Source organism: Paenibacillus sinensis (genome assembly GCF_019904155.1).
Classification (GTDB): Bacteria; Bacillota; Bacilli; order Paenibacillales; family Paenibacillaceae; genus Paenibacillus_AQ; species Paenibacillus_AQ sinensis.
In genome coordinates, this window is sequence record NZ_JAHCMB010000021.1 from 1 (window position 1) to 57,671 (window position 57,671).

General features: G+C 55.1%; 51 protein-coding genes and 2 pseudogenes (1 of these 53 running past the window's edge). 24 read left to right on the plus strand and 29 right to left on the minus strand.

What is annotated here, in order from left to right:
• Nucleotides 1–242: 242 nt before the first annotated feature.
• Nucleotides 243–332 carry a putative holin-like toxin gene (locus KIH86_RS30050; RefSeq protein WP_222850467.1) on the minus strand — a complete coding sequence of 30 codons (90 nt, stop codon included), beginning with the start codon at nt 330–332 and terminating at the stop codon, nt 243–245.
• A gap of 163 nt (nt 333–495) precedes the next feature.
• A complete protein-coding gene (locus KIH86_RS01405) occupies nt 496–822 on the minus strand; it encodes an antibiotic biosynthesis monooxygenase family protein (protein WP_223088381.1) in 327 nt (108 codons plus the stop codon).
• A 230-nt stretch (nt 823–1,052) separates the two neighbouring features.
• Between KIH86_RS01405 and KIH86_RS01410 the strand changes: the two genes are divergently transcribed.
• Nucleotides 1,053–1,292, plus strand: coding sequence for a DUF2642 domain-containing protein (locus KIH86_RS01410; protein WP_223088383.1), 240 nt, complete (start codon nt 1,053–1,055; stop codon nt 1,290–1,292).
• 163 nt (nt 1,293–1,455) lie between these two features.
• Here KIH86_RS01410 and KIH86_RS29385 read toward each other — a convergent pair.
• Nucleotides 1,456–1,637: pseudogene (locus KIH86_RS29385) on the minus strand (NAD(P)H-dependent oxidoreductase); the annotation flags it as partial.
• A gap of 192 nt (nt 1,638–1,829) precedes the next feature.
• On the opposite strand from KIH86_RS29385, the gene KIH86_RS01415 reads away from it, so the two are divergent.
• The 6 genes from KIH86_RS01415 (at nt 1,830) to KIH86_RS01435 (ending at nt 9,083) form a co-directional block, all read left to right on the plus strand.
• Complete coding sequence (locus KIH86_RS01415) at nt 1,830–2,828, plus strand: substrate-binding domain-containing protein (protein ID WP_223088386.1); 999 nt, start codon at nt 1,830–1,832, stop codon at nt 2,826–2,828.
• Entirely contained in the window at nt 2,825–4,270 is a 1,446-nt protein-coding gene (locus KIH86_RS01420) for a sensor histidine kinase (RefSeq protein WP_223088388.1), read from the plus strand. The genes KIH86_RS01415 and KIH86_RS01420 overlap by 4 nt, the downstream gene beginning before the upstream one ends.
• The gene (locus KIH86_RS01425) at nt 4,245–5,567 is read left to right on the plus strand and encodes a response regulator transcription factor (protein WP_223088390.1); all 1,323 of its coding nucleotides are present in this window, start codon (nt 4,245–4,247) and stop codon (nt 5,565–5,567) included. Before KIH86_RS01420 ends, KIH86_RS01425 begins: the two co-directional genes overlap by 26 nt.
• Before the next feature lie 76 nt (nt 5,568–5,643).
• Nucleotides 5,644–6,102 carry a helix-turn-helix domain-containing protein gene (locus KIH86_RS29390; protein ID WP_235775212.1) on the plus strand — a complete coding sequence of 153 codons (459 nt, stop codon included), beginning with the start codon at nt 5,644–5,646 and terminating at the stop codon, nt 6,100–6,102.
• The gene (locus KIH86_RS01430; protein WP_235775218.1) at nt 6,042–6,773 is read left to right on the plus strand and encodes an IS630 family transposase; all 732 of its coding nucleotides are present in this window, start codon (nt 6,042–6,044) and stop codon (nt 6,771–6,773) included. The genes KIH86_RS29390 and KIH86_RS01430 overlap by 61 nt, the downstream gene beginning before the upstream one ends.
• Before the next feature lie 909 nt (nt 6,774–7,682).
• A complete protein-coding gene (locus KIH86_RS01435) occupies nt 7,683–9,083 on the plus strand; it encodes a sugar porter family MFS transporter (protein ID WP_223084034.1) in 1,401 nt (466 codons plus the stop codon).
• Nucleotides 9,084–9,202: 119 nt separating this feature from the next.
• Here KIH86_RS01435 and KIH86_RS01440 read toward each other — a convergent pair whose 3' ends face one another.
• From KIH86_RS01440 to KIH86_RS01455, 4 genes are all read right to left on the minus strand, one after another.
• Nucleotides 9,203–9,547 (minus strand): DUF898 domain-containing protein, encoded by a 345-nt coding sequence (locus KIH86_RS01440; protein ID WP_235775213.1) that lies wholly within the window; start codon nt 9,545–9,547, stop codon nt 9,203–9,205.
• A gap of 30 nt (nt 9,548–9,577) precedes the next feature.
• Nucleotides 9,578–10,177 carry a hypothetical protein gene (locus tag KIH86_RS01445; protein ID WP_223084035.1) on the minus strand — a complete coding sequence of 200 codons (600 nt, stop codon included), beginning with the start codon at nt 10,175–10,177 and terminating at the stop codon, nt 9,578–9,580.
• A 79-nt stretch (nt 10,178–10,256) separates the two neighbouring features.
• The gene (locus tag KIH86_RS01450) at nt 10,257–10,769 is read right to left on the minus strand and encodes a GNAT family N-acetyltransferase (RefSeq protein WP_223084036.1); all 513 of its coding nucleotides are present in this window, start codon (nt 10,767–10,769) and stop codon (nt 10,257–10,259) included.
• 142 nt (nt 10,770–10,911) lie between these two features.
• Nucleotides 10,912–11,112 carry a hypothetical protein gene (locus KIH86_RS01455; protein ID WP_223084037.1) on the minus strand — a complete coding sequence of 67 codons (201 nt, stop codon included), beginning with the start codon at nt 11,110–11,112 and terminating at the stop codon, nt 10,912–10,914.
• Between the two features lie 268 nt (nt 11,113–11,380).
• On the opposite strand from KIH86_RS01455, the gene KIH86_RS01460 reads away from it, so the two are divergent.
• The 6 genes from KIH86_RS01460 to KIH86_RS01485 all read left to right on the plus strand — a co-directional run bounded on the left by KIH86_RS01460 (nt 11,381) and on the right by KIH86_RS01485 (nt 18,430).
• Nucleotides 11,381–11,872, plus strand: coding sequence for an LURP-one-related/scramblase family protein (locus KIH86_RS01460; RefSeq protein WP_223084038.1), 492 nt, complete (start codon nt 11,381–11,383; stop codon nt 11,870–11,872).
• A gap of 123 nt (nt 11,873–11,995) precedes the next feature.
• The gene (locus tag KIH86_RS01465; RefSeq protein ID WP_223084039.1) at nt 11,996–13,078 is read left to right on the plus strand and encodes a LacI family DNA-binding transcriptional regulator; all 1,083 of its coding nucleotides are present in this window, start codon (nt 11,996–11,998) and stop codon (nt 13,076–13,078) included.
• A gap of 170 nt (nt 13,079–13,248) precedes the next feature.
• On the plus strand, nt 13,249–15,684 hold the full coding sequence (locus KIH86_RS01470; RefSeq protein ID WP_223084040.1) for a GH36-type glycosyl hydrolase domain-containing protein: 2,436 nt from the start codon (nt 13,249–13,251) through the stop codon (nt 15,682–15,684).
• 165 nt (nt 15,685–15,849) lie between these two features.
• The gene (locus KIH86_RS01475) at nt 15,850–17,109 is read left to right on the plus strand and encodes a DNA polymerase IV (protein ID WP_223084041.1); all 1,260 of its coding nucleotides are present in this window, start codon (nt 15,850–15,852) and stop codon (nt 17,107–17,109) included.
• Between the two features lie 93 nt (nt 17,110–17,202).
• Nucleotides 17,203–17,976 (plus strand): threonine/serine exporter family protein, encoded by a 774-nt coding sequence (locus KIH86_RS01480; protein WP_223084042.1) that lies wholly within the window; start codon nt 17,203–17,205, stop codon nt 17,974–17,976.
• A 31-nt stretch (nt 17,977–18,007) separates the two neighbouring features.
• On the plus strand, nt 18,008–18,430 hold the full coding sequence (locus KIH86_RS01485) for a threonine/serine exporter family protein (protein ID WP_223084183.1): 423 nt from the start codon (nt 18,008–18,010) through the stop codon (nt 18,428–18,430).
• A 72-nt stretch (nt 18,431–18,502) separates the two neighbouring features.
• Here KIH86_RS01485 and KIH86_RS01490 read toward each other — a convergent pair whose 3' ends face one another.
• On the minus strand, nt 18,503–19,339 hold the full coding sequence (locus tag KIH86_RS01490; protein ID WP_223084043.1) for a class I SAM-dependent methyltransferase: 837 nt from the start codon (nt 19,337–19,339) through the stop codon (nt 18,503–18,505).
• A 187-nt stretch (nt 19,340–19,526) separates the two neighbouring features.
• On the opposite strand from KIH86_RS01490, the gene KIH86_RS01495 reads away from it, so the two are divergent.
• Together KIH86_RS01495 and KIH86_RS01500 are read left to right on the plus strand one after the other, a co-directional pair.
• Nucleotides 19,527–20,690: a YhgE/Pip domain-containing protein gene (locus tag KIH86_RS01495; RefSeq protein WP_223084044.1), complete on the plus strand. Its 1,164-nt coding sequence runs from the start codon at nt 19,527–19,529 to the stop codon at nt 20,688–20,690.
• 102 nt (nt 20,691–20,792) lie between these two features.
• Nucleotides 20,793–21,323, plus strand: a complete 531-nt coding sequence (locus KIH86_RS01500; RefSeq protein ID WP_223084045.1) for a PadR family transcriptional regulator — start codon at nt 20,793–20,795, stop codon at nt 21,321–21,323.
• Between the two features lie 151 nt (nt 21,324–21,474).
• On the opposite strand, the gene KIH86_RS01505 is transcribed toward KIH86_RS01500, so the two are convergent.
• From KIH86_RS01505 to KIH86_RS29395, 4 genes and pseudogenes are all read right to left on the minus strand, one after another.
• Entirely contained in the window at nt 21,475–21,957 is a 483-nt protein-coding gene (locus tag KIH86_RS01505; RefSeq protein WP_223084046.1) for a DinB family protein, read from the minus strand.
• Nucleotides 21,958–21,982: 25 nt separating this feature from the next.
• Nucleotides 21,983–22,834, minus strand: coding sequence for a DegV family protein (locus KIH86_RS01510; protein WP_223084047.1), 852 nt, complete (start codon nt 22,832–22,834; stop codon nt 21,983–21,985).
• A gap of 159 nt (nt 22,835–22,993) precedes the next feature.
• Nucleotides 22,994–23,506: a GNAT family N-acetyltransferase gene (locus KIH86_RS01515; protein WP_223084048.1), complete on the minus strand. Its 513-nt coding sequence runs from the start codon at nt 23,504–23,506 to the stop codon at nt 22,994–22,996.
• Nucleotides 23,507–24,355: 849 nt separating this feature from the next.
• A pseudogene (locus KIH86_RS29395) lies at nt 24,356–25,723 on the minus strand (Na+/H+ antiporter); the annotation flags it as partial.
• Between the two features lie 192 nt (nt 25,724–25,915).
• Between KIH86_RS29395 and KIH86_RS01525 the strand changes: the two are divergent.
• Nucleotides 25,916–26,668, plus strand: coding sequence for an MBL fold metallo-hydrolase (locus KIH86_RS01525; RefSeq protein WP_223084050.1), 753 nt, complete (start codon nt 25,916–25,918; stop codon nt 26,666–26,668).
• A gap of 195 nt (nt 26,669–26,863) precedes the next feature.
• On the opposite strand, the gene KIH86_RS01530 is transcribed toward KIH86_RS01525, so the two are convergent.
• The 5 genes from KIH86_RS01530 to KIH86_RS01550 form a co-directional block, all read right to left on the minus strand.
• Entirely contained in the window at nt 26,864–28,168 is a 1,305-nt protein-coding gene (locus KIH86_RS01530; RefSeq protein WP_223084051.1) for an ABC transporter substrate-binding protein, read from the minus strand.
• 66 nt (nt 28,169–28,234) lie between these two features.
• Nucleotides 28,235–30,325, minus strand: coding sequence for a methyl-accepting chemotaxis protein (locus KIH86_RS01535; RefSeq protein ID WP_223084052.1), 2,091 nt, complete (start codon nt 30,323–30,325; stop codon nt 28,235–28,237).
• Between the two features lie 498 nt (nt 30,326–30,823).
• Entirely contained in the window at nt 30,824–31,459 is a 636-nt protein-coding gene (locus KIH86_RS01540; protein WP_223084053.1) for an NAD(P)-dependent oxidoreductase, read from the minus strand.
• Nucleotides 31,460–31,485: 26 nt separating this feature from the next.
• Nucleotides 31,486–32,364: a VOC family protein gene (locus KIH86_RS01545; protein ID WP_223084054.1), complete on the minus strand. Its 879-nt coding sequence runs from the start codon at nt 32,362–32,364 to the stop codon at nt 31,486–31,488.
• 397 nt (nt 32,365–32,761) lie between these two features.
• Nucleotides 32,762–35,227 carry a beta-mannosidase gene (locus tag KIH86_RS01550; protein WP_223084184.1) on the minus strand — a complete coding sequence of 822 codons (2,466 nt, stop codon included), beginning with the start codon at nt 35,225–35,227 and terminating at the stop codon, nt 32,762–32,764.
• Nucleotides 35,228–35,350: 123 nt separating this feature from the next.
• Here KIH86_RS01550 and KIH86_RS01555 point away from each other — a divergent pair, with 123 nt between their 5' ends.
• Complete coding sequence (locus KIH86_RS01555; RefSeq protein WP_235775214.1) at nt 35,351–36,211, plus strand: helix-turn-helix domain-containing protein; 861 nt, start codon at nt 35,351–35,353, stop codon at nt 36,209–36,211.
• Between the two features lie 150 nt (nt 36,212–36,361).
• Here the strand turns inward: KIH86_RS01555 and KIH86_RS01560 are convergent, their stop codons facing one another.
• The 3 genes from KIH86_RS01560 to KIH86_RS01570 are packed head-to-tail and all read right to left on the minus strand — an operon-like array spanning nt 36,362 to nt 38,255.
• Nucleotides 36,362–36,781 (minus strand): Rrf2 family transcriptional regulator, encoded by a 420-nt coding sequence (locus tag KIH86_RS01560; protein ID WP_223084056.1) that lies wholly within the window; start codon nt 36,779–36,781, stop codon nt 36,362–36,364.
• Between the two features lie 50 nt (nt 36,782–36,831).
• Complete coding sequence (locus tag KIH86_RS01565) at nt 36,832–37,659, minus strand: hypothetical protein (protein ID WP_223084057.1); 828 nt, start codon at nt 37,657–37,659, stop codon at nt 36,832–36,834.
• Nucleotides 37,656–38,255, minus strand: a complete 600-nt coding sequence (locus KIH86_RS01570; protein ID WP_223084058.1) for a DJ-1/PfpI family protein — start codon at nt 38,253–38,255, stop codon at nt 37,656–37,658. Before KIH86_RS01570 ends, KIH86_RS01565 begins: the two co-directional genes overlap by 4 nt.
• A gap of 117 nt (nt 38,256–38,372) precedes the next feature.
• On the opposite strand from KIH86_RS01570, the gene KIH86_RS01575 reads away from it, so the two are divergent.
• Nucleotides 38,373–38,825 carry an aminoacyl-tRNA deacylase gene (locus KIH86_RS01575; RefSeq protein ID WP_223084059.1) on the plus strand — a complete coding sequence of 151 codons (453 nt, stop codon included), beginning with the start codon at nt 38,373–38,375 and terminating at the stop codon, nt 38,823–38,825.
• On the opposite strand, the gene map is transcribed toward KIH86_RS01575, so the two are convergent.
• From map to KIH86_RS01595, 4 genes are all read right to left on the minus strand, one after another.
• Complete coding sequence (map, locus tag KIH86_RS01580) at nt 38,822–39,568, minus strand: type I methionyl aminopeptidase (protein WP_223084060.1); 747 nt, start codon at nt 39,566–39,568, stop codon at nt 38,822–38,824. The genes KIH86_RS01575 and map overlap by 4 nt on opposite strands.
• 41 nt (nt 39,569–39,609) lie before the next feature.
• A complete protein-coding gene (locus tag KIH86_RS01585; protein ID WP_223084061.1) occupies nt 39,610–40,350 on the minus strand; it encodes a metallophosphoesterase family protein in 741 nt (246 codons plus the stop codon).
• Between the two features lie 185 nt (nt 40,351–40,535).
• Nucleotides 40,536–41,162: an SGNH/GDSL hydrolase family protein gene (locus tag KIH86_RS01590; RefSeq protein WP_223084062.1), complete on the minus strand. Its 627-nt coding sequence runs from the start codon at nt 41,160–41,162 to the stop codon at nt 40,536–40,538.
• A 17-nt stretch (nt 41,163–41,179) separates the two neighbouring features.
• Nucleotides 41,180–42,760: a peptide ABC transporter substrate-binding protein gene (locus KIH86_RS01595; RefSeq protein ID WP_223084063.1), complete on the minus strand. Its 1,581-nt coding sequence runs from the start codon at nt 42,758–42,760 to the stop codon at nt 41,180–41,182.
• 198 nt (nt 42,761–42,958) lie between these two features.
• Between KIH86_RS01595 and KIH86_RS01600 the strand changes: the two genes are divergently transcribed.
• A complete protein-coding gene (locus KIH86_RS01600; protein WP_223084064.1) occupies nt 42,959–43,594 on the plus strand; it encodes a nitroreductase family protein in 636 nt (211 codons plus the stop codon).
• Between the two features lie 325 nt (nt 43,595–43,919).
• Here KIH86_RS01600 and KIH86_RS01605 read toward each other — a convergent pair whose 3' ends face one another.
• Both KIH86_RS01605 and KIH86_RS01610 read right to left on the minus strand, forming a co-directional pair.
• Nucleotides 43,920–45,659 carry an ABC transporter ATP-binding protein gene (locus KIH86_RS01605; protein WP_223084065.1) on the minus strand — a complete coding sequence of 580 codons (1,740 nt, stop codon included), beginning with the start codon at nt 45,657–45,659 and terminating at the stop codon, nt 43,920–43,922.
• The gene (locus KIH86_RS01610; RefSeq protein ID WP_223084066.1) at nt 45,656–47,428 is read right to left on the minus strand and encodes an ABC transporter ATP-binding protein; all 1,773 of its coding nucleotides are present in this window, start codon (nt 47,426–47,428) and stop codon (nt 45,656–45,658) included. Before KIH86_RS01610 ends, KIH86_RS01605 begins: the two co-directional genes overlap by 4 nt.
• A gap of 137 nt (nt 47,429–47,565) precedes the next feature.
• On the opposite strand from KIH86_RS01610, the gene KIH86_RS01615 reads away from it, so the two are divergent.
• The 3 genes from KIH86_RS01615 (at nt 47,566) to KIH86_RS01625 (ending at nt 51,128) form a co-directional block, all read left to right on the plus strand.
• Nucleotides 47,566–48,447: a LysR family transcriptional regulator gene (locus KIH86_RS01615; protein ID WP_223084067.1), complete on the plus strand. Its 882-nt coding sequence runs from the start codon at nt 47,566–47,568 to the stop codon at nt 48,445–48,447.
• 25 nt (nt 48,448–48,472) lie between these two features.
• Nucleotides 48,473–48,919, plus strand: a complete 447-nt coding sequence (locus tag KIH86_RS01620; protein WP_223084068.1) for a DoxX family protein — start codon at nt 48,473–48,475, stop codon at nt 48,917–48,919.
• 259 nt (nt 48,920–49,178) lie between these two features.
• Nucleotides 49,179–51,128: an NAD(+) synthase gene (locus tag KIH86_RS01625; RefSeq protein WP_235775215.1), complete on the plus strand. Its 1,950-nt coding sequence runs from the start codon at nt 49,179–49,181 to the stop codon at nt 51,126–51,128.
• Nucleotides 51,129–51,230: 102 nt separating this feature from the next.
• Here KIH86_RS01625 and KIH86_RS01630 read toward each other — a convergent pair whose 3' ends face one another.
• Nucleotides 51,231–52,148 (minus strand): aldo/keto reductase, encoded by a 918-nt coding sequence (locus tag KIH86_RS01630; protein ID WP_223084069.1) that lies wholly within the window; start codon nt 52,146–52,148, stop codon nt 51,231–51,233.
• Between the two features lie 437 nt (nt 52,149–52,585).
• Between KIH86_RS01630 and KIH86_RS01635 the strand changes: the two genes are divergently transcribed.
• Both KIH86_RS01635 and KIH86_RS01640 read left to right on the plus strand, forming a co-directional pair.
• Nucleotides 52,586–53,497, plus strand: a complete 912-nt coding sequence (locus KIH86_RS01635; RefSeq protein ID WP_223084070.1) for a LacI family DNA-binding transcriptional regulator — start codon at nt 52,586–52,588, stop codon at nt 53,495–53,497.
• A 49-nt stretch (nt 53,498–53,546) separates the two neighbouring features.
• Nucleotides 53,547–54,812, plus strand: coding sequence for an MFS transporter (locus KIH86_RS01640; protein ID WP_223084071.1), 1,266 nt, complete (start codon nt 53,547–53,549; stop codon nt 54,810–54,812).
• Nucleotides 54,813–55,029: 217 nt separating this feature from the next.
• Here KIH86_RS01640 and cysK read toward each other — a convergent pair whose 3' ends face one another.
• Nucleotides 55,030–55,953: a cysteine synthase A gene (cysK, locus tag KIH86_RS01645; protein WP_223084186.1), complete on the minus strand. Its 924-nt coding sequence runs from the start codon at nt 55,951–55,953 to the stop codon at nt 55,030–55,032.
• A 261-nt stretch (nt 55,954–56,214) separates the two neighbouring features.
• On the minus strand, nt 56,215–57,671 hold the 3' portion of the coding sequence (locus KIH86_RS01650; protein WP_223110274.1) for a methyl-accepting chemotaxis protein. Its footprint extends 328 nt past the window's final position; the window shows 1,457 of its 1,785 coding nt (coding positions 329–1,785); its start codon lies beyond the right edge, outside the window — the gene reads right to left on this strand; the stop codon is at nt 56,215–56,217.

The following is a 57,671-nucleotide window of genomic DNA, read 5'->3' on the forward strand; positions in this document are numbered from 1 at the left end:
TTATAGCTTTTGTGCACGACAGGTAAGGATATGGAACTAATCCAGGTTCGGCAGCCTCGAAGTCGAATTAATTATTTTTACTTTATAAATTCAACTATGGTATAGTAAGGACAGAAAATACGTACAATGCAAAGAGAGCCGTGCGGGAACACGACTCTCCGAGCAATATCCGCTTTTAAGGGCGGCGGCTTTAATCAGGTACTACCCACAAGAATAGGTCGCGATCTTGGACAGAGGGCGGCCTATTTCTTTTTGTGGAAGGAAAGAATCAGCACCACCAGAGTCGCAAATGAGATCATTAGCGTCAATGCTTGGTATACCTCCACAGGCATCACCTCCCTTCCGGGAGATTTAGCCAGCCACCCTTGCAAGCCTTCTATTGCTTCCGCAATTATATCACGACGACGAACAGGCTGGATAGCTGACACAAACTAGCCTTTTTCGAGTCCTATTCCACTTTCGCATTGAAGCGAAATGGGTGCGAACCCCCATCACCTAACCCTGCCCAAACCCATAATCCCGCTCAACCTTGCATACCCTCGTCTTATATCGGAGATACCAGTCGGACATGCCTTTTTGCTGAGCAATCATATGCCGTTCGTTCTGCTTCCAATTATGTATCGCTTCGAGCGATTCCCAGTAGGATACTGTAATCCCCACGCCTTCCCTGGCGCTTTCCACACCTAGAAACCCGGGATGGGCCGCTGCAAGCTTAACCATTTCATCTGCCATTTCGGCATATCCATCATCCCCGGCGCTACGCTCCGACGTAAAAATGACGGCGTAATAAGGCGGCTCCGGAGTATTTGCTATTTCGCTCATATGTCCCCTCCCATAATCATGTTGCTAATATTCAGTATAATCTATAATTGAATTTGATCAATCAATGGTCAATAAAGAGCGTTATGGAAGTCTCACCTTTTGCCTCCTACATCGACCAGCTGCAAAAGCATAACTTTTTGTTCCTTTACGCGCCAACCAGGCTGCCGCCCAGCCCATTCATTAGGCATCTGCATAGAATGCCCTATACTCGTTAGGGAGGTAGCTGTACGATGAATAGTTCAATGCAACCCATGTCTCATATGACCCACCCTATTGTCGTCTATCCTGTTGACCCTTGTGTTGTGGAAGCCTTAAAATGTTTGGTCGGCAAACCGGTTGTTCTGGAAACCACCCGCGGCAGGATTAGCGGTTGTATTGTCGAGGTCAAACCAGACCATGTTGTACTGGATACAAATGGCAGACGATTCTTCGTCCGCATCAGCGAGATCGTCTGGTTCATGCCTTGTTAGTTCCGGTCGATTCGCCTATTTTATGCAAAAGCTGACGCCCGATCGGACGCCGGCTTTGTAGCCGAAACTCTCCGCCTGCGTATCGCAAGCGTCTTTTCCGGCTCGCTATACCGGACGGATATACAAAGGCTGCCTTCCCGGCGGCCTTTGGCATGTTATGGGGTCATACTTTTTTCGGGAAGAAGGACTGCACGTTCTCTTCAATCTGCTTCAGGATATCTGCATACGCCTTTTCTTGCCGCCGAACAGCAAATGTCCTACGGACTCGATTCCCACGAAGTCGAAAATCCCGGTGTCGGACGTCATTTCTAATCCCGCGGTCATACCGATTTGATCATAAATCTCAATCGATCCAGTACTCTTTTCAACAAACGTTACGGTTGCTCTTGTTCGGCTTCGTTCAGACCGCCATAGAATTACATCGTTACAGCTATGCAATTTCAAGTACTTCTCTCCGTTCGGTTCTACCGGATATCTTCGTGTATAATGGGTAATACCAAATCTGTTTATTTCAAGTCCGGTTAAAGGAGCCAAGGCATGTCAAACCGTAAATGGCTGTTCGCCGTCATCCCCCTCTTTTTATTATTCGGCTGGCTGCTTGTCCGGTTCACGCTCTCCTTTCTCCATATTCATCAGCTGGTCAGGCCGCTTGAGGCGGTTGAGCCGATAGACGGTAGTCCCGGTAAAAAGATCGTACTCATCTCGCAGGAACGCGGCAACTATTTCTGGCAGGCTATCGAACAAGGCGCGCACGAAGCTGCTGCCAAATACGGCTTGCGTCTTGACTATATCGGACCGGACCGCATCAATCCATCCGAGCAGATCAAGCTGCTGGATAAGGCGATCTCGGCCAAGGCCGATGCCATCGTGGTTCAGGGCATTAACGACCCGGAGTATCGCGCGTTGATTGATAAGGCTGCGGGTCTCGGCATTCCCGTTGTCACGGTCGACACAGACGAGCCCGGCTCCAAACGCCTGGCCTATGTCGGTACGGACAACGAGGGCGCCGGCCGGCAAATGGGCGAGCTTGTGGCACATGCCGCCGGAGAACGGGGCGAAATCGGAGTGCTGATTAGCAGTGAGCAGGTCGAGAATCAGCGGCTTAGACTGGCCGGATTCCGATCCGTCATCGGGCAGTATCCCGGTCTGCATATCGTGGAAATCCGCTCCTCCAACATTTCGCGGCTTCAGGCCGTGCAGCAGGCTCGGCAAATGCTCATCCAAAGTCCGAATATCCGGTACATGGTCGGGTTCAGCGCCCTTGACGGTCCGGGTATCCTGGAGGCAGCTCAGCGGGTTGGCGTAAGCGGATTGCATATTTTCGCTTTTGACGATATGTCGGAGACGGTGACTGCGATTCGCCAATCGAAGATTGAATCGGCCATCGTGCAGCAGCCCGTGGAAATGGGAGCGCAGGCCATTGAGCGGCTTCATGATTTTTTCAGCGGAAGCACACCCACTAGCGTGACCTATACCCGCACTTATGTAATGGACAAGGGGTCAACGGGCCAGAATGACGGAGGCGAAACTCCATGACGATACGAGCCAAACTGCTGATCTTCATCCCCCTTCTCGTCGTGTTTGCCAATACCGTTGCTTTCTTCGTGTTCCAGAGTGGAAAGGTCGTGCAGCGGAGTTATGATGAAATGCTGGGACGGATTGTTCTGATTGAGCAGAATACGGAATCTGCAGATACGAATCTAAATCTTCTCTACGCCTTCCTGCTCGATCCGAGAACAGACCAGGCCGAGCTGAATTCGGCGGGCGGACAATTGGAGCGGCTGAGAAGCGAAATCCGTCAGGAAGGCAATCAGGCGAAGGCTTCCTTCACCCTGGAGGATTACGTTAATCTGACAACGACCTTTCTTGAACAGAAGCAAGCTGCCATTCAGGCCTCCGCCACCGAACAACCTCAGATCGCTTTTGATCATTATGCGGAAGCTGAGAAGACAGCCGGCTATATCCGTGAAGAAGGACAAAGGCTGATCGATGCAGAGCTGGCTTTTTACCGTCCGATCATCAATAATATCCGGGAGGAGAACGAACGGATGAGCCGGCTGGGCGCGGCGTTGTTCGGAATGAACGCGCTTATGGGCGTGCTGTTCGCAGTCTGGGCTTCCCGCAGTATTACGGGACCTGTCGGCAGACTGGTACGTCTGGCCAAGCAAATCGCGACCGGTAATCTGGACATCAGACCCCAGCCAAGAAGAGACGATGAGCTTGGCATCCTGTCGGGTGCGATTTACCAAATGTCGGCAGACCTCAGCGAACTCATTGAGCGTGACAAAAAGAGTCTGGAAATGCAGCGTCTTGTGAAAGAACTGGAGCTTCAGGCTCTTCAGAGCCAGATTAACCCTCATTTTTTATTCAATACGCTGAATGTGCTCTCAAGACTGGCCCTGCTGGAAGGGGCCGATAAGACGAGCGATTTGATTGTCTCGATGTCGAATCTGCTGAGATACAGCTTGCAGAGGTTGGATACTCCGGTCACACTGCAGGAAGAAATCACCCATATCAAGGAATATGCCGCCATTCAGCAGGCGCGTTTTCGGGACCGCATCCGGTTTGAACTTGATGCTGACCCAGCTGTGCTTCAGGTGGAAATTCCGGCGCTTACGCTTCAGCCTCTTGTCGAGAACGCTTACCTTCATGGATTCGCCAATATGGAGAGCGATGCCGTTATCAGCCTGAAGGTGTTGAGAGCAGAGCCTGGGGTGCTGATCGAGATTTCGGACAACGGGACCGGAATACCGGAGGAGACCCTGCAGGCCATCTTGCGGCTCGAAGCGGGCGGTGATAGCGGCAAATCCACCGGGCTTGGCACACGCAATGTGTTGAAGCGGCTTCAACTGTTCTACGGGGAGGAAAACCTGGTCCAAATCCGCAGTGGGCTTGGCCAAGGAACAACCATAACTATTCGAATTCCTGCCAAAGAAGGAGATGAACAAATACATGTACAGACTTCTGATCGCGGATGACGAGCCGCTGGAAAGAGAGGGCCTGGAATTGACCGTGGAGCGGTCCATGCCGGGCGTATTCCGCTTCATCCATGCCGGCAATGGACGCACGGCGATCGAATGTGCGGAAGAGCATCGTCCTCATATTGTGTTTCTGGACATCAATATGCCCGGAATTGGCGGGCTTGAAGCGCTTCGTGAGCTGAAGGAACGGCTGCCGGACACCCGGTTCGTGCTTGTGACCGCCTATGATTATTTCGCCTACGCCCAAGAGGCGCTGTCTCTGGGAGTGAAGGAATATATTCTGAAGCCTGCGAAGCGCGATCAAATTGTCGGAACGCTGAAAAGGTTGATCTCGGAGATCGAGCGAGAGAAGCAGCTGCGCACAGAGGAACTGGAGCTCCGACATAAAGTATCCCAGCTGCTGCCTCTTGTTGAAAATGAGCTGGCACTGATCCTGATGGTTGACCAGACGGCGGACTCTACTGCTTCCCAGTTATCGGAATGGCTGGATTTCCCTCTCGATCAGGGGAACGCGATCGTGGTCGCTTTTGACGGACACCTCTCCCCGGAGGAGAAGAAGCGGATTTATGATCATTACCGCAGCTTTGTCAAAATCCATAATCCCGCCACGATTGTAAGTTCCTTGATCGACCATCATCTCGCCATTTTTGCAAGAAAACCTCTCTCCACCCGCGAGAACGACTGGCGGGAAGAGATCATGGAGCTTGCCCGCCAGCTCTCAGAGCTTGCGCAGCAGCAGACGGGAATTGAGGCTTTCGTTGGCATTGGTTCTCTGAGGAAGGGAGAAGACGGATTTCGCGAATCGTACTTCGAAGCGGTATTTGCCTCCACCCTGCCGGAACCGGGCAGCGCATACTGCCTCTTTGACGAGTTGAAGCAAACACAGCATGACATCGAAAAGTCAAAGACGGGCCCGGAGCAGCCTTACGTCATTTCGGCTCTTAACCGGATTCGCGAGCAGCGCGAGGAACAGACGATGACTGTGCTGGGCAGGGCCAAAAAGTATATCGAGGAACGCTTCACGGAGGATCTTTCTCTGGAGGAGGTCGCCGATTATGTCCATCTGAATCCTCATTATTTCAGCAAAATATTCAAACAGGAATACGGGGAAACATTCATTGATTTCGTAACCCGCCTGAGAATCGGCAGAGCAATCACGCTGATAGGAGAAGGCCGGTTGACCCTGAAGGAGGTCAGCTTCGAAGCGGGCTACAAGGACCCCAATTATTTCAGCCGGGTCTTCAAAAAGATCACCGGTGTTTCGCCCACCGAGTTCAAGGTTCAAAACCAATAGCATGCACTAGTACCTTGACCGTTTTTGATTCTAGTTTTAAGCTCATCCTATAAGAAAAATATGGGAGGGCGCCCTGATGAACAAAAAATACGAGGTTCGACTCGAACCGAAGGAACGCGAATGGATTGAAAAACTTCTTCATGCTGATTCTACATCCCCTGGCATTCGCCGCCGCTGTCTAGTCCTCCTACTTTCGGACGAAAATCAAGGGGCCATCCCCAAGCAGGCTGAAATTGCCCAGCGCTCAGGGGTCAGCGATGTGACCGTTTATTACACAGTAAAAGACTATTGCACCCGTGGGCTGGACGAGACGCTGCATTATCGTCGGCGCGCCGAACCGGCACGTCCCTCGCCGATCACCGGCGAGGTGGAAGCCCGGATTATCGCGCTGGCCTGTTCCGAGCCTCCAAAGGGGTATGCTCGCTGGACAATTCGTCTGTTGACCCGTCGGGTGATCGAACTGAATATTTTGGAATCCGTAGGACGAGAAACCATTCGGACGACTTTAAAAAAACAAGGCTTAAGCCTCACTTAAAAAAACAGTGGTGTATCCCCGCTAAATCCAGCAGCGAATTTGTGGCTCGTATGGAGGATATTCTGGAAACCTATGCCCTTGCGTACGACACGGAAATTCCGCTGATTTGCATGGATGAGCAGCCCGTGCAATTGCTGGATCATTCGCGGCCTCCACAGACGATGAAACCCGGACAAGTTCAGCGAGAAGATTATGAGTATGTTCGTAAGGGAAGTTGCAGCCTCTTTCTATTCACGGAGCCGTTAGCCGGGTGGCGTCACGTGCAGGCTTCGGAAAGACGCACCAAAACCGACTGGGCTCTGCAGATCCAGGAATTACTGGAAGTCCATTATCCTGAGGCGAAACGGGTTCGACTGGTGATGGACAACTTGAATACTCACACGATATCGTCCTTGTATGAAACCTTTGCGCCTGAACACGCCTTAGCCTTGGCGAAACGATTGGAAATCCATTACACTCCGAAGCATGGCAGTTGGCTGAATATCGCTGAGATTGAACTCAGTGCACTGACGATTCAATGCCTGAACCGCCGAATCGCCTCCATTGATGAATTGCAGGGCGAGGTGTCGGCTTGGGAAAGCGAACGCAATTGGGCTCAGAAATCCGTGGTCTGGCAATTTACTACCGAGCAGGCTAGAGGTAAATTAAAGCATTTATATCCTCAAATTTGATACGGTCAAGGTACTAGTCNGATTGTGACACACTTATTATAGATCTAGTTGACAGAGGGCTTTCAGAGCAATTTCGCATGAATATGAGTAGAAGAACGGAATTAATCCGAGAACTATTATCTAGAACTGCAAAGCACAATAAAATTAAAGTAATTGTTGAGGATGAAATTTTTATACGAAATTATTTCAAGAGGTATGAAGACCATCCAAGAATTTCAGTGGAGTACAAATAAGTCTAACTAGTCACGCTTCGATTCGATCCAACAAGGGAAATTTACTTCGCTGAGGTATGGGCAAATTCACGCTCAATATAGCGAATCGCAGGTTCCAGGTATATTTCGCTTCAAATCTAACGTCCACAGTGCTTATGGATAAGAAGCTCCATGAGCTGCTGTGCTTGGTGTTTCAAAAGTTTGGGTAGTTTTCCCGGAGAGTGACCCATAGCCAATTGATTCAACCCACCACACCGGTATTCCTCCATTACCCGCCTACTGTTTTGGAAATTCGATGAAGGGTTTCAGATATTTAGGCCTTGATCATCGTAAGATAGCGCTCGTACATCCGTTTACCCGATGTCTGTTTCATTGCCTGCTCTACAGCTTCCATTTCATTATCAGACGTTGTTATTCGGGTCACGTCCTTCTCAGGTAATCTTACTCTAGAGTTACCTGATTCCGACGNCCATGTCAAGATCATCCGGCATGGACTTTTATGTGTCCTCATGACAAGAAAATGCTAGCCGTTCCCCCGTTCCTTTTGCTTCATTCCCTGAGGTTAAGATAGTGCTTACAATCCTCCATTTAGTGAAGACGATAGCCGGCTTCCGCGTGCAAAACCCGTGCTATACTTCATCTCAAGAACAACTTGCAAGGTTCGAGAGACAGGTACACGGAAGGGAGTCTGATCAATATGGCTATTGTTATCAATAAAGAAACGCCTCAGTCGAAAGCGCTTCAAAATGAAAAGCCCAATATGCTTTTTGTGACGCTGGTATCCATCGTTGCGGCGCTTGGAGGCATTCTCTTCGGCTTTGATATTGCGGTCGTCTCGGGGGCGGTCGGTTTGCTGCAGCAGCGTTTTGCCCTGAGCGAATTTCAGGTGGGATGGGCGGTATCCAGTTTAATTGTAGGAAGCGTCACGGGCGCTGCGCTCTCCGGTTATATGAGTGAAAGGTTTGGCAGAAAAAAGGTGCTGCTCGTTGCCGCCTTCCTCTTCATTGTCGGTTCAATCGGCTCTGCGCTACAGGACACCTTTACCGGGTACATTATCGCCCGCATGATTGGCGGTATTGGCATCGGCATTACCTCTACCATCTGCCCCGTCTATAATGCGGAGATCGCGCCGGCTAAATATCGGGGACGCCTGGTTGCCCTGAACCAGTTGGCTATTGTCACCGGCATTTTCCTGGTGTACTTCTTGAACTTATGGATCGTCAGCATGGGGGACGACGCTTGGGATGTATCCACCGCGTGGCGCTGGATGTTCGGAATCGGGGCCGTTCCGGGACTGCTGTTCATGATTCTTATGCTGTTTATTCCCGAAAGCCCGAGATGGCTCATCAAGCAGAACCGGCCGTATGAAGCGCTGCCAATTTTGATTAAGATTCATGGAGAAGAAGCTGCCAAGCAGGAAGTTCTCGATATCAAGGAGTCTTTCAAGAGCGAGAGCGATTCGTTCAAGCAATTGTTCAAACCCGGCATTCGAAAAGCTCTCTTCATCGGTGTCGCACTCGCCGTTATGCAGCATATTACCGGTATCAACGCCATTCTGTATTATGCCCCAGAAATATTCAAAGGAATGGGACTCGGTACGGACGCCTCTCTGACACAGACCATCTGGATCGGACTCATCAATGTGCTGTTCACCATTTTATCGGTATGGCTCATTGACAAGGTTGGCCGGAAAGCGCTGCTTCTGACCGGTACTTCCTTGATGACCCTCTGCCTGGCTGTAATCGGAATCGCTTTTCAAATGGACTTGACTTCGGGTCCGCTCGTGCTGATCGTGATTCTCGTTTATGTCGCTTCTTTCGCTATATCGCTCGGACCGGTCGTATGGGTTATGCTGTCGGAGATTTTTCCGAACCGCATCCGGGGCAAAGCAGTCGCAATCGCCTCAATGGCCCTCTGGGCGGGCGATTATCTGGTATCCCAGTTGTTCCCGCCATTGCTGGGTTCAGCCGGTCCAGCCCATACCTTCTGGATTTTCGGAATCGCCTCTCTGTTCTCGTTTCTGTTCATATGGCGGGCCGTTCCCGAGACGAAGGGAAGATCGCTTGAAGAAATGGAAAAGATGTGGACGGCGAAGTAAACTCACTTTGATCCAACTGTTATTGGTTTGAAATCGTTCTGTGGATTTTTATGCAAAATGTATGTGGAAAACCCCTTCTTCGCACATCTGCGAAGAAGGGGTTTTAACGTTACCGGCGATTAGAAGTATGTATGCTTGACTCTCCACTGCTCCAGCTTGATCGAGAGCCAGAACGAGTAAATGCCCAGGGTGACGATGCACAGCAACCACCATTTGATCCAGTTGCCAAACAGCTGCATGGCCGTTCCGTCAAAGCGGAGCCGCTGTCCATTAATTACGGTGTGCTCGACTTTCCAGCGGTACAGCACAACAACCGCCCAAGGATAACAGATTCCGAGCGTGCAGACCGTTACCAGCCATCCGACAAGAGCCCAGCCGATATACTCCAGCAGTCCTCCGTCGAAATAGGAAGCTCCATTCTGTCCTGGCATATTAACATTCACATTGATTCCAGTCCCCAACATCATCCCCCCTTTTCCAATATTCTTTGTTTATTATGCATTTTCTAGGATTTTTATCCTAAGAGAAATGTCACAATTCGCAGAAAACCAGGCCTTTGGTTTCATGGGGTAACTTAGTCCACGAAGTGAACAAATTCCTCCGGGTTTCTCCTGATATACGCCGCGATAGTCTCCATTTAATTGCAAGGCAGCGACCTGAAAGTCGCGATGCAACACTTCTACCGCGCTCTTCAATTCGCCGTCGCGCTCAAGTTCGGTCAGCTTATTGTCCTCCCATGAACGTCCAAGCCGTAAATTCCGTTCCCGAAGGTAGGCCTCGCCTCTCTCCAGCACCGGAATCAGAGCGGTATCCTGGAAGAACTCCAGTCCCCGCAGCACCTCCTGCCACATGCTGGGCTGGCTCAGCAGGTAGGATATCCATCCGTAATGTTCCTCCGGGGAGTTCACAGCATGACGGTACAGAATCTCGAACATACATACCGCCTGCTGTCCCTCATTCAGTTGTGCAAGAGCCTCCCCCTTCACCGCCATGCTCTTTCCGCGGATCTGACGGAAGACCGGCTCCACACAGACCTGTCCCAAATTATGATCCCGGACAGCATCGAAATCCGCCCTGCTCATTTCCGTTCGCATTCTTTCTCCACTCCTCTCATCGGCTTCTAATCGGCTTCCTCTGAATCTGTTCGCCTGAATGAACCTATAACTCCTGAACCTATACGCCCGGCATCCCGGCTAACCCTGCCTGTATTGGCAAGACTCCCTTCATAAGTATTAGTTCAAATTCAAGCTCATGGCGAATGGGGATACCGTCCAGACCGATTAGGGGAATGGACAGCTTCAGCTTCCGTGCTTCCGTTATGGCGTCCCGGTGAACCGCCTTCAGATCAAGGCCTCTCTTCTGATAGAACCGGATCGCCCTCGTATTGTCATTCGAGGTAATCAGCCAGACCCGGGTGCAGCCCTCATCCCTTGCCCGCCTTACTACGGCGCCGAGCAGCTCCGTACCTGCTCCCCTGTTCTCCCGCCGGCTCTCCAGCGATACGATTTCGCATTCCCTGTTCTCGATATGGTAAAAGACTTCTCCCACCATATTTCCATTCATGTCGGCCGCATAATAGCCCGGCAGACGCTCCAGTTCATGCGTTCGCCCCCGGGATACCATAACGGACCCGGCTGCAGAAGCCGCCTCAGCCCGCAGCGCGCCTTCCAGAACCCGAATGTCCATATGCGCTCCTCCTTCTCCTGTCTCCCGCTGCTATCTATTGTAAGCAATCGGAATGTTAAAGGAAATCGGAGAGCGCAACCAGCCGGTTAAACTGACAGGGGTTTATATTTGTACGACTTTCCAACTCGCATGGACTTCTGGCCTACGAGGCTTTCGCGCCATTCACCGGCCGCCAGGCCAAAATCCGGTCCAGACGAAAGGATCGCGGGCTGCCCGAAGCCAGGCATGAGGCCCGGACGAGGCCTCCCCGGATGTCATTGACCGTGATGACCCTTTGGGATAGTTTCCCTTGACTGTCCAGGTATACGATTTCCACGGTATGGCCTATATATTTTCTCGGCATGCAGTGCACCTCCGAACAAATGTTTGCTTTCTGACATCTCCATTATGGCAAACATTTGTTCGTAAATCAAGAGTAAAAAAGCACTCTCTATCCTGAAGAAGCCTGACATTTACCGGGATGTGGAAGACTATATTCAGGCGCTCAGTTTGCGCATTTTTCCACTTAACGCCAAATACGGTCCCGCGTCTCTTTTTATCCGCCAATTATTGGAATCCGCATGTAACCCCGCACCTCGTCTCACCGTATCACATCGTAGGAGGCGGTCATGATGAATTTGGTTTTTCGCGATAATTTTTTTAGCGCCGGAATTACGGAAATCCTGAATGAGCAGAATGAGAATATGGGATCTCTCGATTTGAAAAGCGCATTGGGTTCATCCATCGAAGTGTACGGCCCGCAGGGACGGCAGCTTTTTCAGGGAAGCTTCCGCTTCTTCTCGAACAAATGGGAGGTGTCATCTGCGGAAGGAGAACTGGCCGGGGTGCTTAGAAGCCGTTTCTCCTGGTCCGGCAAGAAATTCACCTACGAAACCGAAGGACGCGGGGTTTACGAGATTGATTCTCCAGCCTTCTCCAAAGAGTATGAAATCGCGGACGAAACCCGAATCGCCGCTTCCTTCACACAGCTGAACGGCTGGCTCTCGCCGGGCGCCTATCTGCTCGAGAATTCAAGCAAGCTGCTGGATTCGTATGAGCTTGTAGCGGTTATTATGGGCGTGCATGCCATTCAAAAAAGACATCGCTCGGCGGCAAGCACCTAAGCAATTCAGCCGAAGCGCCTATACGTGGTACCCCCTGAATAAACTTGAAAAGACCCCGTTGAAATATCTTCGCTCTTCCCTTACAATGAACTCATAAACGCGCGTTTATGAAAGGGGGATGTCATGCGCAGCGAAGATATTGCCAAGCTGGCGGGAGTCTCACGCAGCACGGTATCCCGCGTCATCAACAACTATCCGAATGTCCCGGAAGAGACACGGATCAAGGTTTTGAAGGTGATCGAGCAGCATCAGTACGAGCCGAACAGCTTCGCCCGCGCGCTCGCCGGCAAGAAGACCGACACCATCGGCCTGTTCGCCATCAGCATGAACGAGAAGGAGAACGCGACGCGGATTTATCAGAACAGCTATTTCGCGCCCTTTATCGACGCGGTAGTCGATATCTCCAACTCGCGGGGATGCTATGTGCTGATCCATACCGTGTATGCGCCCGGCGACTTTCTCAAGGTCAAGCAGGCGTTTCTCCAGAAGCGCATCGACGGCGGGATTATCGTCGGAACGCAGAAGGACATCGATATCGTCAGGGAAATGGTCTCGCTTGAGACGCCGCTTGTGCTGATCGATTACGATATCTCGGAGATTATGGCGGAGCATCTCGATAAGAATCATCTGGCCATCGTCAACTCCAAGGATTACGAGGGCACCACGGAAGCGATCGAGTATTTGATCGCTCTCGGCCACCGGGATATCGGCATTATTCAGGGCAGCATGAGCACCTACTCGGGACGGGAGCGGTTTACGGCTTACACCGACACGCTGAAGAGGCATGGACTGGCCGTGAACGAACGGTTTATCCTTCCGGGCGAATTCCTGAAGGAGACGGCGTACGCCGAGGTCGTCAAGCTGCTGGATTCGGGCGAACCGCTGCCGACGGCAATCTTCAGCAGCAACGATGATATGGCGATCTCAGCCATTGAAGCGCTTGCCGAGCGCGGCGTTTCCGTGCCCGAGCAAATGTCCGTCATCGGCTTCGACGACGTCCAGCTCGCCGCCCGCATTCACCCGAAGCTCACCTCCGTCCGTCTGCCGATCTTCGAAATGTCCAAGGCGGCGGTAGACAAGGTGATGGAGCTGTGCGATTCCCGGCAGCCAACCTTCAGTACCGTCAGCTTCCCGGCGCGTCTGATCGAACGGGATTCCTGCGCACGCCCCTTCGGAGGCCGCACGCAGGATCACGAACCGGCTTAAACGATACGCTTGATCCGTTGATGACCACATTACCGGAAGGAAATTCAGCCACCCTGAACATCAGGTGGCCGGATTTCCGGCGCAGGGGGTGTACCGCCACCACCCTGCACTTTCGGATTTTTTTTACCTCCAAATAAACGCGCGTTCACATATGAAAGGGGATTCTTCTGATGAAATTCGGAACCTTTGACGACAATCGCAAGGAATACGTAATCAACACGCCCAAAACGCCTTACCCCTGGATCAACTATCTGGGCAACGAGCAGTTTTTCGGCCTGATTTCCAATACCGCCGGCGGCTACACCTTCTATCGCGACGCCCGCCTGAGAAGACTGACCCGCTACCGCTACAACAACATCCCGCTCGATACGGGCGGACGCTACTATTACCTGTATGACAACGGCGATTTCTGGACCCCGGGCTGGATGCCGGTCAAGCGCGATCTCGACTTCTACGAATGCCGCCACGGCCTCGGCTACACCTCCATTACCGGTGAGCGGAACGGTATTTCCGTGACCCAGCTGGCTTTCGTCCCGATGGGCTACAATGCGGAAGTTCACCGTCTCGTCGTCAAGAATACAGGATCTGTGGAGAAATCGGTTAAGCTGTTCTCCTTCGCCGAATTCTGTCTCTGGAACGCCCAGGACGACATGACCAACTTCCAGCGCAACCTCAGCACCGGCGAAGTTGAAGTCAAGGATTCCGTCATCTATCACAAGACCGAGTACCGCGAGCGCCGCAACCACTACGCCTTCTACTCTGTCAACCGCCCGCTCGACGGGTTCGACACGGATCGCGAGTCCTTCCTCGGCATGTACAATGGTCTGGACGCGCCGCAGGTTGTCGCAAACGGCGAAGCCTCGAACTCCGTCGCCAGCGGCTGGTCGCCGATCGGCTCCCATGCCCTGAATCTGACGCTCGCTCCGGGAGAAGAGCAGAGCCTGATCTTCGTGCTTGGCTACATCGAGAACGAGGAAGAAGACAAGTGGGAATCGTTGAACGTCATCAACAAGAAACCGGCTCTCGCCATGATCGAGCAATTCGCCACCGACGAGCAGGTTGACGCGGCTCTGGCAACGCTTGCCGCCCATTGGGACGGCCTGCTGTCCAAGTACCAGATCCAGAGCGGCGACGATAAGCTGAACCGCATGGTCAACATCTGGAACCCGTACCAGTGCATGGTCACCTTCAACATGTCCCGCTCGGCCTCCTATTTCGAATCCGGCATCGGCCGCGGCATGGGCTTCCGCGACTCCAACCAGGATCTGCTCGGCTTCGTGCACCAGATTCCGGAACGCGCGCGCGAACGCATTCTCGACATCGCCGCCACCCAGTTCGAGGACGGCAGCGCTTATCACCAGTACCAGCCGCTCACGAAGAAGGGCAACAACGAGGTCGGCACCGGCTTTAACGACGACCCGCTCTGGCTGATTCTGGGCACCGCCGCGTACATCAAGGAAACCGGCGATGTCAGCATTCTCGATGAGCAGGTATCGTTCGACAGCGATCCGGACAACACGGCTACCCTGTTCCAGCATCTGAAGGTCTCCTTCGAGCATGTCACGAACAACCTGGGACCGCACGGCCTGCCGCTCATCGGACGCGCCGACTGGAACGACTGCCTCAACCTGAACTGCTTCTCGAAGGAACCGGGCGAATCGTTCCAGACGACTGCGAACATCGAGGGACGCGTGGCGGAATCCGTATTCATCGCCGGCCTCTTCGTCTTTGTCGGACCGGACTATGCCCGGATCTGCCGGATGCGCGGCCAAGAGGCTCTGGCGACGGATGCCGAAGCGAAGATCGAAGACATGCGGCAGACGACGCTGACCCACGGCTTCGACGGCGACTGGTTCCTGCGCGCCTATGACCACTATGGCGAGAAGATCGGCAGCAAAGAGAACGAAGAAGGCCAGATCTTCATCGAGCCGCAGGGCATCTGCGTTATGGCCGGAATCGGCGTGGAGGGCGGCCAGGCCGAGAAGTCGATGACCTCTGTGCAGGAACGTCTCGACACGAAATACGGCATCGTGCTTCAGCAGCCGCCATACTCCAAGTACTACCTGAATCTTGGCGAAATCTCCACCTATCCGCCGGGCTACAAGGAGAACGCGGGCATTTTCTGCCACAACAATCCGTGGATCATGATCGCCGAAACCGTGCTGGGTCACGGCGACCGGGCGTTCGAGATTTATTCCAAAATCGCTCCGGCTTACCTGGAGGACATCAGCGATCTTCACCGCACCGAGCCTTACGTCTACTCGCAGATGATCGCCGGCAAGGACGCCGTGCGCCACGGCGAAGCGAAGAACTCCTGGCTGACCGGAACGGCCGCCTGGAACTATGTCGCCATCACTCAGGCCATTCTCGGCATTCAAGCGGATTTTGACGGCCTGAAGGTCGATCCGTGCATTCCGGCCGAGTGGGACGGCTTCGAAATCACCCGCGTCTTCCGCGGCGATACGTACGTCATCAAGATCAAGAACCCGAACCATGTCTCCAAAGGCGTGGCCAGCCTGACGCTCGACGGCGCTGCCGTGGAAGGCAACATTATCGCTCCGGTGCTTGACGGCGGCGTTCATCAGGTCGTCGTGGAGCTCGGCTGATCGCAGCATTTCTGCACATATGATCCATAGCTTGTGCCATTGAGGCCGCCGGAATTCCGGCGGCTTTTTAAGCATTCGGAAAAGTGGTAATGAATATACATATACACGATCATATGTTCGCATTATAATAGGATCAGACCTACTCCAAGAGGAGCTGACCTCATCATGAAAGAACGCATCATTCTGCTGTCGGACTGCCAGAGCTTCTACGCCTCCGTGGAAAAAGCCGCCCAGCCCGCCTACATCGGCCTGCCGCTGGTCGTCGCCGGCGATCCTGCCCGCCGCAGCGGCATCGTGCTGGCCGCATGCCCGCTGGCCAAGGAGCGCGGCGTCACTACGGCGGAGGCGCTCGGCGAAGCGCTGGCCAAATGTCCGGACCTCGTCGTCGTCCGGCCGCGGATGCAGCACTACATCGATGTCTCCGCCCAGATCACCGCCATTCTGCGCACCTTCAGCGACATGGTGGAGCCCTACTCGATCGACGAGCAGTTCGTCGATATAACCGGCAGCCTCGCGCTCTTCGGAAGCGCAGAGGAGATCGCCGCCGCCATACAGGAGCAGATCCGCACCGAGACTGGCGTCTACGCCCGGGTCGGCATCGGCTACTCCAAGGTGACGGCCAAGATGGCCTGCGATTTGTGGGCCAAGAAGTCGGACAACGGGCTGTTCACCCTGTCCCGGGAGCTGCTGCCCTCCCGGCTGTGGCCCCGGCCCATCGGAGACCTGTTCATGGTCGGGCGCCGCATGGCGGCCCACTTCGACAGCATGGGCATCTTCACGATCGGCCAGCTGGCCGAAATGCCGCTGGCCGAGCTGAAATGGAAGATGCGCGAGAAATTCCGCAAGCGTTGCGATATCGACGCCGAGCTCTACTGGCGGATTGCGAACGGCATCGACGACAGCCCCGTACACACGGACACGTACGAGGCGCCGCCGAAGAGCGTCGGCCACCAGATGACGCTGCCCCGCGACTACCTCAGCTTCGCCGAGATCAAGGTGGTGCTGCTGGAGCTCTGCGAGCTCGTCTGCCGGCGCTGCCGCGGCCTCGGCATGAACGGCTCCGTCGTGTCCGTCGGGTGCCAGGGCGCAAGCTTCGAGGAGCCGACCGGCTTCTCCAGACAGACCACCCTGCCCGATCCCTGCAACGCCACGAACCTTGTCTATGAGGCCGCCATCCGGCTGTTCCGGCTGCACTGGGACGGCCAGCCGGTGCGCCGGGTCAACGTTACGCTGTCGGGACTGTCTAGCGAGAAGGAATACCAGCTTACCCTGTTCGAGTCCAGGCCGAAATACCGGGAGCTGGAGCGGGCAACCGATCTCCTGAAGAGCAAATACGGGGACGCCATTATCGGCAGAGCTTCCTCCTTCACCGATTCGGGGCAGCTCAGGGACCGGGCAGGCAAAATCGGCGGACACTATAAATGACGGAAAAAGCCGAATTTTCGAAGTTCGACTTGATCTTTTGGTCTCCTCCGGGCACAATCAATATATAACACCCAAGGGGAGGATTAAGAAGGCTTGGACAGTCCCGAGAACAACACCCAAAACAACAACATCTATGAAATTATAGATTTATGCCTGTTCGCCGGCAAAATCATGCTCCAGAACGGCGCGGAGACCTACCGCGTGGAGGATACGATGACGCGCATGGCGGCAGCTCTCGGCTTTCCCGGAGCGCATAGCTATGTGACGCCGACGGTCATTCTGTTCACCACGAGCCGGACGGAGCAGCCGAAGCTGTTCCGCATCGCTGAGCGCACAACCGACCTGCAGAAGGTCGCCCAGGTCAACGACATCTCGCGCCGGCTCAGCCAGCGGGAGCTGACCTCGGCGCAGGCGCGGGAAGAATTGGCGGCGGTCGATGACTCGGCGCATGCCTACCCGGCCTGGCTTCGGGTCGCTGCGGCCGCGCTTGCGGGCGGCTGCTTCACCATCATGTTCAATGGCCAGTACAGTGACGCTCTGCCCGCCATGTTCGTGTCGGGCATCGGCTACGCGGCAGCGGCCTATCTGCAGAGGCTGGCGCAGATCCGGTTCTTCGCGGAGCTGACCGCCTCGATCCTGATCGGCCTCCTGTCTTATCTCGCCGTTCAGGCCGGCATCGGCGCGGAGACGGATAAAATTATCATCGGCTCCGTTATGCCCCTCGTGCCGGGACTGCTCATTACGAACGCGGTCCGCGATCTCATGGCCGGCCATCTCATATCGGGGCTGTCCAAGGGAGCGGAAGCGTTCCTGACCGCTTTTGCCATCGGAACCGGGATTGGCCTCGTGCTGTCCTTTGTTGCTTAAGCTTCATGGAAAGAGGAATATGCTTATGATCATGATCGTTCAGCTTCTGACCAGCTTTATCGCTTCCGCCACCTTCTGCATTCTCTTCAACACGCCAAGACGCATGCTGCTGCCGTGCGGCCTTGCGGGCATGCTGGGCTGGATGGTCTACCTGCTGCTAAGTCCCGATTGGAAGCCCGTGGTGGCGACCTTCTTCGCTACGGTCATCGTGGGGGCCGTGAGCCAGATTTTCGCGCGGGTCTTCAAAATGCCCGTTATCATCTTCAGCGTCGGCGGCATTATCCCGCTCGTTCCCGGCGGTCTTGCCTACGACGCCATGCGCCGGTTCGTCGAAGACGATTACAGTACCGCCCTGCAGGTTGCCGTTCAGGCCCTGCTGCTCTCGGGAGCCATTGCCGCCGGCCTTGTGCTCAGCGAGGTGCTGGGGCAAATGTTCCGGCGCAGAAGAGTGTAAACCAAGAAGAAGCAGAACGGACCGCCGTCCGCCCTGCTTCTTTTTTCATCGTAGAGCAATAAATACAGTAGCTTATTTGACCGCCACCGCGCAAATGACCTTGCCACCCGGATCATAAGCTTCGCCCGCGGCATCGCCGTACAGATCAATACGGTTAAATCCTCCATGCTTCAGTTCACCAATCAGCGCCTCGCTCGTGAAGCAGTGCTCCCAAATATTGTAGCAGTCAACGTCATCATCACCATGGACCACGATCGTCTGCGACAGAACGGTATCATCCTCATCATAACGGTAAAAGGAATTCAGACAAAGATGAGGCTCCCCATTCCAGAAGCCGCCGCTGTCATGATAAGCCCACTCTTTCGACTCCGCCTTCCCCTCATGCTGCGCAGGAGTGAACACATCCAGAATAAACTTCCCGCCAGGCTTCAGCGCTTGATATACGTTATTAAGTAAACGGCGCCTCTCATCAGTGGACAGAACACCGAAATCGCAATAGATAAGCGTAATCAGATCAAATTGTTCAAAGTAATCCACATCCAGATAGTTTTGATAGCAATATGTAATGGAATGTCCGTTCACAGCGGCCTGCTCCTTGGCATAGGCAATGGACCGCCGCGAGAAGTCAACTCCCGTTACCGAATATCCGGCTTGATGGAACCACTCCGCATACAATCCGGGACCGCATCCCAGATCAAGCAGAACCGGATGCTCCCCAGGCGGCGCAACATCCGAAATAAAGCGAACCGATTTCTCGATAAACGCCGTCTTTCGGCTGGCCGCATCCCAATTTGCATTCAAATGAGCTTCCAGCATCCCTTTGGAAATATGGGGATCATCCCAGAACTTGCCGGTGCTTGGCGTATGTATGGGCGGTTTGCTTAAGTATCTGGATAACAATGGATGCAAAATAAATTCCTCCTGAATTTCATTTCCAAATTTTATAATTCCCTGCCTGAAGCCATTTTTCCTTTCCGAACAACCGAATCGATCATCCCTGTTCAAAAGATCAAATTTTAAATAAATAGCCCTTGATTTAATACTTTGTTTGTAGTACTTTGATTAGAGTATAAATATATAAAAGGTGGAGAAAACCATGAGAGCATTTTTTAAGAACAAGGCCGTCCAGGCCGGCGTGTTTATGCTGGTGTTTTACCAGCTGATCATGCTTCCAATCTTCATGGGCGGTTACAGCGCCCTGCCGAAGAACATGACCAACATCACACTGTCCCTCGTGAACGAAGACGCCAAGTACGGCAAGGAGTTCGCAGCCAAGCTGAAGGAGCAGCTGCCCTTTCGGCTCGTGACCGACCAGAGTTTGGCGGAAGCCAAGCAAGCCCTGAACGACCGGGACGTTCAGTTCGTGATGCATATTCCACAGGACTTCTCGGAGAGCCTTGCCAAGCAGGGTGAGACGGCGAAGCTCGAATTCCTGATCGACCAGTCCAATCCCTCCACAGTCACGCAGACCGCCCAGAGCGCGATCAATCAGATTTCCGCCGAAATCAGCAAGCAGATCGAAGTTCAGAGCATCCAGGGAGCGTTCCAGAGCATGAAGGTTCCGCAGGAGCAGGCGGCGCAGATGGCTCAGGCGCTGACCGGCAAAGTGGAGACGAATACCGTCGTTACCAACCCGCAGCCTGCGGGGATGCATAATCAGATGGCGCCCTTCTTCCTGTCGATGGCCATGTATGTCGGCGCCATGATTTATTCCATGATGAGCACTGGCGCGCTGAAGCAGCTTAGCGGACGGTCCGGCAAATGGAAAGCGTTCGGCTCCCTTCAGGGCGTCAACCTGATCATCTCTCTGATCGCTCCATTGGTCGGGGTCAGCATTTATTTTGCGGTTCACGGCTATGGAGCGGAAGCGTTCTTCAAGGTCTGGATGACTCATTCGCTGGAAATGTTCACAGCCATCGAGTTCACCAGCATCTTCTGCATGCTGGCCGGCCAGGGAGGCATGCTGCTTAACATGCCTCTTCTTCTGACCCAATCGATCAGTGCCGGTTCGGTCATGACGCGGGATATCATGCCGGGATATTACAAGTTCGTCAGCTATATTTCGCCTATGTATTATTCGGTTCAGCTGGATTACAATACGCTGTTCGGCGGAGGAAAATCGGCCGAGTTCGTAATTTCCCTCGCGCTTATCGCCGCTGCGGCGCTTGTGCTGAACAGCATCATTCATCTCGTCAAACCCGGCAAGGGCAAGGAGCTGAGCGTTCAGACACAGGCAGGTTCCCTGCCGGCGATGCAATAGACCTCCCTCATCTTGCGGTGGGCTTGCGAAGCCTTATGGCTTCGCGGGCCTATTTTGCTATAATGGGACTATCGGTTTAGAGGTGACACAGGGGGGATTACGGTGACGCTGCAGATTTTTATACTGGGAACATTAAGTGAAGGGGAACACCATCCTTACGATATCAAGAAAATGATAACAAGGGCGCTCGACAACACGTCGGTAAGCGACGGGGCGCTGTACTATCATTTCGAATCGCTTCGGAAGAAGGGGTTGATCGAGAAGGTTAAGGTCGAGCAGAAAGAGAACCGGCCGGAGAAGACCACTTACGGAATCACGGACAAAGGGCGCCAGGCGCTGGAAGAAGAAATTTACGAGACGTACAGAAGCTTCACCAATGTCACTTCGCTGTACTCCTCTCTGCTCTTTCTGGACAAGATAGACAAGGTCAAGCTGGCTTACCTGATTGAAGAGGCGATAAAAAGGCGGGAGAACAGCCGGAATATAATTAAAGAAGCGGATTACGATAAGAGCAGCATACCTGCCAGGCACAAAGGCGCGCTGCAGCTGATCGAAGATCATGCCCGTGAGATGGTCGATATGGACATCAACTGGCTGAACGCATTGCTCGATTACATCCGTTCGCTGGATTAGCGTTAGCGCGCCGGAACCGGCCCATGCGGCTGGCTCATGCGACTGGCCCGTCCAGCCGGCTCATTCGGTGTGCTCAACGGGAGACAGAGGCTCTGCGCGCGAACAAAGGGCAGTCCAAGGCTTGTTACAAGCCCAGGACTGCCCCTTTATTTTATAATTGCGGAGAAATTAGACCTTTGCCGATCACATTCGCCGACACCGGATTTTTGCCGATTTCTCTGGCCCAGACGGATAATTGCCCCATATGGTGAATCTGGTGAGCAATCATATGGCGCATAACCTCGCCCCAAGTGTCCACCGCAACCGTTCCATCCGGCTGAGGATCATGAAACGGACGGCTCTCCAGACTGCCATTCCATGCGTATACAAACGACTCGACCTCCGGACGAAACTCGCGGTCCAGCTGACGAACCTTCTCCAGCGTACTGTAGCCATCAAAGCTCTCCTGGAAATCCGGCTTGCCTTGCAAGACGCGAACCCAGCTCCACTCCACATCCACAACGTGAAAAAGAGTCTGAAGAATGCTTCCGACACCGCCTGTCCGTCGGCGAAGAAGCTCAGCTTCGGCAACCTCCTCGCACCACCGGTACCACTGCTCCCGGACCATCCAGTTATAACGGAACATCACTTCCATGTCTTTCCCTCCGTGTTGTTCAGGCTCAGGCTTTGGCGGTGGCGTGATGGCGAATCCAGGACAGCGCGAGCGTTCCCTCGCCGGCATGAATGCCCGCGACCGGAATGAACGGCATAATCTCTGTCGCCATGCCCGGCGCCATCTCCCGGATCTCTTCGTCAAGCTTATGCGCCTCATCGGCATTGCCTGCATGCATGATGCAGACCTCCCGGATCAATGCGGCGTCTTTCTTCAAAATATCAAGGAGCTTATGCTTGGCTTTCTTGAACGTGCGAATTTTCTCTTCGACAAACACCTTGCCGCCATCAAATTTCAATAGCAGATGAATGCGCAGCAGCTGCCCCAGCACAAGCTGGGGACCGGATAACCGTCCGCTGCGGTGGAGCCGGGTCAGGCTGGACGGCAGCATGTAGAACGACATATTGTGGATCAGTTGCTCGATTCGATCCTTAATCTCTCTGACGGTCAGGCCCATTTGATGCCAATGCACGCCGCTCATAATCATTTCGCGCAGCGGGTAAGCACCGACCTTCGAGTCGATCCCCGTGACCGGAACCTCCGCGATTTCAGCGGCCTGCATCGAGGTATTAAAAGTGCCGCTCAGCTCGGAGGAGCAGTGAATGGCGATAATTTGATCGTATTTGTCCTTCAGCGATTCGTACAGCTCGATAAATTCCCCGATGGGCGGCTGCGAGCTGCCGGCCTGCTCATGATGACGCATCCGGTCGTAGAACTGCTCCGCTGTAATATCGATATTCTCCTTGTAGCACTCGCCGCCGACGATCAGGCGCAGCGGGACTACATAGACATGATTATCTCTGACGAAATCAGGATGAAGCGTGCTGGTGCTGTCTGTTACCCAGGCGATGGATGTCATTCGTAACCTCACTTCTCTCTTCTTGGAGTCGGATCATGGCATGCACGAGAAGCCGGTGACAACAACAGGCACCAGGATACGCGCTTACCTTATCCGCAGAAACCGCTTTGGCAGAGCCAAAACGAAAGGTGCGGATGCGGCCGTTCGGGGGCGGTTCGATTAATGGCTGCCGGCCACCAGCTTCTGGTAGACGACGATGTCGAGCCACCGGCCGAACTTCTGGCCGATCTCCCGGTAATACGCACTTTGCTCATATCCGTTTCGTTCAAAAAACTGCCGGCTCGGCCCATTTTCCGAGCAGATCGTGGCCACCAGGGAGTGAAAGCCGTTCTCGGCGGCCTTCCGCTCGATAAACTGAAGGGCGGGACGGCCGATTCGCCGCCCCGTCGCCTCCGGCTTCAGATACACGCTGATCTCCCCTGTAACATCGTATGCCTGCTTGTTCTTGTGCCGGGTAATCAGGATATAGCCCTGCATCCTTTCACCCAGCATGACCGCATAGGAAGCGAAACGCGGGTCGCCATGCAAGGTGTTCCTGGTCATCTCCTCCACCGTCAAAGGCTCGATGTGAAAGGAAACGGTCGTATGCTTCACATAGTGATTGTATATCTCGGTCATCTCGGCCATGTGCTCGGGGCCGATCGTGACGTAAGACAGTTCTTCGGCTTCCATCCTCTAATCCTCCCAAATCGATGTTTCAAGCTGATCCATGAAGCGCCGCAAGCCGGCAGCGGCTTTGAAGCTTAACGCTCCATCCTCGAACATCCGCTGCACGCTGTCACGCTGCTCCTGGAAGGCTTCCAGCTTGCCGAGAAACTTGCGGCTTTCCTCCATTTCCGCCAGCCCTGCAGCCGGGACGCTCTCCAATCGGTCAATCATCTGCCCGTACTTGGCCGCCACGATCTCGGAGTCTCCGTGGATCTCCGGGTCGTCCTCCTTCTTGACGGCGTCGACCGCAGCCCGGCACATCTCAAGCCGGGCGCGGCGCACACATTCGGCAGACGAGGCGATAGCGCTGTTGCCTTCTCCTGCGCCATCGCCTCTGGCCTCCGGCGCCTTCGAGAACAGGCGTGCGAACAGCCGGCCGAGCTCTCCAAGCGACATCCGGAGCTGCGAATCGGCATCCCGGGCCAGGAACGCTTCCTTCCGGTCCAGGAATTCGAGCATCGCCCGGCCCGTATCGGCGGGAACGCTCCCCTCCTCCATCATCGCGAGGAGCTTTCGCCGCTCGGCGTGAAGCCCCGTCAGCTTGGCTTTGGCGCGCTGACGCGCATGTTTCTCCGCCTCCGGGGATAGAGCCGGAGGTCCGCCGGACCCAAGCAGCCCGGCGTAGATGCCGGCTGCGTCGCCTTGCACTGGCGAGACAGGCGCGCTGTACTCCCGCTCTCCAGCAGGTCCGCTGCTCATCGCAGGTGAAGGAGAATACGCACCGGTCTCCAACGCGCCGGTCTCGGCCCCGGCAGCCCCGCCGAGCGCCGGAAATCCAGGGCCGAGACTGCGGGCGGCGATACCCGCCATACCCGCTATCGCTGCCATTCCGGCTGCGGCAGCTGCGGCCGAGCCGCCCTCTTCCCCCTTGAGTATGGCGACGCATTTCTTCTTGATCTGCGAGCTGATTACCTGCTCGCTCTCCTCCTGCACTTCTTCCTCCTTGCCCGCCATCAGCGGAAGCGCAATGCTTGCGAGCAGCAGCGTCGTCAGGATGACGCCTGCGGCGAGGAAGATAATGAGGTCGCGCTCGGGAAAGCGCGAGCCGTCATCCAGATAGAGCGGGATCGAGAAGGCGCCCGCCAAGGTCACGGCTCCCCGGACACCGGAGACAGACAGAACCGCCAGCCCCTTAAGCGGAGGACGGCTCCTCTTGCCGGTCTTGGCGTTGTTCATAACGGCAAACACGTATACCCACAAAAAGCGCAGCGCGATCAGCAGCGCCGTTATCGCCAGCACATACAGGAGAACCGTCGTATTGTTGAAGGCTTCATCCCGGAGAATGACCGACGCCACATCCGGCAGGGAAACGCCCAGTATGAGAAACACCAGGCCGTTGAGAACAAACAGCAGCATGGACCAGATGCTGGCCGACACGAGCTGCAGTTTGTACTGCGGCGAGGTTGACCGGTCCTTCTCCACCGCATGCACGATTCCCCCGGCCACAACGGCCAAAATGCCCGAGACGCCGATTTCCTCGCTGACGAGATAGATCAGGAACGGGGTCAAAATCTGGAGAAGCACATGCATCGTGACATCCTCCATGCCGAGACGCTGAAGCAGTACGCTCAGGCGTATCAGCAGAAAAGACAGCACCGCTCCCGCCAGCAGACCACCCGCCGCGATGAGAATAAAGCTCCCTACGGCATGGGAGAAGGAGAACACGCCGGTTACCGCAGCCGCCACGGCGAACTTGAACGCCACCAGGCCGGAGGCGTCATTCATGAGGGACTCGCCCTCAAGAAGCCGGTGCGTCCCCTTGGGAAGATGCACCCTGCCGGCCAGAGCGCTTACCGCCACCGCATCGGTCGGAGACAGGATCGCCGCCAAGGCAAAAGCCGCCGCAAGCGGAATGGACGGAATCAGCCAGTGGATCGCATAGCCCGCAACCACGACGGTTGCGAAGACAAGACCCAGCGCCAGCAGCAGAATCTGGGCCCGCAGGTTCCACAACTCGTCCCGGGGCGTCCTTCTGCCGTCATTGTACAGCAGCGGAGCGATGAAGAGCACGAAGAACAGCTCCGGCTCCAGTGACAGATGTATCCCGAGCGGCGCAGCCGCTGCGAGGGCCCCGAGCCCGATCTGGATCAGCGGCACAGGCACAAAGGGGACGAAGCGGTTGATAATCTTCGACAGTCCGATCAGGACAAGAAGAAGCAGCACCGAGCTGAATAGTTCCACATCACCATCTCCATCTATAGATTGTTTATATTAATAATACACTAAGCTCACGTATCGGGAAAATCAGGCAAATTTAATCCTTGACAAAAATATTTATTTGTGGTATAATAAATAATTTATCTATTGATTTAACTTTCCGATTCCGTTAAGATAAACTCTGCTTTTACCTTAACGTTTACGGGAGGATGAAGAATGAGAATTGCCGAAGGGCTGGAGATGCTGGAGATTGAAGCACAGATTATGGGCGGAAGCGAGCGAATTTATCCCGTGTTGATGTGGGACGACGAGCATGTCATGCTCGTCGATACCGGATATCCGGGCATAACAGAGACCTTCCAAGCGGGATTTGCCATAGCAGGAGTGCCCTGGGACAGACTGGATACCGTCCTGATCACCCATCAGGATCTGGACCACATCGGCGGCCTGCCCGCTATATTGGAGGAGCGGCCGTCCATACGGGTGCTGGCCCATCCCCTGGAGCGCCCCTATATCGAAGGCGAACGGATGCTGCTGAAGCATACCCCCGAAGCGATAGCGGCGGCGGAGGCCATGCTCCCTCCGCATGTGCCGGCGGAGTGGCGGCGGGCCTTCCTGCATGTGCTCTCCCATCCGCCGCGGGCCAGGGTTGATGCGGAGCTGGCTGACGGCGAGGTTCTGCCGGTGGCCGGCGGCGTCACCGTGATCACGACTCCCGGGCATAGCCCCGGGCATGTCAGCCTGTACCACGGCGCGAGCGGAACGCTGATCGCCGGCGACAGCCTGACCGTGAAGGACGGCGAGCTGCATGGCCCCGATCCGCGGGCCACGCCGGACATGTCGGCGGCGCTGGCCAACCTGCGGAGATACGCCGGACTGACCATCCATACGGTCATATGCTATCACGGCGGCGTCTACCGGGGAGATGCCGGGAAGCGAATCGCCGAGCTGGCGGTCGGCATCGAGTAAGGATACAGCTGGCATCGGCGGCAGGATTCCCTCCATAATGAGTTGAGGTCGCCTAAGCGCTCCAGCCAATGCCAATGCCGATGCCAAAGCAAACCAATGCCGACGCCATATCAGCAGCAAACCAATGCCAAAACCAAACGGCCATTTCCCGGCAGTACCGGGAAATGGCCGCATTTTTTAAAATCCGCAGATGAGTTAAGGTTGAATCTCCTGTCTGGCTTGGCGCCATTTGTCATTCCATTGATCGAATTCGCCCTGCAGGTTCTTGGCGACCGCCAGCTTCTGCACGATATCCCCGCTCCATAAATCGAAGCCCGCCTTGGAAGCAATCGTATAAAAATCGCTGTCCAGCTCGATGTTCTCCATTAAAGCGGGTTTTGCGGCGAGGAACTCCTTCAGTTGAGGAAGGGATGGCTCTCTCGTCTTAACCGTCGGGATAAACCCGTTATCGTCGGCGTAGCCCGACTCCTCCAGCAAATACTTGAACCAGGCTTTGGCGGTCTTCATGTTCTTGCTGTTCTTGTTGATCACAAACCAGGCGTCGGAGCTCATCAATGCGCTCAGTTTCCCGCTGTCCGATGCCGGAAACGGCATGAACCCGATGTCCTCCGATTTCACATTCGTGCCGGATGTGCTCAGGATCTGCGGAATGACCCAGTTCCCCAAATACATCATCGCCGCTTTTCCTTCGGCAAGCTCCTTCTTGGATTCCTCCCAATGGTTCGTATAGAGATCCGATTCCGTATAGCCCTTCTGGATCAGGTGCCGGATTATGCCGTAAGATTGTCCGACCGGATTGTCCTCCTGGAACGGGGAATCGGATGTGGTCATGAAATTCAGCGCCTTGGCATCTCCCTCAATGACGGGCGCCATATTGACTCCCCACTGCGGCAATGTCCAGCCCGATGCGTAATTCACGTATACCGGAGTGATGCCGGCCTGCTTCAGCTTCTCACAGGCTTCATAGAAGGCGGTAAGCGTCGTCGGGAATTCCTTGATGCCCGCCTTCTCAAAAGCCGTCTTGTTATACACGAGTCCGAGCGCCGAGACACCGACCGTAGCCGCATAATGCTTGTTCTCGAACGTCTTTCTATTGTTGTAATAGAGCTTGTCCGTCAGTCCCAAATCATCAATGGGCGCAAAATATTCGGGCAAATTCTTGTCTTCCAGGTCTCCCGGAAGCAGCAGCACATCTCCATAGTCATTCGTCAGTATTTTAATCCGGATATCCGTATCGTAATTCTGCATCACCGTTACTTTCACATCCGTTACCGCCGGATATTTCTTCTTGAACCCCTCAATATAGCGGTCCATCATCCCGGAGTCCACCATTTCCTGACGGTTCGTGATAAAAGTAATGCTGCCGCCAACCTCGGCCGATGTCCCGGTTGTCTCCTGCTGCTGCTTAGTTACGGTTGCCGTATTGCCATCACAGCCGCCTATCGTCAATAATGCGGTCATCAGGATCACTCCCCATGCATGCATCCGTTTCTTCCTCATTGCATATCCCCCTGTCTGTGTTCAAGCTGGACCAAATACCAAATCAAAGAGTCGGCTATCAAGCGGTTACACCCGGAAGGACACCAGCGATTCCTTCAGATAGATGGACAAGTGATCCAGCTCTGCAGAGAGCTCTACAAGCCGGGTGTTCATGCCCGCCTGCTCCTCGCAGACCGTCGCCACCTGCTGGGAGGACGCGGCTGTCTGCTCCGATACGGAGCTTACATTCAGAATGGTCTCATTGAGTCTCCGCTGCACCGCATTAAGTTCCGACACCGTATCGGCCACATGATTGGACCGGTTAATAAGCTCCTTCATCCGCTCCGTAACCGTAGACAGTATGGATGAGGTCTGTTTGACGGTCTCCGACTGGGATTGATATAAAGGATAGAGGCCGGTTAAGGTGTTAACGGTTTCACCAACCTCTTCCTGGATTTTATGTGTAATCGTTCCGGCCACTTCAATGGACTGCTTCGTCTGGTCAGCCAGACGGCGAATCTCATCGGCAACAACCATGAACCCATTGCCGGCGGCACCGGCTCTTGCGGCCTCAATCGCAGCATTAAGCGACAGGATGTTCGTCTGCTTCATCAGATCGGACATCATTTGAAGGATATCGGTAATCGAGGCAACGCTTTCTGTTAAACGGTCAGCCCGCTCCATCACTTCCCGGGTCATGAACTCGGCCGTCTGCGTCTGTTCCGTAAGCTCCTGCATATTCTGATATCCCTGATCGCTGATCCGGCCTGCTTCATCTGCAGATTGGCTCATATCGCGGTTGGATTGAACAACCTTCTGCATGTGCCGGTCAATGATCCCTGTCATTTCACTTCCGTTCTCCGCTTCTGCGGCAAGCGCCGACGCTCCCTGGGCGATATGCTCGGTTGTGGTAGAGATTTCCCCTGCCGACTCGGACGACAATCTGGAAGCTTCATTCAACTTCGAGGCGCTCAGCATTACATTATGTGCGGAATCGCCGGTCTTCTTGACCAGGAAACCGATATTATCCATCATGAGATTGAAACTGTTTCCTAGTTGGCCGATTTCGTCACGGCTATGTATCGGTACACGGACAGTTAAATTTCCCATCGATGCTTCATTAAGCATATCCTTGACGCCAACCAGAGGTTTGGCGAACAGCCGGACCATAATATAACCGAGAATAATGGCAATTACCGCAGAGGCGGCAAGCGCGATATAGACGAACACCAGAATCCGGTTGGCGAGACTCAGCAGATCGCGAATCGGCATCTGCCCGGTCAAATACCAGCCCGTTACACTTGATTGGCTGTATATATTCAGATTATCCTGTCCCGCCGTGTCTTCCATTGTGAATGCTCCTTGCAAGGCGCTGTTTCCGCCTTCAGTCTCCGGCAGCACAAAAGAAGTAGGTTTGCCGACCTCATCGGCCAGGCTTGAGTAGACCACCTGCCGAGTCTCAGGATCGAATACCGTTAGATCGGGACTACTCTTGGATGACATCAGCTTCACTTCACCAAGCGGCTTGGACAGGGCATCCGAGTTGATTTCCACAAGCACGATCGCGATTGGCCCCGAATAATCCCTCAGCACCCGGGCATGCCCAAAACTGGACTGGCCGGTTACAAATGTGGAGGAAGCAGGCAGCCAGATGGCTTCGCCTTTGGTCTTGACCGCCTGCTGGAGCCAGCTCTGCTTCGGAATAGAGCTTAAGGTTTTGTCAACAGACGAAGCGACAGCCTTGCCATCCAGAGTGAACAGCGTCACTGAGCGAACCATCTCGTTGGAAGAAGCGGTATGCTGCAGATATGAGGTAATCGCCTTCTGCTGATCCAGATAGTCCAGAGAGTTGGAGCCCGATGATACAAAAGCCCTCAGTTGGCCCAGAAAATCTGCATCGGCAATAAATTGCACCGAAAAATCGCGGTATCCGCCCATAATCAGATCCACGTTCTTCCTTGTCTCATTCAATGTTTGCTCAGCGGAATCCGATACTTCTTGCACAATGGCATTTTTGGAAATCCGGTAAGCATTCCACCCCAAGACGCTGACGATGATAAATACCGATGTGAAAAAGAACAGGAACAGCTTGATCCCTATGCTCTTCCTGGGGTCAAAGCGTCTCACTATACTCGCCCATCCCTTTTTCGTTTCAATCATTCCCTCAAGTCTCTTCATATTTGCCCCCCTTATTTTCTGTAATTCTCTGTGTCATTTCTTTATCGGCTTCCAAGTCTTCTGATTCAATAGTCCTATATTGTAAATTTCTAGTCCTCTGTTGCGTTTCTTTGTTCCATTAGTATTTGGATTCGGCATATGCACAAAAACACCGATGCGATCCTTGGATTGCTCCAAGTATCGCCCGGTGTTTGCGCAAATGTAAATGGTCTGGCGAGCAGACCGAGCCCTTTCGGCAGCCGCTTCCTCCAATCTGGTTTCCGATACCTGTCAGCAAGCCTGCTCCTTTGCACGCCCGAAGCAGCGGCCGGTCACACGGGGGTTAGCCCGGACTGTGCAGGATAATCACAGTTCCCGCTGCCAAGCTGTAGCGGATTTTCACCGCCAAGTTATCGCCCATGCCGGGCTCACCAGAAAAGACCGCGTCTCGTCCGGCGCGGCCTTTCTTACCAATCCCTATTCCGATGTCTCGTTAACCGGCGTCCCGTTCATCCATGTTCAGCGTTCAGACCCGACAGTGAACCGTTCACGAATATGCGCCGGACGCTCGATTTCATCGACCACGGCAACCGCGTAATCCTCATAGCTTACATAACTATCTCCCTTGGAATTGAGCAGCAGCCGGTCCTTCCCCGTCTCGTAAGCGCCGGTCCGGCGTCCAAGAGCGAAATTAGCCGATGGACTGATAAACGTCCAATTCAGGCCCTCGGTTCCCCGCAGAATATCCAGATTCTTGGCCTGGTTCAGCGCTGTCGGCTTGACGAAATCCGGGAACCCGGGCGTATCAACTACGCGGATTGTCTGTGCTTCGTCGGCATATAGACTTCCGGCTCCGCCTACCACGATTAGCCGGATATTCGGCGCATCCTTAAGCGCCCCGATCAGAACGTCGCCAGCCTCTACGTGAAGATGCTCCTGCCCCATAGGCGCGCCAAAGGCGTTGACAACGACATCAAATGGAGTGAGGTCTTCCGCAGTCAGGTCAAAAACGTCCTTCACGATAACCGCCGCCCCGCTGTCAGCGGCGCTGCCGGCTTTCCGGACAATCGCCGTCACGTCATGCCCCCGTTCCAATGCCTCCTTCACAATCCGGCTTCCTGCTTTACCATTCGCTCCGATTACCGCTATCTTCATAATTATTGTCGTCTCCTTCCTCGTACTTACGCCTGCAAGCCTTCCGCTGCGACCAGTCTGATTCCGATATGCCACGGATCGTGAACCCCTGGTTCTCCTTCAAATTCCGTGAGCCCGAAGCCGGCAGCCTCAAGCCGCCGCAGCACCAGGCTGCGATCCTCTTCACTTGGAAGCTGAATCGTGAAATAGTCGATGCCCGGCGCATTCGGCGACGCCGGTTTCGCTCCTTCGCCGGCCCATACGTTGAGGCCAATATGATGATGATATCCTCCCGCCGACACGAACAGCGCCGAGCCGCCGTAGCGGGCGACAAGCTCGAACCCGAGAACTCCGCAGTAGAAGTCCTGGGCTTTCTTAAGATTGCCAATATGAAAATGCACATGCCCGATAACCGTACCAGCCGGGAGACCGTTCCACTCAAGCCCTTCCGAATCGCTGAGCAGCCCCTCTACGTCCACCGGATCGGTGCCCATCATCACATGCCCCTCCGGATCATACTGCCATGTATCGCGCGGGCGGTCCCGGTACAGCTCGATGCCGTTGTTGTCGGGGTCCTGGATATACAGCGCCTCGCTGACGAGATGATCGCCTTGGCCGATCTCGATTCCGGAAGCAATGAGATTGCGCAGCACGAGCCCAAGGGATGGACGGTCCGGCAGCAGAATGGCGAAATGATACAGTCCCGCAGCCGAACGGCGGCGCTGTCCCTCGCCTTCCCCCACTTCTCGCAAAATCAGCAGCGGCGAAACGCCGTCCACCGTTAGCTCGGCTCTCCCTTTCTCCCTCCGCAGCACCCGAAATCCGACCGTATCCTGATAAAAAGCCAATGAGCGCTCCAAATGGCTTACCCGTAGCTGCACCGCTCCCAGCTTCAGCCCCTTCGGCAGAACTTCCGTTGTATGCATACCGTTTCCTCCTTCATGAATCGTTGTCATCATAGCTTCTCCAATTTGAATGCCGCATCATCATGTAACAAACAAAGTTACAAACTAACTATAATTAGTATAGCAGGTATCTTTATGTTTGTATAGATTTAAAAAATTAAGGTATCCCGCGGTATCGGAAGATTGCCCTAGCCCCACCCTAATGCGCAGCAAAAGACCCCTCCTTCAGCTTGAAGTGAGGGGTCTGATCAACTTAATAAGGAACGTCGCTTATCCGACAATTGCTCTGTTGCAATCGGTGACGAAGGAGGCATTTGAAAATAAGCGCGTCCATGACGCTGCATTGCATCGCCGAGCGCTCGCCATCAACGCTTCGCGTTCGTACGGCATCTGCTTATAATCCCCGAACAGCCGTCAACTAAATATAGCTGTCAGACAGGCTGCGGAAGACAAGCTGCTCTCTAAATTCTTCGAGAGTTAACGGGACGGAGAGGTCAGCTTTTCTAACGACCACCGTCTTCTTCTCATTCGCGGACAAATGAAAATAGTTGTCGTCAAAGATCGCATCGCTCTCATTCAGATCCAGTTCAACGAACATCGCAAAGGCCGTGGAGCCGATGGTCAATTCAAATTGCTCCCCATTTTCCTTGACGCTGACCGACAGTTCGGCGGGTTGAAGCTTGAAATGCTTGGCCGGAACAAAAATGGTCTTGCCGGCGCTTAACGTATGCCCGTCCGATTGCAGCTCATACTCCAAATAGTGGGATCTCAGCCGATCGACCGAGCTCAGCACCTCATTGAAATCTAGCGTCAGGCAGGTGACGGCGGACAGTCCGGCCGCTGCTGCCTCAATTTCTCCCGATTGAATGACGGCGGAGGCTGAATCGCGCAGCTTCCAGACCACCTTGCCCGCCACATCGGCCAGCGTCTCATTGTTGATATGCAGAGAGACTTGGCTTCCTTCTTCCGCCGCAGAGATCAGCACAGGAGAGTAGAAGCGCTTGGCTGCATAATGCAGCGCCTTCCATCTTCCGTGGTAATCGATGCTCGCCCAAGAGGCGACCGGCCAGGAATCATTCAGCTGCCAGTAGATAGCCCCCATGCATCTGCCCCGGTTCCGTCTCCAGTGTTCAACGCCGTACCGAACACCCTCGGCCTGAATAAGCTGGGACACATACAGGAAGGATTGGAAATCCTTTGGCATTTTAAAATATTGGGATACATAATGAATCATTGGCGAAAGGCCGTCTTCATGCTTCTGATGATTCTCCATTACGGCGGAGAAGACGTTCCGGTCCTCCGGAAGCGAGAAAGCTTCAACCGTCTTGATGGACGGGAAGGATTGCAGCCCGAATTCGGACATGAAGCGCGGATACCGTTTGCGGAAATCGGTGAAGGGCTCGCGTCCGTGCCAAATGCTCCAGTCATGCATATCCCCGAAGTCCTGGCTGTTCGGACGGTCAAATCCGCCGAAGGAAGAAGGGGACGCAAGCCAGTAGAACGTCTCCGGGTCCACATTCTTCGCGATTTCCGGCATGACATATTCAAACTGTCTGATGTAATCCGCTTTAAGCTTGGGAGACTGGTTGATGTTCCATTCGACCCATGCCCATTCGTTCTCATTGTTGCCGCACCACAGGCCGAGGCTTGCATGATGACGAATCCGCTTCATATTTTGCGTAATTTCCTGAACGATGTTGTCCTTGAATTCATCCGTTAGATCATAGACGGCGCAGGCGAAGAGATGGTCCTGCCAGACCAGAAGCCCATACTCGTCGCACAGGTCGTAGAAATAATCCTCCGGGTAGTAGCCGCCGCCCCAGACGCGAATACTGTTGAAGTTGGCCTTGACGCAGTCCCGGATAATCCGTTCCGTCTTGTCTCTCGTTCCTCTTGAGATAATATTGTCTTCCGGCACGTAGTTGCCGCCCATCGCGAAGATTTCGAGCCCGTTGACGCAGTAAGCGAAGGATTTGCCCCATTCATCGTCCCGCTGGCTGACCGTAACGGTGCGGAGCCCGATTCTTAACTTGCGTTCATCCAGAACGGCGCCGTCCCTGCGTATTTGAACATGGATATGATAAAGCGGCTGCTTCCCGAACCCATTGGGCCACCACAGCTGCGGCTCCGCGACATGGAGATCCAGATATCCCGTCGCTTCCGACATCGGGAACTGACACGAAGACACACGCGTGCCATCCGGACCGGTCAGCTCAAAGAGGACCTCAACCGGGCTTTCCGGCTTGTACTCCAGCCCCACTTTTACATTCAGATCTACACCCAGGTCACCCTTATGCTGCTGTGTTACATAGACTTCATCAATCCGGGTATGAGACAGTGCAATCAGCTTCACCGGTCTCCAGATCCCCATATCGGGCAGACTGGGGCCCCAATCCCAGCCGAACATATAGTGGGCTTTCCGCAGATAAGGAAACCCCGGAGAGCCATTGACGGACCAGATCGGCTGGGCGTTCGACTTCTCACGAATATACTTCAGTGGAGAACGGAAGGTGACGCCAAGAATGTTCTCGCCCTCATGGATGATTGGCTTAACATCGAACTCATAGGTTCTGTGCATGTTGTCCGTCCGGGCGATCTCCAGGCCGTTGAGCCGGATTTCAGCCAGTGTATCAAGCCCCTCGAAGCGGAGAATAACCCGCTCTTCCTTCAGGTAATCAGGGCCAATAATGAAGCGCTTTTCATATTCGTAATCATGTTCCGAGAGCAGGGACGCTTCCCGGTCATTCTCCCGGTAGAAGGGATCTTCCATCTGTCCGGCATTCAACAAATCACTATAGACCGAGCCTGGAACGGACGCCTCCGTCCAATCGGTATGGTCAAGCCGTCTCATCGTCCAGGCTCCGTTCAAATCCAGAATATTCATCACTGACGTCACTCCTTGATCGCACTGTATCATTTTAACTTCTTCCAGCAAAAGTGTATCAGAGAATTACATGAATTACTTGTCTTGAATGCTCATATCTATTGTGTTATTTTAACATCAAGATTGGATACGAGAGGACAGGACATTATGGAAATCTACACCTACACCGCCGCGTCCCACATGGGGCCGCATACCGAATCTCATCTGTTCACCGTTCCTTCGCTCAGCTATGCCTCTCCCATCCACACCCATGATTTCTATGAGCTCTTCCTTGTAACCAAGGGGAAGGCCCGGCATATGGTGAATGACGCTTGCCAGCCGGTAGCCGAAGGCACCCTTGTCTTTATCCGGCCGCATGACATTCATTATTATGAACGGGAGGGAGATCATGATTGCGAATTCATCAATATATGTTATACCCGGGAAACGATGAATCATGTGTTCTCCTTTCTGAAGCAAGCCATTGATCCCGATCATCTGCTGTCCACTCTGCTGCCCCCTATTACCGTGCTGCCGGCAAACGAGACGGACCGCCTGAAAGACCGGCTTGAACGGATTCGCCTTATCCCGGACAAGCCGCAGGCAGCGGGGCTGCTGCGGGCTATGCTGGTCGAACTGCTCATGCTGTTCTTCTGGAAGCACCAGCGTACCAGGGAAGATGCGATTCCGCTGTGGCTGGAATCCCTGCTGCTTCAAATGCAGCGCAAGGAGAATTTCGTCGAGGGTGTTAGGCGGATGTATGAGCTGTCGGGACGCAGCCCCGGACACCTCAACCGGGTATTCAGGACTCTGCTTCACACTACGCCGGTTCAGTACATCAATCAGCTTCGGCTGGACTATGCGCAGTACATGCTGGCCACTACCAATCTCGGGATTATGGACATCGCACTCTCAGCCGGGTTCAATAACCTCAGCCATTACTATCACCTGTTCAAAAAGGAATACGGGCTGACCCCGCTGGCTTTCCGTTCTATTCATCGTTAGTTCTGAGCAGCAGAAAAAAGCATCCAATCCGTGTGACGGAAAGGATGCTCTTCTTTTGCACTCCTAGTATGGTGAGATTCCATTATGTTCTTCCGCTGCTTCGTCTGATTCTGCGGATTCGCGAGCAATCCGCTCCGCAGCGGGCAGAGCTCATACAGGAAGCTGCGTCGTGATTTGGTCGAGCGTGACCTGCTCCAGTACTTTCTCCATCGCCTGCTGGGCCATCAGGAACACCGGAATGATCGCCCCTGCAATATTTTTGCCGACCGGACATTCCGGGCTGGGATGCTCATGCACAGCGAACAGCGAACCCTCGCCGACCGCATCAACCGCCTCGTAAATATCCAGCAGCGTAATCTTATCCGCCGGCCGGGCCAGCTTCGCTCCCGCAATTCCCGGCTTCACTTCGATCAGTCCCGCTTTGCCTAGCATGCTGCTGATCCGGCGGATTACGACCGGATTGGTGCCGACGCTTCCGGCGATCCAGTCCGAGGTGTTCCGCCCTTCCCTGTTCGTGTCAATCAGGGCCAAGATGTGGATGGCGACCGCAAATCGGGTGCTGATATTCATAACAAACTACTCCTTTGCCAAGACAATCATTTGAAACCATCATAGTTACGTTAAGATTTATTGTCAATCCCGGCGAGGAGCGCAGCCGTCTGGGCTCCGTATTTGCGGGATAACCGCGATTTGCCGAGATTGGCCTTCACAATTCGTAAAATGACGGGGTCATCCAGCGACGCGAGCCTGGACAGCAGCTCAAAGCCCGCTCCCGGTTCGGCGGCCGCCATTACGCTCAGCGCATATTCCAGCCCTTTGCGCAATACGCGGAAGGGTTCCCCCCGTCGCTCAGGTCCAGGCACCTCCGCAATGTCTTCCGTGATCTTACCCGCCAGCTCCAGCGCATAGACTGCCGCCTCTTTGTCCTTCAGAATCGGCGGATGTGCCAGAGCCGCGACGAACGCACGCTGCTCCAGCAGGTTCGCATCACCCTTCCACTGCTCCAGCAGAGCGGCGAGCAGCCCGAAATCCGCCTCGCCGACACGCTGAAGGCCCATGGCCGCCGCCTCCCGCGTTCTCCAGCGGGAATCGTTCATCGCCGCCCGGAGAGTGGAGGCGATCTCCTGCCTCTGCCCTGGAAGCGCGAAGCTGTAATATGCGCCAAATGCCAAACAGGCGCAGAACGGAAGAAACTCGCGCGGATCGCCGGTGTCCGCCTCCCCGGAGGACAGGCGCGTCCAATCCGTCAGCATGTCCCACCATTCTTCGGACATGCCGCTTCGGGCGAAGCCCGACGCCAGGCGCCCGGCAAGCTCCAGATTGCCTCTGGGGCCGGGCAGGTGGCTTTCACCTGTCAGATAAACCTCCAGCTTGTTCCGATCATTAGGGCTTGGACGCATCTCGGCCGCCATGAGTCCTTCGACGGCCGGGCGCTCCAGCCGGCTCATTGCCCCTCCCCCGGGAGGACAACATCGGCTCCCCGCAGCTCGTAAGGGTAATCGATCTGCTGCTTCACGGCCAGAGCAGCCTCTTCGCCTGCAAGCAGGCCAAGAACGTACAGTCCAAGATCAATCGAAGTCGATACGCCCCCGCCCGTGATCACCCGGCCGTCATGCACGATCCGGGCCGGGCCGACTTCCCGGCAGTACGGCTCCAGCAGTTCGGAGGCGGAAGGGTGGGTTACCGCTTTCTTCCCCTCCAGCAGTCCCGCTGCTCCAAGAAGCAGCGAGCCGGTACAGACGGAGACAATCCACTCCGCTTGTCCGGCACCCTTCAGCCAGGAGACGAAGTCCGGATCATGGCGCAGGCTCCGGGTGCCCCATCCGCCGGGCACAAAAACAAGATCGTAACCGGACAGATCCGGAAGCACGCGGCCGGGCCTGATCTCCAGTCCCTGATCATCCCTGACCGAATCGGATGCCGCGCAGACATCCCACTGAAGCCCGGTATAGGGCTCGAAATGCCGGAGACGGATAATGACATCATAGAAGCCGGCAAAGTCCAGAAAGGTGACTCCATTAAATAAAACGAATGCAATGTTCATCCGGCGTAACTCCTTCGATATATTTTGCTCCATCAAGCGTTTATAATCGAGTTATGAAAATCTTGGAATTTGTACATGCAGTTTATACTGGGAGTAAACCCACAAGGAGGCTTATACATGGATAGTCTGGAGGCATTGCGTCACAAGCTGGAGGAGCAGGCGGTGGAATACGAAATCCTCACTCACAAATATACGGCCCGGACCGCGCAGGAAGGGGCGGCAATGCTGGGGATCGAGCTCGGTCAGACGGCGCCGGCGCTGATTGTGAAGTCACCCGACGTCTATCTGGCGTTGATCGTCTCCGGCGAGCGCGGCCGGGTGAATCTGGAGCAGGCGGCTTCGCTGATCGGGGCAGCCTCGCTGCGGATGGCGAGTCCCCGGGAAGCGATGGAGATTACAGGATTTGAGGTTGGCTCCATTCCGCTCGTGCTTCAGCTCCCTTGTATCCTGGACCGCAAGCTCCTCAGTCATGAGTATATCTACGGCGGTGCGGGCAAGCCGGGCACAACTCTTAAGCTGCGCCCGCACGCGCTGGAGACACTCAACGAAGTGATCGCTTACCTGGATTAAGGCTTCGTCAGGATGACCGGCCGGCCTTTCGTAACAATTATCGTGTGCTCAAACTGGGCTACACGGCTGTTGTCCGGGACGGTCAGCGTCCATCCGTCGCTCTGCTGATCCACAAATTCCGCGCCGGTCGACAGGAACGGCTCGATTGTAATGACCTGGTTCGGCTTCAGCATGGTCGTCTCTCGCGGATTGAAGTATGGCAGAATTTCATGGGGCTTATCGTGGAGGGATTTGCCGATGCCGTGGCTGCACAGATTGCGCACAACACGGTAGCCGCGCCGGCGGGCCTCCAGCTCCATCACCTTCCCGATTTCATTCACGCGCATGCCGGCGCGCAGATGGGAAATGACGGCGAGCATCGTCTCCTCGGTGCTGGCGCATAAATGCTGAAGCTTCTGATTGTACGGCGGAAGCTGAAACGACACGCCCGAATCTCCGAAGTAACCGTTCAGCTCGGCGGAGACATCGATATTGATCAGGTCGCCGGCCTGGATCACTCTCGGACCCGGAATGCCGTGCGCCACCTCTTCATTGATGCTGATACAGGTGAATCCCGGGAAATCATAGGTTTCCTTCGGCGCCGATTTGGCCCCGAAGCTGCTCAGAATTTCCGCGCCGATCAGGTCAAGCTCCAGCGTCGTCATGCCGGGCTTGACGCTTTTTTTCATTTCGGCGATGGTGTGGCCGACCACTTTCCCCACCGCTTTTAGTCCTTCCAGATCCTGTTCTGTCTCGCTTATCATCAAGTTCATCCCTTTCTGCTCTGCTGCCGGCCTCACCCGGCTTACCGGACTCTTCCGGTGGCAATGGCCACCGCATAATCCGGTCTGCCGTTCTTCTCCGCCATGCGGGCGGCCGACTGCCAATCGTATGCAATTAGTCTATGCTCCGTCTCCCAGCCCGCTCCCGGATTTCTCCGGACGATCACGTAGCTGGCACAGGTTGTTCCCGATTCCATGACATGGGGGAACGGAAGCTCCTCTTCGTATGCGGGGAGTCCAACGCTTCCCGCGTTGACAACCCATCTTCCGTCCGGCAAGTCAATCTTGCGGTAGACGTGGCTGTGTCCGCAGAAGATGCCCTGCTCCCCCAGGGGGCTGAGCTCATTCTGAAGGGTCAAGCCGGATTTGTACATGACACGGGCTTTGGTTACCTCCTCAAGAAGGTAGCGCTTGTTGTCGCCAGGGGTTCCATGGCAGAACAGCAGCCCGTCTTGTCTCCACAACGGCTGATGCCGCATGATCCAGCCCTCCATTTCAGCATCAAGCAGCGGCTTGACATGCCGATAGGTCAGTGACTCCGAATGATCTTCCAGCAGAACTTCATCGCAATTCCCCATAATATGGACGGCCTTGCCGAGACCGGCAAGCAGCCTGTATGTTCCAACCGGATCGACCGGACCAAAGAGGCTGTCGCCGAGATTGACGACAAGCTCCGCCCCGCAAGCCTCCGCATCCTGAAGCACCGCCCTCAGAGCTGGCTCGTTGCTATGTATGTCGGAAATGACCGCAAGAATACCGTTCAAAAACGATCCCCCCTCCCGTATACGTCATATTTCATTATAACAGTCTACTCCGGCAAAATCGAAACCGCCTTCCTGATTCTTACAAACGCTGTAAAGATTACTTAGAGCTCTCCTGCTAACCATTCAAAAACGCAAATCCCCGGCTGTCAACGACAACCGGGGACTTGCAGCACAGGATCACATCATTAGCGGACACCGGCTGCCTGAAGCCAGGCTTCGGTAATAAGGGCATGTCCCGCGCCCGACGGGTGCACGCCGTCGCCCGCCCAGTATGCCGGGGCAGCCTTCATGGAAGCCGCCGCGAACAACCCATCCAGGGGCACGAGCTGTGCGCCGTATTCCCGCGCAAGCTTCCGGACAACGGCAATCTTCGGATTGAGGTCCTCCCCCCAATCCCGGTTCAGGCCTTCAACCGGCAGCACGAATGGCTCAATCAGAATAAGCCTGGTGTCAAGCGCTTCGCGCGTCCGGTCAAGCAGCAGCCGGTAGTTTTGTTCATACTCTTCCGCCGTCGTCTCCTCGCCGTTGTCGTACCGGCGCCAGGTGTCATTGACACCGATATAGATCGACACCCAGGTCGGCTTCAGGGCGACGCAGTCCTTCTCCCATCGGCGGACAAGATCGATCGTGCGGTGGCCGTTGACTCCCCGGTTGTAGAAGGTCAGATTCTTGTCCGGATACAGCAGTCCCAGCCTCGCAGCCACCATCAGCGGATACCCATGTCCCAGCGAACTGGGATCACGGTAATCGCGTCCAACATCGGTTATGCTGTCGCCAATAAACAGAATCACATCATTGCTCTTGAACGGCATCTCAACACTCCTCCCTGTTATTTCAGGTAGCCATCCCGATAGACTAGCCCGCCTGAATAGTTATAGTAAACATCGTGTACATAAGATTTCTGAAGGGCATACGTCTTGAAATAGTGAATTGGGATGATAACCATTTGATCCATCAGCAATTGTTCCGCTTGGCGGTACAGCTTCATTCGGGCCGTGGGATCGGCGGTCTGCATGGCGGAGCGCATATAGGCGTCGTACTGCGGATTGCTCCAGCCGCTGTCGTTATCGGTGCTCCATGAGGTGAAGATCTCCAGGAACGAGGCGGGATCGTTATAATCCGCCGACCAGCCGGCTCTGGCAATGTCGTAATTCAGGTCCTTGCTATTGCTCAGCAGCTCTTCCCACGGCTGCTCCTCAGTGTTGACCTTAATGCCGAGAGTCTCTTCCCACATTTCTGTGACGGCGGAAGAAATATATTCATGACCTTCATTATAGATTAGCGTCGTCTCAGGGAACTTCGTAAGTCCCTCCTCCTGAAGACCTTTCTTCAGCAGCTCGCGCGCTTTGCCGGCGTCTTCCCTGAAGAATGCGGTTGTTGCCTCTTCGCGGAACGGCTTCTTGACGCCAAGGATGCCCGGTGGAACGAAAGCATACGCCGGTGTACTGCTGGTAACCTGCTCTCTGACAATACTCATGGCCAGAGCCTTCCGGATATTGACGTTGTCAAACGGTGGCTTGGTTACATTGAAGACAAAATAATACGTGCTGGCCGGATTGTAGGTATGCGCGTCATTCTTCATCGCTTTATCCAGGCTTGAGGAAGTGATATTCAAATCGGAGGCCTGTGACCAGTCGATCGAACCTGCTTTATAGCTGGCTATTTCCTGGTCCGGATCATTCTGTATTCCAATCCGAACCTGCTTGAAATGAACATCCCCGGCGGAGAAATACGCTACGTTCTTGGTCAGCACAATCTCATTGTCCTGCACCCATTTGGTCAGTGTAAAAGGACCGTTGCCGACGAACGTTTGGGCAGACTCCGCCCAATTCGGATTCTTCTTGACGACGGCCGGATTGACCGGGAGATACGATCTTGTGGCCGCCAGCTGCAGGAAGTAAGGCGTACGGCTGCGAAGCGTCACTTGAAGAGTAGTATCATCCACCGCCTTGACGCCGATCTGCCCGCTGTCCTTCAGCTTGCCATTATAGTAGTCCTCTGCACCTGCCAGATAAAAAAGCATGTAAGCCTGCGGCGAGCCTGTAGCGGGATTCAGCACTCTTTTCCACGCATACTCGAAATCGGATGCCTTCACCTTCTGTTTGTTGGTCCATACGGCCCCGCTGCGCAGCTTGAAGGTATAGGTCTTCCCGTCTTGGGAAACCGTCCATGATTTGGCAACCGCCGGCTGGATTTCGCCATTCTTGCCGGTTCGCACAAGCCCCTCCATAATCCCCCTTATCACAACATCGCTGATGCTCTCCGCAGTAAGCGCGGGGTCCAGTGAAATCGGATTCGCGTACAGGTTAAAGCGAAAAATCTGCTCCCTTCCCGCTGCCCAGCTGTCATGTGCAAGTCCTGTCATCAGAACAAGCAAACACAGCATCCAGGTTATGATTCTCTTAATCACCGAACTCCCCCTTATTTATCATGCAAATACAAATACTGTATGACATCAGGGAGATTTAGGCAATAGAAAAAACAAACTTGCAGGGTGTGCGGGAAATATCATTGACTACGCCAAATCACTGTGATATGTTTACCAAGTAACTAATAGTAAGTACGTTAACTTAATAAATCAAATTAGTTTTTGTGGAGGTCCTTATCAATGAACACGCAAGCCGCCAACCCTTTCCTGGATATCGTCCAAGCCCGCCGCTCCGCCATGAATTTCGTGGAAGGCATCGCCATTCCGCAGCAGGAGCTGGAAGAAATATTCTCGCTGACAAGACTCGCGCCATCCGCCTATAACCTGCAGCATGCCCGTTATGTCGTCGTATCCGATCCGGCTGCGAAGGAACGCGTCCGGGACAATGCTTACGGCCAATACAAAATCCATACCGCTTCCGCCGTCATCGCCGTGATCGGGGACATGCATGCTTACAAGCAGGCTCCGGAAATCTACGACGGGCTGAAGCTGTTGGGTGCGATGTCGCCTGAAGAATATGACGGAACGATGAAGGCGATCAACGACGCCTATGAAGGCAACGAGGCTTTTCAGCGGGATGAAGCGATCCGGAACGCATCGCTGTCCGCCATGCAGTTCATGCTGATTGCCAAAGCCAAGGGCTGGGACACATGCCCGATGATCGGCTTCGATCCTGAAGCGCTTAAAGAGACGCTTGGCCTGCCGGACAACCAGGTTCCGGTTATGCTGATCACGATCGGCAAGGATAACCAGCGCAAAATCAGACCCCGCGGCTACCGCAAGCCTGTGAACGAGTTCGTGGACTTTATCGGATAAGCAGCAGCTGGTGAACACGTGTTCACAATGAGGCGTCATCAGCCTCCTTGAACCATAGCCGATTCCTGCGGAATCCTCTTTGTCCTGGGTTTACTATTCTCCTTCGGACACATGGACCCAAGCAGTTATCCGCTCTGATTGTATATACTCTTAATAATACACCCCCTTTCACCGAGCTTGGTCAAAACTCCAGTGAAAGGGGGTGAACTTATTTCTGATCAGTATAGGATTTATCGATAGGGTTCTGGCGTTTGGCCCCCTGCAACAATTCCTTCTATACACAACCGGCACCGGCGGTCATTTGCAGCGCCGGCAGGCAGGCTCGTTAGGCGGTTGCGAATTGGCTGTTATAGAGCTGTGCATAGTAACCGCCCTGCCGCAGCAGCTGGTCGTGGGTGCCGCTCTCCACAATGTCGCCGTCCTTCATGAACAGAATCAGGTCGGACTCCCGTATGGTGGACAGCCGGTGGGCGATCACGAAGCTGGTGCGTCCGTCCATCATGCGGAGGAACGCCTTTTGGATAACGATCTCGGTCCGGGTATCGATGCTGCTGGTTGCCTCATCGAGAATCAGCATCGGGGGATCGGCCAGCATGACGCGTGCGATGGTCAGAAGCTGCTTCTGCCCTTGCGACAGGCTCTCGCCGGAACCGCCGATGACGGTGTTATATCTGTCTGGCAAACGCTTGATGAAGCCGTGCGCGTTCGCGGCCTTCGCCGCGGCAACTACCTCTTCGTCCGTCGCGTCCGTCTTGCCGTAGGCGATATTATCCCTCACGCTGCCTCCGAACAGCCATGTATCCTGAAGCACCATACCAAAGCCGCGTCTAAGACTGTCCCGGGTCATCTCCCGAATGTCCGTCCCGTCGATCAGGATGCTTCCCTTATCTATATCATAGAACCGCATCAGCAGATTGACGAGCGTCGTCTTGCCGGCGCCTGTCTGTCCAACAATCGCAACCCGGGTTCCCGGGTTCACCGTCAGGCTGAAATCCTTGATCAATGGACGCTGCGGATCGTAAGCGAAGCCGACCCGGTCGAAGACGATCGTCCCCTGCTTCGGCTCCCGGTGCAGCGCGTCCGCCGCATCCGGAGATTCCGGCTCCAGATCCAGTATGGCAAATATCCGCTGCGCGGAGGCGGTCGCCGACTGAAGCTGCGTCAATACGCCCGTAATTTCATTGAAGGGCTTGGCGAACAGATTGGAGTATATCAGAAAGCCCGTCAGATCGCCCACACTGAGCCGGCCCGCGATGATGACAAGGCTGCCGATAATGGCGATCACAGAGAAAGTAATATTATTTACCAGCCGGGTAGTCGGTCCGGACAGAGAGCCGTAGAACTGGGACTTGACACCGGCCTCGTACAGCTCGTCATTCAGCCGCTCGAAGCGTTCATAGGTCTGGCCTTCATAATGAAAAGCCTGCACGATCTTTTGCCCGCCGACGATCTCCTCCACATAACCGTTGAGACCGCCAAGCACTTTGGCCTGATCCCGGAAGAGCTGCTGGGACCGGGTTGTAATGAACTTCGCCATATAGTAAGAAGCCGGAGCAGACAGCAGCACGACCAGCGTCATCAGCGGACTGATATACAGCATCAGAATCACTGCGCCGGCGATGGTCACAATGCCGGTGATCAAGGTCTGGAAGCCCTGAAGCAGTCCGTCCGAGACGGCATCCATGTCGTTCACGAACCGGCTGATCAAGTCGCCTTGGGGATGATTGTCGTGAAATTTCAGCGGCAGGACGTTCAGCTTGTCGAACAGCTCGGTGCGCAGACCGTTCACCGTCTCGTAGGCAATCCGGTTCGTGAGATAGGTCAGCAGCCAGCCAAGCAGCGAGCCGGCCGCATAGATAGCAGCCAGCGCGCCGATTATCGCCAGGAGCGAATGAAAGTCCACCTTCCCTGGACCGACCATATGATCGACGGCCCGCGAAATAAGAAGCGGACCTACAAGACTGGCGACGACGCTGAGTACGGCGCATAGCGCAGCCAGGACGGCCTGCGCCCGAAACCGGGCCGTATATGAGATGATTCTCTTCCAAGTCTGTGTTCCGTTCATCTTGCCGCCTCCTCTCCGGTCAGCTGGGAATTGCAAATTTCACGGTATACCTCGCAGCTGCCGAGCAGTTCTTCATGCCGGCCCATACCGGCGATAGCCCCGTCGTCGAAGACGATAATTCGGTCAGCCTGCATAACGGTGCTGACCCGCTGGGAGACGACAAGCGTCGTCTTCCCCATCCGGCTCTCCTTCAGCGCCTGCCGCAGTGCCGCGTCCGTAGCGAAATCCAGAGCGCTTGAGGAATCGTCCAGAATCAGAATGTCCGGATTCCCGGCCACCGCCCTGGCGATTGTCAGCCGCTGCTTCTGTCCGCCGGACAGGTTCAGCCCGCCTCTAGCAACCGGGGTATCCATCCCTTCCGGAAGCTTGGAGATGAATTCCTCCGCCTGGGCGATGGAAGCAGCCTTCCGTATCTCCTCCTCAGTGGCGTCGGTCTTGCCCCAGCGGATGTTGTCGGCGATGCTTCCCGTGAAGAGCACGGCTCTTTGAGGCACGATGCCGACATGCTCCCGGAGACGCTGAAGCGGATAATCCTTCACATTGACTCCGTTCACCCGGACTTCACCCGAATATGCCTCATAGAAACGCGGGATCAGCTGAATGAATGTCGATTTGCCGGAGCCGGTGCCTCCGATCAGGCCAATCGTCTCTCCCTGCCGGATCGTGAGCGAAATGTCATTGAGCGCAAGCTCGCTTCCTCTGCTGTACCCGAACGATACGCGGTCAAATTCGATGGCCGGAACGGAAGATGCAGAAGATGCCGCGTCGTCCGGAAGGCCGGAGCCGGCGGGCTTCGCCTGACCGTTCTCCGGCGGGTCCGCGATGGAGCTGACCGTGGAGAGAACCTCGTTCACCCGGGCAAGCGAGGAATTCGCCTTCGTAAAAATAATGACCAGATTCGAAACGACGATTAGCGCGAGCAGGATCTGGGTGACATAATTAATGAATGCGATAATTTCGCCCTGGGACAGCCGTCCGGCGTCGATATGCAGGCCGCCCACCCACAGAATGGCGAGAATGGCGGCATTGACCACAAGCGAGGTCAACGGACTGAGCAGCGCCGAAATGCGCCCGACCCGCAGCGCCGTAGCCATCACCTCATCCGAGGATTCGGCGAACCGTGCCCGCTCCTTCGCCCGTTTGGCGAATGCCCGAATGACCCGGATGCCGGAGAAGTTCTCGCTGAGCACCTGCGCAATCCGGTCCAGCCTTTGCTGATAGAGCCGGTACAGCGGAGAAGAACGCGAAATGATCCAGTAAATGAGCACGCCGAATACCGGCGCCGCAGCCAGCAGGATCAGCGACAGCCGCAGATCGAGAAACATCGCCATAATGATGGCACCGATGACGATGAATGGCGCACGGATGACGAGCCGGATGAGCATCGCGACCGCAAGCTGCAGCTGGTTAACGTCGCTTGTAACGCGGTTGATCAGGGACGGTGTCCCGAATCGGTCCAGATCGGCGTAAGACAGCGAGGAAATATGCTTGAACATGGCGTTCCGCAGCCGGGTCCCGAAGCCCTGAGACGCCCGGGAGGCCGAGTATTGACACACCATGGAGCAGGCGAAGCCGAGTATGGACATCACCAGCATAAGGCCGCCCATCCGGTACACATAGGCCGAATCATGACCGCCGATTCCCTTGTTGACGATCAGCGCGACGATCGTCGGCAGCAGAAGCTCCAGGATCGCTTCGAACAGCTTGAAGATCGGCCCGATAATCAGCTGCTTGCGATAAGGTTTTAGATAAATCGAAATTTTATTCATTGCCAGCACTCCACCCATTGGATTCTCACATCAACACCGTTATGATTATGACATATCCGAATCCATATTAATAATATTGGATTCGTATTTGTTCCATACTTTTTTCATATCTAAAATTCCAAGGGATGCGAGATTACATGGATCTGAGACAGCTTAAGTATTTCCTGACGATCGCGGAGGAAGGACAGATCACCTCCGCAGCGCGCAAGCTGCAGATGGCACAGCCTCCCCTGAGCCAGCAGTTGAAGCAGCTCGAGGAGGAGCTAGGGGTGCAGCTTGTCCAGCGGGGTCCCCGCAGCATCCGGCTGACCGACGCCGGGGTTATGCTGAGGGACCGGGCAAGACAGATTCTCGAGCTGGCCGACCGGACGGCCAGGGAGCTAGGCGAGCATGTCAAGGGCATGACGGGAACACTCTCGATCGGCACGGTGTCATCGTCCGGCTCGGCGCTTTTTCAGGACCGGCTCAGCGAATTTCATCGCGCCTATGAGGGTGTGAAATTTGACATTCACGAGGGAAACACCTTCAAAATTCTCGACCTGCTGAATCGGGGCATCGTGGAAATCGGGATTATCCGCACCCCCTTCCACGCTTCCAGTCTGGAGTGCCGGTACGCCCAATCCGAGCCGATGATCGCTGTCATGACCCGCGAGCTTGCGTTCGCAGACGGTCGTGCTTCCATTGAGTTTGGCGAACTGAAGGACCGACCGCTGATCATTTACCGCCGCTTCGAGCAGCTGATTACGGACGCCTGCCTGGAGAACGGCTTCGAGCCCAACATCTTCTGTATGAACGACGATGCCCGGACAACACTGACCTGGGCCGGGTCGGGCCTTGGCATCGGAATTGTCCCGAGATCCGCTTTTGGGCTTGTAAGCCGGGACAATCTGCTCTATAAAGAAATTAACAGCGATTCGCTGCGAACCCGGATTGCCGCCGTGCGGATGAAAGGAAGATACAGCTCGGCGCTGGCCGACCATTTCTTCGAAGGGTTCGGCGAGCACAAAGATCCTGGATAAATCCGTTGATCAGGAGGGATTGCGCATGGTTCCATTCATCATGCTGATTGCATCTTTCTTGCTGCTCCGTCTCTTGGGACTGCTCGGTCTGGATTACATGAACGAATGGCAGCATCCGCTGCAGATCGCCTGTGCACTCATGCTGATCACGGGCGCCTCCGCTCACTTCGGACGGCGGCGGGCCGATCTCGTAGCGATGGTGCCGCCCTCTCTATACAAGCCCGGTTTCTTGGTTACGCTCACCGGCTGGCTCGAAATTCTGGGCGCCGCCGGCCTGCTGATTTCGCCGGTTGCCCAGACCGCCTCCTGGTGCCTGGCTATTCTGCTGATCGCCATGTTCCCGGCCAACGTGCACGCATCCCGGATGGGGCTGAGCATCGGCGGACGGCCGGTCCCGGCTTTTGAGATCCGCCTGCTCATTCAGTTCCTGTTCATTGCCGCTATCCTTATGGCGGGATGGCCGGAGCGGTGAGCGACTCGGGACGAGGCTTGAGCTCCGGGAACGGGCGTCCATGCCTGCTACAGGGAAGTGGCCAGCCTCGGATCAGGCTGGCCCCTCATACGTTTCTCTAACCACGCCCAATAGCCGGGATACAAGTACAAGATTTGTTTACAAGCTTACATATGGGGGGCCTTCCCGACGCCGCCCCGGCTTCGTCCATTGTTGCGGCGGATACGGTTGTGCTAAATTAAGGAAAGCGAAACGACACTCATTACTTTCAAGAGGACAGGTGAATACATTGCAGAAATACGGATTCTCCAGAGTGGCCGCCGCATCGCCCGAGCTGCGGGTGGCCGACTGTGTGTTTAATGCCGGGAAGATCAAGGAAGCGATCGATCTGGCCCGCCAGAGCCAGGTGGAATATCTGGTGCTGCCCGAACTGAGCATAACGGGCTATACATGCGCGGATTTGTTCATGCAGCGCCGACTGCTGGATTCCGCACTGGATGCGCTGCGGGACATCGCGGCCCATACGGCCGGACATAACATGATCGTCATTGCAGGTCTGCCGATCGATATCCGGGGCCGGCTCTTCAACTGCGCCGCCGTGCTCCAGAACGGAAGCATTCTCGGAATTGTGCCCAAGACCTGCATTCCGGGCTACAGCGAATTCTATGAGCCTCGCTGGTTCGCGGGCTCTGAAGAACTGGAGTCGAAGACGATCAAGCTTGACGGAGCGGAGATTCCGGTCGGCGCCGACCTGATGTTCGTATGCGAAGGCAGCAGCAATCTCGTCTTCGGCGTGGAGATTTGCGAGGACCTGTGGGTTCCCATACCGCCGAGCAGCCGGCTCGCCCAGGCGGGCGCGGTGCTGCTGTTCAATCCATCGGCCAGCAACGAACTGGTTGGCAAGGCTGATTATCGGCGCCAACTCGTTTCGAGCCAATCCGCTTCCTGCGTAGCCGGCTATGTATACGCCGGCTCCAATACGGGCGAATCCACGACGGATGTCGTATTCGGCGGACATTCGATCATCGCCGAGAACGGCGTAACGCTTGCGGAATCGGAGCGGTTCACACATGAGACCCGGCTGACCTGCGCCGATATCGACATTCCGAGAATCCAGTATTCCCGGATGGTGATGGGAACCTTCCGTGCCGGCAAAGGAGCGGGCGATTACCGCGAAATCGCCTACGCCAATCCGGTCCCTTCGGACGCAGAAGACCGGGAACTTGCCCGCAAGCTGGTCACCAATCCGTTCGTGCCGGGCAACCCGCTGCAGCGGGACGAGCGCTGTCAGGAGATTATGTCCATTCAGACCTCCGGCCTGATGAAACGCATCCGCCACATCGGCACGAAGCAGGCGGTCATCGGCATCTCCGGCGGTCTCGACTCCACGCTGGCGCTGCTCGTGGCCGTGCGGTCCATGCAGCTGCTCGGCCGACCGGCGAGCGATGTGCTGGCCGTGACGATGCCCGGCTTCGGCACGACGAACCGCACCTACGACAACGCCGTCGGCTTGATCAAAGCGCTTGGCGCAACCATGATGGTCGTGGATATCAAGGCGGCCTGTCTCCAGCATTTTGAGGACATCGGCCATGACAAGGACGTTCACGACCTGACTTATGAAAATGTCCAGGCCAGAGAGCGCACGCAAATTCTGATGGATCTCGCCAACAAGAACGGCGGCATCGTCATCGGTACGGGCGATCTGTCCGAGTTGGCGCTTGGCTGGTGCACCTATAACGGCGACCATATGTCGATGTACGGCGTCAACTCGGGGATTCCGAAGACGCTTATTAAATACGTCGTCCAGTGGTATGCCGATCACGAAGCGGATGAGACCGCGCAGAAATATCTGCATGACATCATCGCGACCGGAATCAGCCCTGAGCTTCTGCCGCCTTCGCCGACCGGCGAGATCGCGCAGCTGACGGAGAATATTCTCGGCCCATACGATGTGCATGATTTCTACCTGTATTACATGCTTCGTACAGGAGCGCCGCCGGCCAAAATTCTGTATCTGGCCGAGCACGCCTTCAAGGGCATTTTCACCAGAGAACAGCTGGTGCAGTGGATTCGCGTCTTCTACGGACGCTTCTTCTCCCAGCAGTTCAAGCGCTCCTGCCTCCCCGACGGCCCGAAGGTCGGTACGGTCAGCCTGTCGCCGCGCGGAGACTGGCGCATGCCAAGCGACGCCTCAGCCGCTCTGTGGCTGAAGGAGATTGAAGATCTGTAAACGAAGCAAGCCGGCCCCTTCATCAGCGGGTCGGCTTCGTTTTTTCCATTGTATGGATCATTTCATTTATCCGCGTATATGCGCATGTACGGGGTACTCCCGTTATGGCAGCACATTGCCCGCCGCACGGAAAATTTCATACCATTCCTCACGGGTCAACGAGATTTCGGCCGCTGCGCAGCAGTCCTTCAGCCGTTCCAGATTCATGGTGCCGATTACCGGCTGCATCTTCGCCGGATGACGGAGCAGCCAGGCGATGGCAATCGTCGTTGGCGTAACCTCATATTTGGCGGCTACGGTATCAATGGCCTTATTCAGCTCAGGGAATTTATCGCTGCCGAGGAACGCGCCTTCGAAGAAGCCATATTGGAATGGAGACCAGGGCTGGACCGTGATGTCATGCAGTCTGCAGTAATCGAGAATGCTGCCATCGCGGTCAATGGCGGCTTCATTTTCCATATTGACGTTAAAACCGTTCGAGATCATCTTAGCGTTGGTGATGCTGAGCTGAAGCTGGTTCGCCACCAGCGGCTGCTTCACGTATTTTTTCAGCAGCTCGATCTGCATGGGCTTCTGGTTGGATACGCCGAAATGACGGACCTTGCCCGACTGCTCCAGCTGATCGAATGCCTCAGCCACCTCTTCCGGCTCCACTAATGCGTCCGGACGATGCAGCAGCAGAATGTCCAGATAGTCGGTCTTCAGCCGTTTCAGAATGCCGTCCACCGATTCCAGGATATGCTCCTTGGAGAAATCGAACATGCCCTTGCGGATGCCGCATTTGGACTGAAGAATGACGCTCTCACGCACCGCGCTGTTCATACCAATCGCGTCCGCGAAGATTTCCTCGCATTCACCCGCTCCGTAAATGTCGGCATGATCAAAGAAGTTGGCTCCCTCTTCCATGGCGGTCTTCACAAAGGTTTCGGCACCAGCCTTGTCCAGGGAGTTAATGCGCATACACCCTACAGCAACGACTGGGACTTCGAGACTGCTGGTTCCAAGCTTGATTGTTCTCATGTACGCAAAATCCTCCTTAGCCTGTATTCATTAACTCGTCTATTGTTGCACACCGGGACGGGCTTTTTCAAGCATCCGCTTACATACTGCCCTCTCTTCCATACTCCAGGACAGATTCGGCCGTTTGCCGTGCAAACATTCAGCCAACGTTCAGTCCATTTTAAGTAAAATATAAGGTCTGTCCACTAATATAAACACAACAAACAGTTCCCCCATGCCATGATATCCCGCTCTCACGCAGGGCCGGACCCGGTCCGGATGTTCCTCTTCTCCCTCTGCGGGGGAGCTTTATTATGCAACTTTCGAATCATCCGCCTTCCCTTATGAACCCCATCCCTGCTCAGCATTTGATTTACGACAAATTCCAACTATTGACTTGCAATCTGTGGAGATGGTAATCTTTTAGCCATAAAAAGAGCTTCGAGGAGATTTCCATTTTGAAAAAAGCGACCATGAAAGATATTGCGCTCAAGGCCAACGTCTCCGTTGCAACGGTCAGTTATGTGCTGAACAATGTGAACAACCAGACGATTCCCCAGAAGACCCGGCTTCAAATTCTTCAAATTGCGAAAGAGCTGCACTACATCCCCAATTTGGCAGCCCGCTCGCTGGTCAATCAGAAGACGGGCCTGATCGGTATTCTGGTCAATGAGACGACCGATATGCCGATTTGGAAGCGTTACGCGCATTCTTCCTTCATCCAGTCGCTGGAGCGGCGCTTAACCCGCGCGGGATATCATGCGCTGCTGTACTCGCTGGATGCCGACCGGCCTTCGCTTGATATTATTCTGGAACGGAAGCTGGAAGCCGCTTTTCTGGTTGATGTTCGCGAAGAATATTTCTATGCGATTTCCGGACATTTTGTGGAGGGCGTTCCCCTGATCCTGATCGACAGCCTTATCGATGACAAGCTGTTCAAGCAGGTCGTCTATGATTACAGCACGGCCTTTCAGCAGCTTCTGCCGGTGAACGCTTCGAAGACTTGTCTGATTACGGAGTCCTTTAACAATGCCGGACTGAACCGCTATATCAAGGGCAGCGCTTCTCTCCCTGATGAAGCCGTCTTTGCGGTTCGCAATCCGGAAGAACTCGACTCGCTCTTGAGTGCTGCGAAATACCGCCAGGCTATCGTCGTTAACGAATTCATCGCGGCATATGTAGAGAAGTCGGGGGCATTCGAGGAAATGGCAGCTGTGTGCACATGCGGGTGCCGGGAACTGCTGGGAGACGGGATTCGCACATACGAATTCCGGGAAGACAAAGCGCAGGCGGCATTCGAGCTCATGAGCTCTCTGCTGAATGATCCGTCAAGCGGCGCAAAGGAAAAAAACCGAATTTTTATCGGCTAATTTTTTTTAAGCATTCACTTAAACGATTAAGTTATGGAGGAAGATGATGATGAACGAACCTGTACTCAGCCAATCACAGCCAGCGAAAGGCGGGCCCCATTCAGCCCTATGGCGCAACCGCCGGTTTTTGCTCCTGTTGGGGTCCTTTGCCGTATCGATTTTCGGCAGCACGTTTCACAGCATTGCTCTGAATTTATGGGTGCTGCAGACGACAGGGAGCGCCACGATGATGGCCGTTATCACAGTGTCCAATCTGCTGTTAAGCTCATTTCTGGGATCGATAGCCGGCACATTCGCCGACCGTTGGAACCGGAGGACCATTATGCTGGTCTCGGATCTGATGAGCGCCTGTATCGTACTTGGGCTGGCCTTCGCCATTTCCCAGCGCGGCATACCCTTTATCGTGGTGGTAATCATGTCGTGTCTCGCCACGGTGTGCTCCCTGTTCCAATCCCCCGCCTACCAGTCGTCCATTGTCAGTGTCGTCGGGAAGGAGCATGTCCAGAAAGCCGTTGGAATCTTAAATTTGTCGGAAAATATTTGCCGTACGATCGGCTTCTCGGCCGGCGGCGTCTTCGTAACAGCCTTCGGCGCGCCGGATGCGTTCCTCTTTAACGGGGCTACCTTTGTGATCTCATTTCTCCTCATTCTCGGCGTCGGGGCGATTCCCTTGTCTGCCAGGGTGAACACTCCGTCCCGGGAAGAGAGAAAGTTCTTTCAGGATCTGGCGGACGGGGTGCGCTACATTTGGAGATTCCCCTTTGCCCGTTCGGTCGTCATCATGCTGCCTGTTCTGACACTGCTGTTCATGCCGTCGATGATGCTGACACAGGTCATGGCGGTCAAGGTCTGGCATGCCAGTCCCTCACAATTCGGCCTGATGGAAGCCTCCATCCCGCTTGGCTACATGATCGGCTCAGGTATGATTCTCCTGCTGGGATCGAGAATGAGAAGACGGGGACTGCTGGTTATGACAGGACTTACAATTCTCGGTCCCCTGTATGTTCTGCTGTCCATGAGCAGCAGCGCGATCGCTGCAATCCCTGTCATTCTCCTGATCGGATTCGTGTTCTCGCTCTGCACGATGCTCATCAATATCATTCTGAGACTGGAAGTGTCGGAAGAGCTTCAGGGCCGGGTCTTCGGTGTGCTCAGTTCCGTCATGAGCGTTGCTCCATCAGTGGGACTGACTGCTATCTCCTATCTGTCCGACCAGTTCGCTCCCGGTCCCGTCATGGGTGTGATCGGATTGCTGCTGCTGTTGTTCGCCCTCGTCTCCTGGCAGGGATTCAAGGTCATTCGCGACTATCGCTAACAGGAGGCTGACGGGGCGCTGGCGGACGGAGCTGCGGATAATGAACGTTTCGAGGATGTCTGGAAACGCTCCGGACTCTGAGGATGTCTGGGACGCTCCATGGATGCCCAGGAGATTCTCAGGGGATGTCTGAGGATGTCCGGGACGTTCCATGGATGCCCAGGAGATTCTCAGGGGTTGCTCTGAGGATGCTCCGAACAGACTCCGGCGGTCCCGATTACTCGAAGATTCCCATGCTCAGGTAACGCTCGCCCGAATCCGGGGCGATGCAGAGCACACGCTTCCCTGCGCCCAGTCTTGCCGCTTCCTTCAAGGCTGTCCATACGGCCGCCCCGCCCGACGGACCGATCAGAATGCCTTCGTGGGCAGCCATAGCCCGGACCGTATTCAGCGCGTCTTCATCAGCCACCTGAACAATCTCGTCGTAAACCTTCGTATTGAGTATGGCCGGAATGAAGCCCGGGCTCGTGCCCACCAGCTTGTGCGGCCCCGGTTCTCCGCCGGAGAGCACCGGCGAGCCCTGCGGCTCGACGACCAGAACCCGCAGGTCCGGCAGATGCTCCCGGAGCGTCTCGCCCGTACCGGTAATCGTGCCGCCGGTTCCGGAAGTCGCAACAAAGGAATCGAGGCGGCCCTCCATCTGCTCCAGAATCTCCACCGCCGTTGTTGTGCGGTGGATGTCGGGATTGGCTTTATTCTCGAACTGCTGCGGAATGAAGCTGCCCTCGATCCGGCCTCCCAGCTCGACTGCCTTGGCAATCGCCCCAGGCATCCGCTCCGCGGCAGGAGTAAGCACAACCTCTGCTCCATAAGCCTTGAGCAGATTGATCCGCTCCTTCGTCATATTATCGGGCATAACCATGATCGCCCGGTATCCCTTGGCTGCCGCGTTCATGGCAAGGCCGATCCCCGTGTTGCCGCTCGTAGGCTCAATAATCGTACCGCCCGGCTTCAGCAGACCGTCCTTCTCCGCTTGAAGAATCAGATTGAATGCTGCCCGGTCCTTGACGCTGCCGCTCGGATTGAAGCGTTCGAGCTTCACGTACACCTCCGCGTCATTCGGCCCTGTCATGCGATTCAGCCGGACAACCGGCGTATCTCCAATGAGTTCCGTAATATGGTTGACAACCTTTGCTCTCATACCTGACTGCATAATAAACCTCCTTCAAGCTCTCTTCACGGAGATCATTGTACTTCGCCGGAGCGCCGCTGTCGAATTTCATGATGATAAGCCTCTGGCTGATCCGGAAAAGCCATGCCCGGCAGATTGTGATGTGTGCGTGAAAAAGGAGACCTTCACGGTCTCCCGAACTGCTACACCGCCATGCCATATGCCGTCATGCTGTCCGTCTGCCGACAGCCGTGCGGACCATCGTACTGTCCGTCATGCAAGCCGCTGCCCTTAAGCCGACAGCGCCGGCTGTTCCCCTGCTCCTTCTCCCGCCTGCACAGCCGAATCCTGCTCTTGGGAGGAATCCGAAGACGCCTCATCTCCCGCGTGGAACCGCTGCACCAGCACCTCCAGCCCTGTCGCCAGGTTGCTAAGGGCGCCCGCGGAAGACGCGATCTGCTGGATCGCAGCTCGCTGTTCGCGGGAGGCTTCGGACACGGTATTCGTGCTTGCGGCCGTCTCCTCGGAAATTTGTGTTACCATCGCAATCGATTTAACCGTCTCGTCGGTTGCGGCGGTGATCTCCTGCACAGCGGCAGACACTTCCTGAATCTGCCCGGCCAGGGAATCCACGGAGAGGCGGATATCGCCGAAGGACCGCCCGGCCTTGCCCAGAATGTCAACACCCTTGCGCACCTCCTCCGTGCTTCCGCCCATGACACGGACGGCTTCATCGGCTTCGGATTGAATCTCCTTCGCAAGGGCTGCGATCAGCCCGGCCGACTCGTCGGACTGCTCCGCCAGCTTCCGCACCTGGTCTGCAACGACGGCGAAGCCTCGGCCCTGCTCGCCGGCTCTTGCCGCCTCGATTGCCGCATTCAGCGCAAGCATCTGCGTCTGGGAGGCTATCCCCCGGATCGCCCCTACCATGCTGGCGATTTCCTTGGACCGGCTGACGAAGCCGGAGACGCGGCCGTCCAGGGAATGGATCGAATCATGGATCAGATTCATCTGGCGCATGGCGCTCTGTATGGACGCGTCGCCGGCGCTGGCGGACTCCGCCGATTGAATGGACGCCCCGGAAATATCCTGGACGCTCTCGGCAATCTGTCCGATGCCGTCCGAAATTTCCACCAGCGTTGTCATATTCGTCTTCAGGCGGCTCATCTGCTGCTCCGTGCCTTCGGCGACCCCGCTAATGATGCCCGAAATGCGCTCGGTCGCCCGAGCCGTCAAGCCGCTGTCGCCGTTAAGTTGAACGGACGAGGATGCAAGCTGTGCGGCGGACTCCTTCACCTCCCGGATCATGCCTCCCAGGTTCTCGGTCATCTTGTTAAAATGTCCGGCCAGCTCGCCGGCTTCATCCCGGCTCTTCACCGTAATCCGGCGGGTCAGATCGGCCCCGCCCTCGGCGATTTCCTTCAGCTGAGACGTCACGGCCCGAATCGGCTTCACAATGCGCGAAGCCAGCAGCAGCGCGATAACGGCAGCCAGCAGAATGGACAATCCGGTCAGTCCCAAGCTTATCATCATCGCGGTGCCGCGATGTGCGCCCGCCTCCTGCTGCTCGCTTGCGATTTCCTTGGACAGCATGCTCTGGAATTCCGTCTGGGAGCTTACAACCGAATCCAGCGACAAATTAATGAAAATCCGCTGTCCTTCCGGAAAATTCCCTTCACCCGCCAGCGCAAAAGCTTTTTTCAGTCCTGTCAGGTATGTATTCCAGTTCTCCTCCAGGCTTTGAATAC

Bases quoted from the DNA above. Each gene is read 5' to 3' on its own strand.
- KIH86_RS30050 (WP_222850467.1), bottom strand. From the start codon at position 332: ATGCCTGTGGAGGTATACCAAGCATTGACGCTAATGATCTCATTTGCG.
- KIH86_RS01405 (WP_223088381.1), bottom strand. From the start codon at position 822: ATGAGCGAAATAGCAAATACTCCGGAGCCGCCTTATTACGCCGTCATT.
- KIH86_RS01410 (WP_223088383.1), top strand. From the start codon at position 1,053: ATGAATAGTTCAATGCAACCCATGTCTCATATGACCCACCCTATTGTC.
- KIH86_RS01415 (WP_223088386.1), top strand. From the start codon at position 1,830: ATGTCAAACCGTAAATGGCTGTTCGCCGTCATCCCCCTCTTTTTATTA.
- KIH86_RS01420 (WP_223088388.1), top strand. From the start codon at position 2,825: ATGACGATACGAGCCAAACTGCTGATCTTCATCCCCCTTCTCGTCGTG.
- KIH86_RS01425 (WP_223088390.1), top strand. From the start codon at position 4,245: ATGTACAGACTTCTGATCGCGGATGACGAGCCGCTGGAAAGAGAGGGC.
- KIH86_RS29390 (WP_235775212.1), top strand. From the start codon at position 5,644: ATGAACAAAAAATACGAGGTTCGACTCGAACCGAAGGAACGCGAATGG.
- KIH86_RS01435 (WP_223084034.1), top strand. From the start codon at position 7,683: ATGGCTATTGTTATCAATAAAGAAACGCCTCAGTCGAAAGCGCTTCAA.
- KIH86_RS01440 (WP_235775213.1), bottom strand. From the start codon at position 9,547: ATGTTGGGGACTGGAATCAATGTGAATGTTAATATGCCAGGACAGAAT.
- KIH86_RS01445 (WP_223084035.1), bottom strand. From the start codon at position 10,177: ATGCGAACGGAAATGAGCAGGGCGGATTTCGATGCTGTCCGGGATCAT.
- KIH86_RS01450 (WP_223084036.1), bottom strand. From the start codon at position 10,769: ATGGACATTCGGGTTCTGGAAGGCGCGCTGCGGGCTGAGGCGGCTTCT.
- KIH86_RS01455 (WP_223084037.1), bottom strand. From the start codon at position 11,112: ATGCCGAGAAAATATATAGGCCATACCGTGGAAATCGTATACCTGGAC.
- KIH86_RS01460 (WP_223084038.1), top strand. From the start codon at position 11,381: ATGAATTTGGTTTTTCGCGATAATTTTTTTAGCGCCGGAATTACGGAA.
- KIH86_RS01465 (WP_223084039.1), top strand. From the start codon at position 11,996: ATGCGCAGCGAAGATATTGCCAAGCTGGCGGGAGTCTCACGCAGCACG.
- KIH86_RS01470 (WP_223084040.1), top strand. From the start codon at position 13,249: ATGAAATTCGGAACCTTTGACGACAATCGCAAGGAATACGTAATCAAC.
- KIH86_RS01475 (WP_223084041.1), top strand. From the start codon at position 15,850: ATGAAAGAACGCATCATTCTGCTGTCGGACTGCCAGAGCTTCTACGCC.
- KIH86_RS01485 (WP_223084183.1), top strand. From the start codon at position 18,008: ATGATCGTTCAGCTTCTGACCAGCTTTATCGCTTCCGCCACCTTCTGC.
- KIH86_RS01495 (WP_223084044.1), top strand. From the start codon at position 19,527: ATGAGAGCATTTTTTAAGAACAAGGCCGTCCAGGCCGGCGTGTTTATG.
- KIH86_RS01505 (WP_223084046.1), bottom strand. From the start codon at position 21,957: ATGGAAGTGATGTTCCGTTATAACTGGATGGTCCGGGAGCAGTGGTAC.
- KIH86_RS01510 (WP_223084047.1), bottom strand. From the start codon at position 22,834: ATGACATCCATCGCCTGGGTAACAGACAGCACCAGCACGCTTCATCCT.
- KIH86_RS01515 (WP_223084048.1), bottom strand. From the start codon at position 23,506: ATGGAAGCCGAAGAACTGTCTTACGTCACGATCGGCCCCGAGCACATG.
- KIH86_RS01525 (WP_223084050.1), top strand. From the start codon at position 25,916: ATGAGAATTGCCGAAGGGCTGGAGATGCTGGAGATTGAAGCACAGATT.
- KIH86_RS01530 (WP_223084051.1), bottom strand. From the start codon at position 28,168: ATGAGGAAGAAACGGATGCATGCATGGGGAGTGATCCTGATGACCGCA.
- KIH86_RS01535 (WP_223084052.1), bottom strand. From the start codon at position 30,325: ATGAAGAGACTTGAGGGAATGATTGAAACGAAAAAGGGATGGGCGAGT.
- KIH86_RS01540 (WP_223084053.1), bottom strand. From the start codon at position 31,459: ATGAAGATAGCGGTAATCGGAGCGAATGGTAAAGCAGGAAGCCGGATT.
- KIH86_RS01545 (WP_223084054.1), bottom strand. From the start codon at position 32,364: ATGCATACAACGGAAGTTCTGCCGAAGGGGCTGAAGCTGGGAGCGGTG.
- KIH86_RS01550 (WP_223084184.1), bottom strand. From the start codon at position 35,227: ATGAATATTCTGGATTTGAACGGAGCCTGGACGATGAGACGGCTTGAC.
- KIH86_RS01560 (WP_223084056.1), bottom strand. From the start codon at position 36,781: ATGAATATCAGCACCCGATTTGCGGTCGCCATCCACATCTTGGCCCTG.
- KIH86_RS01565 (WP_223084057.1), bottom strand. From the start codon at position 37,659: ATGAGCCGGCTGGAGCGCCCGGCCGTCGAAGGACTCATGGCGGCCGAG.
- KIH86_RS01570 (WP_223084058.1), bottom strand. From the start codon at position 38,255: ATGAACATTGCATTCGTTTTATTTAATGGAGTCACCTTTCTGGACTTT.
- KIH86_RS01575 (WP_223084059.1), top strand. From the start codon at position 38,373: ATGGATAGTCTGGAGGCATTGCGTCACAAGCTGGAGGAGCAGGCGGTG.
- map (WP_223084060.1), bottom strand. From the start codon at position 39,568: ATGATAAGCGAGACAGAACAGGATCTGGAAGGACTAAAAGCGGTGGGG.
- KIH86_RS01590 (WP_223084062.1), bottom strand. From the start codon at position 41,162: ATGCCGTTCAAGAGCAATGATGTGATTCTGTTTATTGGCGACAGCATA.
- KIH86_RS01600 (WP_223084064.1), top strand. From the start codon at position 42,959: ATGAACACGCAAGCCGCCAACCCTTTCCTGGATATCGTCCAAGCCCGC.
- KIH86_RS01605 (WP_223084065.1), bottom strand. From the start codon at position 45,659: ATGAACGGAACACAGACTTGGAAGAGAATCATCTCATATACGGCCCGG.
- KIH86_RS01610 (WP_223084066.1), bottom strand. From the start codon at position 47,428: ATGAATAAAATTTCGATTTATCTAAAACCTTATCGCAAGCAGCTGATT.
- KIH86_RS01615 (WP_223084067.1), top strand. From the start codon at position 47,566: ATGGATCTGAGACAGCTTAAGTATTTCCTGACGATCGCGGAGGAAGGA.
- KIH86_RS01620 (WP_223084068.1), top strand. From the start codon at position 48,473: ATGGTTCCATTCATCATGCTGATTGCATCTTTCTTGCTGCTCCGTCTC.
- KIH86_RS01630 (WP_223084069.1), bottom strand. From the start codon at position 52,148: ATGAGAACAATCAAGCTTGGAACCAGCAGTCTCGAAGTCCCAGTCGTT.
- KIH86_RS01640 (WP_223084071.1), top strand. From the start codon at position 53,547: ATGAACGAACCTGTACTCAGCCAATCACAGCCAGCGAAAGGCGGGCCC.
- cysK (WP_223084186.1), bottom strand. From the start codon at position 55,953: ATGAGAGCAAAGGTTGTCAACCATATTACGGAACTCATTGGAGATACG.